Source organism: Glaciecola sp. MF2-115, from assembly GCF_047250385.1.
Lineage (GTDB): Bacteria > Pseudomonadota > Gammaproteobacteria > Enterobacterales > Alteromonadaceae > Glaciecola.
In genome coordinates, this window is sequence record NZ_JBLBVM010000043.1 from 57,672 (window position 1) to 115,342 (window position 57,671).

General features: G+C 40.6%; 50 protein-coding genes (2 of these 50 cut by a window edge). 38 read left to right on the top strand and 12 right to left on the bottom strand.

Going from position 1 to position 57,671, the window contains the following annotated elements:
• The 18 genes from ACKLNX_RS05220 to galU all read left to right on the top strand — a co-directional run.
• Nucleotides 1-447, top strand: the 3' portion of a protein-coding gene (locus tag ACKLNX_RS05220; RefSeq protein WP_412971509.1) for a Wzz/FepE/Etk N-terminal domain-containing protein. It extends 417 nt beyond the left edge of the window; 447 of the gene's 864 nt are visible here — the last part of the coding sequence; its start codon lies off the left edge, out of view; it ends in the stop codon at nt 445-447.
• 54 nt (nt 448-501) lie between these two features.
• Nucleotides 502-1,752 (top strand): oligosaccharide flippase family protein, encoded by a 1,251-nt coding sequence (locus tag ACKLNX_RS05225; RefSeq protein WP_412971510.1) that lies wholly within the window; start codon nt 502-504, stop codon nt 1,750-1,752.
• Complete coding sequence (locus ACKLNX_RS05230) at nt 1,736-3,103, top strand: hypothetical protein (RefSeq protein WP_412971511.1); 1,368 nt, start codon at nt 1,736-1,738, stop codon at nt 3,101-3,103. The genes ACKLNX_RS05225 and ACKLNX_RS05230 overlap by 17 nt, the downstream gene beginning before the upstream one ends.
• Before the next feature lie 16 nt (nt 3,104-3,119).
• Nucleotides 3,120-4,178, top strand: coding sequence for a glycosyltransferase family 4 protein (locus tag ACKLNX_RS05235; protein ID WP_412971512.1), 1,059 nt, complete (start codon nt 3,120-3,122; stop codon nt 4,176-4,178).
• A 63-nt stretch (nt 4,179-4,241) separates the two neighbouring features.
• Nucleotides 4,242-5,537, top strand: a complete 1,296-nt coding sequence (locus ACKLNX_RS05240; protein WP_412971513.1) for a hypothetical protein — start codon at nt 4,242-4,244, stop codon at nt 5,535-5,537.
• Nucleotides 5,527-6,153 (top strand): CatB-related O-acetyltransferase, encoded by a 627-nt coding sequence (locus ACKLNX_RS05245; protein ID WP_412971514.1) that lies wholly within the window; start codon nt 5,527-5,529, stop codon nt 6,151-6,153. Before ACKLNX_RS05240 ends, ACKLNX_RS05245 begins: the two co-directional genes overlap by 11 nt.
• Nucleotides 6,154-6,175: 22 nt before the next feature.
• Nucleotides 6,176-7,309: an N-acetyl sugar amidotransferase gene (locus ACKLNX_RS05250; protein WP_412971515.1), complete on the top strand. Its 1,134-nt coding sequence runs from the start codon at nt 6,176-6,178 to the stop codon at nt 7,307-7,309.
• Nucleotides 7,306-7,920, top strand: a complete 615-nt coding sequence (gene hisH, locus ACKLNX_RS05255; protein WP_412971516.1) for an imidazole glycerol phosphate synthase subunit HisH — start codon at nt 7,306-7,308, stop codon at nt 7,918-7,920. The genes ACKLNX_RS05250 and hisH overlap by 4 nt, the downstream gene beginning before the upstream one ends.
• A gap of 2 nt (nt 7,921-7,922) precedes the next feature.
• Complete coding sequence (locus ACKLNX_RS05260) at nt 7,923-8,699, top strand: AglZ/HisF2 family acetamidino modification protein (RefSeq protein ID WP_412971517.1); 777 nt, start codon at nt 7,923-7,925, stop codon at nt 8,697-8,699.
• 10 nt (nt 8,700-8,709) lie between these two features.
• A complete protein-coding gene (locus ACKLNX_RS05265) occupies nt 8,710-10,851 on the top strand; it encodes a bi-domain-containing oxidoreductase (RefSeq protein WP_412971518.1) in 2,142 nt (713 codons plus the stop codon).
• Entirely contained in the window at nt 10,848-12,674 is a 1,827-nt protein-coding gene (locus tag ACKLNX_RS05270) for a heparinase II/III-family protein (protein WP_412971519.1), read from the top strand. Before ACKLNX_RS05265 ends, ACKLNX_RS05270 begins: the two co-directional genes overlap by 4 nt.
• 2 nt (nt 12,675-12,676) lie before the next feature.
• Entirely contained in the window at nt 12,677-13,894 is a 1,218-nt protein-coding gene (locus tag ACKLNX_RS05275) for a glycosyltransferase family 4 protein (RefSeq protein ID WP_412971520.1), read from the top strand.
• Complete coding sequence (locus ACKLNX_RS05280; RefSeq protein WP_412971521.1) at nt 13,891-14,487, top strand: sugar transferase; 597 nt, start codon at nt 13,891-13,893, stop codon at nt 14,485-14,487. Before ACKLNX_RS05275 ends, ACKLNX_RS05280 begins: the two co-directional genes overlap by 4 nt.
• Complete coding sequence (locus ACKLNX_RS05285) at nt 14,480-15,142, top strand: acetyltransferase (RefSeq protein ID WP_412971522.1); 663 nt, start codon at nt 14,480-14,482, stop codon at nt 15,140-15,142. The genes ACKLNX_RS05280 and ACKLNX_RS05285 overlap by 8 nt, the downstream gene beginning before the upstream one ends.
• A gap of 11 nt (nt 15,143-15,153) precedes the next feature.
• Entirely contained in the window at nt 15,154-16,377 is a 1,224-nt protein-coding gene (locus ACKLNX_RS05290) for a DegT/DnrJ/EryC1/StrS family aminotransferase (protein WP_412971523.1), read from the top strand.
• Between the two features lie 290 nt (nt 16,378-16,667).
• Nucleotides 16,668-18,629 (top strand): polysaccharide biosynthesis protein, encoded by a 1,962-nt coding sequence (locus ACKLNX_RS05295; protein WP_412971524.1) that lies wholly within the window; start codon nt 16,668-16,670, stop codon nt 18,627-18,629.
• Between the two features lie 155 nt (nt 18,630-18,784).
• Nucleotides 18,785-20,125, top strand: a complete 1,341-nt coding sequence (locus ACKLNX_RS05300; RefSeq protein WP_412971525.1) for a UDP-glucose dehydrogenase family protein — start codon at nt 18,785-18,787, stop codon at nt 20,123-20,125.
• Nucleotides 20,126-20,194: 69 nt separating this feature from the next.
• Nucleotides 20,195-21,082: a UTP--glucose-1-phosphate uridylyltransferase GalU gene (galU, locus tag ACKLNX_RS05305; RefSeq protein ID WP_412971526.1), complete on the top strand. Its 888-nt coding sequence runs from the start codon at nt 20,195-20,197 to the stop codon at nt 21,080-21,082.
• Between the two features lie 119 nt (nt 21,083-21,201).
• On the opposite strand, the gene ACKLNX_RS05310 is transcribed toward galU, so the two are convergent.
• The 5 genes from ACKLNX_RS05310 to queF all read right to left on the bottom strand — a co-directional run bounded on the left by ACKLNX_RS05310 (nt 21,202) and on the right by queF (nt 26,837).
• Nucleotides 21,202-21,507, bottom strand: coding sequence for a ComEA family DNA-binding protein (locus ACKLNX_RS05310; RefSeq protein ID WP_412971527.1), 306 nt, complete (start codon nt 21,505-21,507; stop codon nt 21,202-21,204).
• 436 nt (nt 21,508-21,943) lie between these two features.
• Nucleotides 21,944-22,957, bottom strand: a complete 1,014-nt coding sequence (locus ACKLNX_RS05315; protein WP_412971528.1) for an isocitrate dehydrogenase — start codon at nt 22,955-22,957, stop codon at nt 21,944-21,946.
• A 175-nt stretch (nt 22,958-23,132) separates the two neighbouring features.
• Nucleotides 23,133-24,494, bottom strand: a complete 1,362-nt coding sequence (gene ppnN, locus ACKLNX_RS05320; RefSeq protein ID WP_412971529.1) for a nucleotide 5'-monophosphate nucleosidase PpnN — start codon at nt 24,492-24,494, stop codon at nt 23,133-23,135.
• Nucleotides 24,491-26,002, bottom strand: coding sequence for a diguanylate cyclase domain-containing protein (locus ACKLNX_RS05325; RefSeq protein WP_412971530.1), 1,512 nt, complete (start codon nt 26,000-26,002; stop codon nt 24,491-24,493). The genes ppnN and ACKLNX_RS05325 overlap by 4 nt, the downstream gene beginning before the upstream one ends.
• A gap of 10 nt (nt 26,003-26,012) precedes the next feature.
• Nucleotides 26,013-26,837 (bottom strand): NADPH-dependent 7-cyano-7-deazaguanine reductase QueF, encoded by an 825-nt coding sequence (queF, locus tag ACKLNX_RS05330; RefSeq protein ID WP_412971531.1) that lies wholly within the window; start codon nt 26,835-26,837, stop codon nt 26,013-26,015.
• Nucleotides 26,838-27,089: 252 nt separating this feature from the next.
• On the opposite strand from queF, the gene syd reads away from it, so the two are divergent.
• Nucleotides 27,090-27,671 carry a SecY-interacting protein gene (gene syd / locus ACKLNX_RS05335; protein WP_412971532.1) on the top strand — a complete coding sequence of 194 codons (582 nt, stop codon included), beginning with the start codon at nt 27,090-27,092 and terminating at the stop codon, nt 27,669-27,671.
• Here syd and ACKLNX_RS05340 read toward each other — a convergent pair.
• Entirely contained in the window at nt 27,628-27,942 is a 315-nt protein-coding gene (locus ACKLNX_RS05340; protein WP_412971533.1) for a hypothetical protein, read from the bottom strand. The genes syd and ACKLNX_RS05340 overlap by 44 nt on opposite strands.
• Nucleotides 27,943-28,184: 242 nt before the next feature.
• On the opposite strand from ACKLNX_RS05340, the gene ACKLNX_RS05345 reads away from it, so the two are divergent.
• Nucleotides 28,185-28,562 (top strand): DUF3192 domain-containing protein, encoded by a 378-nt coding sequence (locus tag ACKLNX_RS05345; protein ID WP_412971534.1) that lies wholly within the window; start codon nt 28,185-28,187, stop codon nt 28,560-28,562.
• Nucleotides 28,563-28,770: 208 nt separating this feature from the next.
• Nucleotides 28,771-29,415, top strand: coding sequence for a GNAT family N-acetyltransferase (locus ACKLNX_RS05350; RefSeq protein ID WP_411692929.1), 645 nt, complete (start codon nt 28,771-28,773; stop codon nt 29,413-29,415).
• 963 nt (nt 29,416-30,378) lie between these two features.
• On the opposite strand, the gene ACKLNX_RS05355 is transcribed toward ACKLNX_RS05350, so the two are convergent.
• Together ACKLNX_RS05355 and ACKLNX_RS05360 are read right to left on the bottom strand one after the other, a co-directional pair.
• Nucleotides 30,379-30,684, bottom strand: coding sequence for a DUF3301 domain-containing protein (locus tag ACKLNX_RS05355; protein ID WP_411692928.1), 306 nt, complete (start codon nt 30,682-30,684; stop codon nt 30,379-30,381).
• Nucleotides 30,684-31,730, bottom strand: a complete 1,047-nt coding sequence (locus ACKLNX_RS05360; protein ID WP_412971535.1) for a DUF3549 family protein — start codon at nt 31,728-31,730, stop codon at nt 30,684-30,686. Before ACKLNX_RS05360 ends, ACKLNX_RS05355 begins: the two co-directional genes overlap by 1 nt.
• Nucleotides 31,731-32,103: 373 nt before the next feature.
• On the opposite strand from ACKLNX_RS05360, the gene truC reads away from it, so the two are divergent.
• A complete protein-coding gene (gene truC, locus ACKLNX_RS05365) occupies nt 32,104-32,817 on the top strand; it encodes a tRNA pseudouridine(65) synthase TruC (protein WP_412971536.1) in 714 nt (237 codons plus the stop codon).
• A gap of 31 nt (nt 32,818-32,848) precedes the next feature.
• On the opposite strand, the gene ACKLNX_RS05370 is transcribed toward truC, so the two are convergent.
• Nucleotides 32,849-34,330, bottom strand: a complete 1,482-nt coding sequence (locus ACKLNX_RS05370) for an SLC13 family permease (RefSeq protein WP_412971537.1) — start codon at nt 34,328-34,330, stop codon at nt 32,849-32,851.
• Nucleotides 34,331-34,747: 417 nt separating this feature from the next.
• On the opposite strand from ACKLNX_RS05370, the gene ACKLNX_RS05375 reads away from it, so the two are divergent.
• Nucleotides 34,748-35,197, top strand: a complete 450-nt coding sequence (locus ACKLNX_RS05375) for a flavodoxin (RefSeq protein WP_412971538.1) — start codon at nt 34,748-34,750, stop codon at nt 35,195-35,197.
• Nucleotides 35,198-35,630: 433 nt separating this feature from the next.
• Here the strand turns inward: ACKLNX_RS05375 and dapD are convergent, their stop codons facing one another.
• From dapD to map, 3 genes are all read right to left on the bottom strand, one after another.
• The gene (gene dapD, locus ACKLNX_RS05380; protein ID WP_412971539.1) at nt 35,631-36,455 is read right to left on the bottom strand and encodes a 2,3,4,5-tetrahydropyridine-2,6-dicarboxylate N-succinyltransferase; all 825 of its coding nucleotides are present in this window, start codon (nt 36,453-36,455) and stop codon (nt 35,631-35,633) included.
• On the bottom strand, nt 36,452-39,085 hold the full coding sequence (gene glnD, locus ACKLNX_RS05385; protein ID WP_412971540.1) for a [protein-PII] uridylyltransferase: 2,634 nt from the start codon (nt 39,083-39,085) through the stop codon (nt 36,452-36,454). The genes dapD and glnD overlap by 4 nt, the downstream gene beginning before the upstream one ends.
• A 76-nt stretch (nt 39,086-39,161) precedes the next feature.
• A complete protein-coding gene (gene map / locus ACKLNX_RS05390) occupies nt 39,162-39,953 on the bottom strand; it encodes a type I methionyl aminopeptidase (RefSeq protein ID WP_412971541.1) in 792 nt (263 codons plus the stop codon).
• Nucleotides 39,954-40,669: 716 nt separating this feature from the next.
• Here map and rpsB point away from each other — a divergent pair.
• The 15 genes from rpsB to dnaE form a co-directional block, all read left to right on the top strand.
• Nucleotides 40,670-41,401 carry a 30S ribosomal protein S2 gene (rpsB, locus tag ACKLNX_RS05395; RefSeq protein WP_412971542.1) on the top strand — a complete coding sequence of 244 codons (732 nt, stop codon included), beginning with the start codon at nt 40,670-40,672 and terminating at the stop codon, nt 41,399-41,401.
• A gap of 72 nt (nt 41,402-41,473) precedes the next feature.
• Nucleotides 41,474-42,346 carry a translation elongation factor Ts gene (tsf, locus tag ACKLNX_RS05400; protein ID WP_412971543.1) on the top strand — a complete coding sequence of 291 codons (873 nt, stop codon included), beginning with the start codon at nt 41,474-41,476 and terminating at the stop codon, nt 42,344-42,346.
• 505 nt (nt 42,347-42,851) lie between these two features.
• Entirely contained in the window at nt 42,852-43,595 is a 744-nt protein-coding gene (gene pyrH / locus ACKLNX_RS05405; protein WP_411692919.1) for a UMP kinase, read from the top strand.
• Between the two features lie 10 nt (nt 43,596-43,605).
• A complete protein-coding gene (gene frr / locus ACKLNX_RS05410) occupies nt 43,606-44,163 on the top strand; it encodes a ribosome recycling factor (protein WP_411692918.1) in 558 nt (185 codons plus the stop codon).
• Between the two features lie 4 nt (nt 44,164-44,167).
• Nucleotides 44,168-44,944 (top strand): polyprenyl diphosphate synthase, encoded by a 777-nt coding sequence (gene uppS, locus ACKLNX_RS05415; protein WP_412971544.1) that lies wholly within the window; start codon nt 44,168-44,170, stop codon nt 44,942-44,944.
• Nucleotides 44,944-45,807, top strand: coding sequence for a phosphatidate cytidylyltransferase (locus tag ACKLNX_RS05420; protein WP_412971545.1), 864 nt, complete (start codon nt 44,944-44,946; stop codon nt 45,805-45,807). The genes uppS and ACKLNX_RS05420 overlap by 1 nt, the downstream gene beginning before the upstream one ends.
• Before the next feature lie 69 nt (nt 45,808-45,876).
• Nucleotides 45,877-47,058, top strand: a complete 1,182-nt coding sequence (ispC, locus tag ACKLNX_RS05425; protein ID WP_412971546.1) for a 1-deoxy-D-xylulose-5-phosphate reductoisomerase — start codon at nt 45,877-45,879, stop codon at nt 47,056-47,058.
• Nucleotides 47,058-48,434, top strand: coding sequence for a sigma E protease regulator RseP (gene rseP / locus ACKLNX_RS05430; protein WP_412971547.1), 1,377 nt, complete (start codon nt 47,058-47,060; stop codon nt 48,432-48,434). The genes ispC and rseP overlap by 1 nt, the downstream gene beginning before the upstream one ends.
• 43 nt (nt 48,435-48,477) lie before the next feature.
• Nucleotides 48,478-50,964, top strand: a complete 2,487-nt coding sequence (gene bamA / locus ACKLNX_RS05435) for an outer membrane protein assembly factor BamA (protein ID WP_412971548.1) — start codon at nt 48,478-48,480, stop codon at nt 50,962-50,964.
• A gap of 94 nt (nt 50,965-51,058) precedes the next feature.
• Entirely contained in the window at nt 51,059-51,577 is a 519-nt protein-coding gene (locus ACKLNX_RS05440) for an OmpH family outer membrane protein (RefSeq protein ID WP_412971549.1), read from the top strand.
• Nucleotides 51,578-51,773: 196 nt separating this feature from the next.
• A complete protein-coding gene (gene fabZ / locus ACKLNX_RS05445) occupies nt 51,774-52,220 on the top strand; it encodes a 3-hydroxyacyl-ACP dehydratase FabZ (protein ID WP_411692911.1) in 447 nt (148 codons plus the stop codon).
• A 1-nt stretch (nt 52,221) separates the two neighbouring features.
• The gene (lpxA, locus tag ACKLNX_RS05450; RefSeq protein ID WP_411692910.1) at nt 52,222-52,992 is read left to right on the top strand and encodes an acyl-ACP--UDP-N-acetylglucosamine O-acyltransferase; all 771 of its coding nucleotides are present in this window, start codon (nt 52,222-52,224) and stop codon (nt 52,990-52,992) included.
• Between the two features lie 5 nt (nt 52,993-52,997).
• Nucleotides 52,998-54,149: a lipid-A-disaccharide synthase gene (gene lpxB, locus ACKLNX_RS05455; protein ID WP_412971550.1), complete on the top strand. Its 1,152-nt coding sequence runs from the start codon at nt 52,998-53,000 to the stop codon at nt 54,147-54,149.
• Entirely contained in the window at nt 54,146-54,790 is a 645-nt protein-coding gene (gene rnhB, locus ACKLNX_RS05460; protein ID WP_412971551.1) for a ribonuclease HII, read from the top strand. The genes lpxB and rnhB overlap by 4 nt, the downstream gene beginning before the upstream one ends.
• A 45-nt stretch (nt 54,791-54,835) precedes the next feature.
• On the top strand, nt 54,836-57,671 hold the 5' portion of the coding sequence (gene dnaE, locus ACKLNX_RS05465; RefSeq protein ID WP_412971556.1) for a DNA polymerase III subunit alpha. 584 nt of this gene lie beyond the right edge of the window; 2,836 of the gene's 3,420 nt are visible here — the first part of the coding sequence; the start codon lies at nt 54,836-54,838; the stop codon falls past the right edge of the window.

Consider the following 57,671-nt stretch of genomic DNA (forward strand, 5'->3'; position numbering starts at 1 on the left):
AAAGAACCAACAGATCTTGAAATGTATGAATCATTTCACGACTCAAATTTTGCTTTAAATGAAGATAAAGAATCAGGTTTGATTAGTCTCTCTATTAGTCATAAGTCCCCTTATGTAGCTAAAACAATAGCAACTGAGTTTGTATCTGCCATAAATAGCAAAGTTAGAGAAATGGACATTGTAGAAACCACTGAAAATCTAACTTATTTGCAGGAGCAATTGAAAGGCATTGAGAATAAGGAGCTACAGGAAGTACTATATGAGTTAATTGAACAGCAAATGCAAAAAAAGATGTTGGCTAGCTCTTCGGCGAGTTATGTTTTTAAAACTATCGATCCAGCGTATCTTCCTGAGAAGAAAAGCTCTCCCAAACGGTTTTTAATAATATTTGTAGCTAGTATGTTTGGTGCTGCAATTGGTTTTGCGATCGTAGTTTTGAGATTATGATTAGCTCGCGTTTAGTTTTTATAAATTTTTGCTTTATTTTAATTTAGGATATCGATGGGTACTTTATTCGGAGATATTAAAAAGAGCAAACTAGTAAATTATGGGCTTGCAGAGGCCGTTAGTAAGTCTTTGAACATATCAGTTTTATTCTTACTTCCGCTTCTTGTTGCGGTTGATGAGTTTGGGTTTATTGCATTAATGATCATTACAGAACAAGTTTTAGTAATGACTCTTATGTTAGGACAAAACACGGCTTTACTTCGTTTTTTACCAAAATTTTCCAATAAAAACAGAGTGTTTGAAGCAGTACGAAAATCCGTAATCAAGCGAACTTTGCTTATTGTAGTGTTATTAATATTCTGCCTTGCTTATTTCGTAGCTACATTAAACTTTAAAGATGGAGTGGCATTGGTTCTGACGCTTTGCACAGTTCCTTTCTTAATAAATATAGAAATAACATTAGCAAAATACCGCGCGGTGGACCAAGTTCAGAGTTACGTATTTCTTCGCTTATTCTTTCAAATACTAAAAATTGTATTTGTGATCGTTTTATTTGCTTATGGATTTTCCTTGGGCTCATTATCTTATAGTTTAGGTGTTTTGATAGCAGCGTCAATATCATCATTTCTTTTGCTTGCTTTTACTGAAAAGTCCAAAACCAAGTTTACTTCTAATAAAAAAGTCACGAAACTGTTTTTCATTTTTGGTCTACCATTAGGGCTACAAGTTGGGATTAATATTTTCTACACCGTTACTGATAGGTATCTTCTAAGCTACTTTGTTGGTTTGGAGGATGTTTCAATTTACTCGTTCTCCTATTCTGTTGCAACCACAGTATTGTTCGCAATCCAAATAGTAATAATCAGCTTCATATCTGACGTTTATAAAAATAGTTTGGTAGTTGATGCGTTTTCTGAGTTAAATAAATTATTCGCTAGGTCCCTAATATTCGTTGGTTTGTTAAGTTTGATAATTTATCTTATTGTATTTCCATTGATTTTAGATATTTATCCAGATGAGTATGCTAGAGGAAAAGAAGTAGTCAAGTGGATCCTAATTTCAAACTTGTTCCATGTTGGTTACCTATTTGCATTCTATAGATTAACTATTGTAAAGAAAGTAAAGCTTATTCCTATATTTACGCTTGGTGCTTTCCTAGTTAATTTGATTTTAAATATTGTTTTGATACCCATTTACTTTATTGAAGGAGCAGCAGTTAGCACTGCAATAAGTGAGCTCTTTCTTTTCATATGTTTACTTTTATTGTCATTTCACAGGGCTGAGTTAAATGTTAAACGGCTCTAGTTATGCACATAGAAAGAATGATTTATTTGTTTTTTCGCTATTGTTTTCGATCAGTCTAATTGCCCTATACCTTCCTGCAGATGCCGTGCGGTTGCATTCACCTATCTTATTTTTTTCTCAGGCTTTATTAGTAATTTATTCAGTCTTAAAGACGGGACGATTAATAAACTTCATGACTCCGGCCGTATTGTGCATTCTATACATATCGATTTCATGCAGCCTTGGTGCATATGCTTTTTATAATAATTTATTAGTTGGCCGCTTTAGTTACTCAGCTTATCAATCATGGCAGTTTGTAAGTCAATCAACGTTTTTTTTGCTTTTCTGTAATTGTTTGTTTTTCCTTGTAAACATTTTTGTTAAACCAAACTACAATCTAAAATTTAATGCCTCAGATGTTGATGAAAAACTAATATTTTCTACCTTCGGAATAATGTTTTTACTCACAGTTCCAATAGCATTGATATTTCCTGACTATTCGATGATTCCAAAAACGATCTCAGCGTTACTGATTCTGTATTATTTGGCATCGACGCAAATGAAGTTTAGGTATTTCATTTATATATTTATATTGGTTTTGTTTGCGGTAAGTTCAGTCGAGAGCAAGAGGGAAGCTATATTTTTAATTTTTCCGATGATCTTTTTAGAGGCTTTGTTTTCCGGAATCAAATTGAATATCTCAATATTTTTCAAAGGAATTATATTTGCATTTTTTCTACTTTCTCTTATTGTGTTGATGTCGATAGCACGCGGTTATGGAGGTTATGAGGCTGCTGACAGTCTCATAAATGCATTACCATTTTTCTTCCAATACATAGAAAACCCGATATTCTTATCTGCTTTTTTCAATAATATTGAGGCTACATCAGTATATTACAACGCAATGCAATCCATCGATTACGTTCAAAAAGATACAAGTCTTGTAGCTTTTGGCTCTACAATTACTAAGTTTCTCTTTGTGATGATACCAAGGGAGATTTGGAGTGATAAACCGAGTAGTATAATTGAATTGTACACAGCGCATCATGATCCAAGTTATAGAGCAATTGGTGGTTCAGATCCGATAATTATTTACGCTGAATTTTTTTGGAATTTCCATTATTTTGCGATCTTGGTTTTACCAATTTTATTTTATCTAATTACTAAACTGTACTGCGCGATTGTCTCTGTTTTGCAAAATAGAACTTATTTTAAGATCCCAGTGCTGTTATTCGTCTATATGAACTTTGTGACTTATGTGCGTGGCAGTGGATTGGATATGTACTTGGCATTTACATTGATAGCTTTGATTTTTTCTTCTGGCTGTTTTGTTATTTATTGCCTTTTATTTAAAGAAGACGTTCGAATATAAATTAGAGGATATTAGATTGAAATCGGTTTTAATTGTTTATAATACAATTCAACATTATCGAGAAGACTTTTTTGAGGAGCTTGGAAAGCGTTACAATTTGACGGTTCTACACTCCGGTGAATATAACCTCAAAGCTAATAATTATAAACAAGTTGTAGCTAAAAAGTTAGAAATAGGTCCATTCACGTATCAATTTGGAGTTGTAGTTGAGTTGTTTAGAGGTAACTACGACTCAGTTATATTTCTTTTTAACGTGGCGTGGCTTTCAAACTTAAGTGGAATGTTGTTTAGTCTAGCCAAAGCGAGAACGATACTTTGGGGGGCGTGGTATACTAAGAGTGCTTTGGCAAATAAAGCTAGGCTCATTTTTTCAAAATTAGCTGATGCAAATATTTTCTACTCTCCTTGTGCATATCGAGATTTTACTGATGCAGGATTGCCGAAAAAGAAGGCCTACGTTGCAAATAACACCTTTAAAGTAATAACGACTATTCATGATAGTGAAGTAGGAAGAAATAATTTACTTTTTGTTGGTAGTTTAGATAAGCGAAAAGAATTATGCGTTGTACTTGATGCTCTTAGTGAAATAAAGGAAAAATTGCCAGAAGGAATGTGTTTTACAGTTATTGGGGATGGCGCTGAATCTGCTGTCCTGAAGGAAAAGGTTCTCTCTCTGGGCTTAACCGAACGAGTGGCTTTTTTGGGTAGAATCCAAGATGGTCAGCAATTAGAAACGCATTATTTACGAGCATTCGCATCCATATCATATGGGCAGGCAGGTCTATCGGTATTACAGAGTTTAGGTTACGGAGTCCCCTTTATTACAAAGGTTAACGCGGTTAGTGGTGGTGAAATTGAGAATATCAAAGACGGATTGAACGGCTACCTAGTTAACGACAAGAACGAACTTAAAGACAAAATATTGGATATGGCTACGAATAAAGCTCTGGCTAGAAAGTTATCCAATCAATCTCGAGAATACTATTGTACATACTGTACCGTAGACAATATGGTGCAAGGCTTTTGTGACGCGATAGAATGCACAAACAGAGCAAATGTTGATTTTAGTATCTGATATTACAAAGCGAAGCTGTTTAATAAAACAATTACTAATCAGTAATAAATTGAGGAAAATTTTTTGAAGCTTTTTTATATAGCATTGCTTTTTGGAGCTGTGTCGATTTTATTAGGTGGCTGTAATGACGATTCAAGTAATTTTCTAGATTTTTCAACGGATTTTTATGGGGTTGTTTCTTATCAGCCGGAGATAACTGACGATATACTTAAAGATTCTGTCGTAGTTCATTCGACTACAGAGTTCTTTATCGCCCTTTCTGAAGAAAGGCAACGAATAGTTTTTGCTGCAGGTGAATTCGATTTAGGAGTCGTTAATATCGATTACAAGGTTGCTTTAGAAGGAGCTCCTAATCACGGTACAACCTTGATGGGAGGGACATTTCTATATCTTAATCATGATGGAATCAAGGTTTCTTCCTTCAAGTGGCTGGACGGTGCGTCCCCAAGCGGTGGGCGTTTTGCTGTAGAGCGTTTCGGAGTGATTTCAGTTTCTGCAGATAGTGTTTTTATTGAAAGCAATATATTTATTAATATTGGTGTTAACTCAACAGTTAAAGATAAGACTGGGATAGCGATAAATTTGGTTGCTAGTGATTATGCTAAAATCATTGGAAACGAGTTCGTAAATAGCAGGGCTATAGCTATCAAAACAGATGATTTTTCTAGACATTTAAACGTTAAATTCAACACGTTTAAAGATAGCTTGTTTTTCGATGGCGCAGGGGAGGTATTACATGTAGGAAACGGGTTTTCAGTTGGTCAAGCAATCACCTCAAAAGTTGATGATACTTTTGCTGAGTTCAGTAATAATTTTATTGAAAACTGGTCTTTAGAAAGAGAGTTAATATCAATAAAGACCTCCAAAAATAAAATTTATAACAACTTGTTTAATCGAAATGGCTTTTCTGCAATTGTAATTCGAATGGGAAACGAAAATGAAGTGTTTGATAATATAATGGTAGAATCCACTGAATTTCCAATAAGAATATCAGGAGAGAAGAACAAGTTTTATGGTAATATCTTCTGTGGCTTATCTACTATGATTTCACTGCATTCAGAAAGAAAATTTTCAAGTGAAATAGAAGATTTAGTTAATTCATATTGGGCTGCAAATGATAACCTGATAGTTGGAAATACTTTTGTCGGTTTCGAATCATTTGTAAATATTAATGAAGGTTATGCAGCAGAAGGCGATGACTATTTCGTAGCTTTGCCTAAAATGAACAAATTCCAAAAGAACATTATTTTTTCCAAAAATTTGAATCAATCAGACTTTATTTCAGACGCAATAGAAGTTAGCGAAAATCAAATATTCGATAAAAAAATAACCTGTAGGGTAACAAACCATGATACTTAATAATTTGGAGTATTTATTCTCTAGAGTTTTGAAAAAATTGCGGGGTAACGCAATTAAGAATAGTCATATAGACACTACTTCAAAAGCAGAGTCAGGCTCGACTATATTTAATTCAAATATGCAGAGACACTCTTATTGCGGTTACGATTGTAGTATTATTAACGCAAACATAGGTTCTTTTGTATCGATAGCAAATAATGTATCAATAGGAGGTTCTAAACATCCGATGCACTTTGTTTCAATGAGCCCGGTATTTTTATCCCACAAAGATAGTGTTAAAAAAAAATATGCCAAGCATGATTACCAAGATATACCAAGAACAGAGATAGGCTGTGATGTTTGGATTGGTGCCGGAGTTTTCATAAAATCTGGTGTGAAAATTGGTAATGGTTCAGTGATTGGAATGGGGAGTGTAGTTACACGAGACGTTCCAGATTACTCAGTAGTAGCGGGTAATCCTGCTAAGTTGGTTCGATATAGGTTTGAGAAAAATATAATCGAAAAATTACTTGAACTACAATGGTGGGATTTTGATGATGCTAAGCTTGAACGTTTAGGAGAGTTTGTAGTGAATCCTACAGAATTTATAGCTCAGGCTGTAGATTATAAAAATTAATTTTGAAGGTGATAGATAAGTAATGTCTAGTTTAAAAATATGTACAAATTGTGTGATGGATACCACTGACTCTCAAATTACGTTTGATGAGAACGGCGTTTGTGATCACTGCTTAGATTTCAAGCAAAATGTTGCTCCAAATTGGCATACTGATGAGAGAGGTAACTCAGAATTAGAACGCATTATTTCCAAAATAAAGAAAGACGGTGAAGGCCGAGATTTCGATTGCATAATGGGGATGAGTGGAGGCGCAGACAGTTCTTATTTACTCCATGTGGCGGTAACTAAATATGGACTTCGCCCATTGGTGTTTCATGTTGATGGTGGCTGGAATGCCGATGACGCGGTTCATAACATAAATGTAATGATAGATAAGTTGAATCTTGACTTATATACAGAGGTCATAAATTGGGAAGAAATGAAGGATTTTCAATTAACATTTTTGAAATCTGGGCTTCCAAATATTGACATACCACAAGATCATGCATTTGTAGCAACGCTCTATGATTTTGCGGATAAATATAAGATTAAATACATCCTAAATGGCGGAAATATTTCAACCGAATGTGTTCGCAACCCTTTGGAGTGGCTTTATTACGGTACCGATATGGCATTAATAAAGGATTTAAGAAAACAATTTAGTCAAAATCCTATGAAAACCTATCCATTTAGTAGTGTTTTAAGACACAAGTTTTACTTACGTTACATCAGAAAGATTCAAGTTATAAAGCCTTTAAACTACTTCCCTTACATTAAGGCTGATGCTGTGAAATTACTCCAAGATGAGTATTCATGGAAAGCTCCTGCTCAAAAACATTTTGAATCTAGGTTTACAAGATTTTATGAAGGCTATTGGTTACCTAAAAAATTCGGCTACGATACGCGGAAAGTTCAATTATCAAGCCTGATTTTAACCAATCAAATGACCAGAGATGAAGCGATAGAAATCTTAAAAACGCCTGCTATTTCGGAAGAAAGCGCTAAACATGATTTTGAATATGTTGCAACGAAGCTAGGTATTACAGTTGATGAATTGCAAATGTATTTTGACCAGCCAAATAAGACTTATAAAGATTACAAAAATCAGGAAAGTATGTTCGTGTTAGGCGCGAAGATTCTTCGTTGGCTCGGAATTGAGAGATCTATTAAAAGATGATTGCAATTGTTGACTATGGATTAGGGAATATCAAGGCATTTTCTAATGTTTATAAAAAATTAAATATCGATTGTGTTTATGCTGACACTCCAGAGCAATTGCAACGGGCGACAAAAATTATACTACCTGGCGTTGGTGCTTTTGATTACGCAATGGAAACTTTGAATAGTTCAGGTTTGCGTGAAACATTAGATGATATGGTTTTGAACCAGAAGGTTCCAGTTGTAGGTATCTGTGTTGGGATGCAAATGATGGCAAACAGCAGTGATGAAGGCAGTCTGAAAGGTTTGGGCTGGATACCTGGTACAGTTAAGAAGTTTGATTTTTTAGAAAACGAAAACCCACTCCCACTGCCGCATATGGGCTGGAATAATCTGGTATTGGATGTTGAAGATCCTTTATTTAAAGGATTAGAAGCAGATCCAAGATTCTACTATTTACATTCGTATTACTTTAAATGCAAAAATCAGGAAAATAGTATCGCTTCAGCCAAGTATGGACTAGATTTCAGTTGTATTGTTAGACGTGAAAATATTTACGGCATTCAATGCCATCCAGAAAAAAGTCATCATAATGGCTCGACTATTCTTAAAAACTTCTCAGAGCTCTAATTATGTTGAACGCTAGAATTATTCCTGTATTGCTTGTAAGAAACAAAGGGCTGGTTAAAACCTTAAAGTTTAAAGATGACAAGTATGTAGGCGACCCCATCAACGCAGTAAAAATATTTAACGAAATGGAATCTGACGAGCTTATACTGTTAGATATTGATGCATCGTCAGAGCAGAGAGAGCCAGATTACAAACTAATAGAAAATATTGCATCTGAATGTCGAATGCCGCTTTGTTATGGCGGAGGTATAAAATCCGTTCAACAAGCAGAGAGAATACTCCAGTTAGGTGTTGAAAAAGTATCTTTGAGTTCGATCGTTTTTGAACGGCCGGAGATCGTCACAGAACTTTCTGAGAAAGTTGGTAGGCAAAGTGTTGTGGTTTGTTTGGACGTCAAGAAACGATTAATTGGTAGTAAAGTCGATTGCTACACTTTAAATGGGAAGATAAAACAAAAAGTCGATTCGTTAGAATTTGCAAAAAAGATGGAAGAATATGGTGCAGGAGAACTTTTCCTAAATTTCATTGATCATGATGGAGTAATGAAAGGTTACGATTTGAACACTATTGGAAAATTTAAAGAAGCCCTTAGTATTCCAATTACGGCAGTGGGTGGGGCTGGTAGTCACGAAGACGTTCGCCAACTTGTTGAGCAAGAGAGATTGATTGGTGCTGCGGCGGGGAGTTTGTTTGTTTTCAAGGGGAAATATAGAGCTGTACTCATAAATTACCCTACTCGCGCAGAAAAGCAATTTATCTTGAATACAAAGCAAATTTGAAGGAATTTTTATGAAACAAATATTACAGGACATGGCCAAAGGGAGCTCTACTATTGTCGAAGCTCCAGCTCCGCATGTTACTAAAAATCATGTAGTTATTAATACAAGGACCACTCTCATATCTGCAGGTACGGAAAGAATGTTGGTCGATTTTGGCAGAGCGAGTTTAATCGATAAAGCACGAGCACAACCAGATAAGGTAAAGATGGTTTTGGAAAAAGTGCAAACTGATGGATTGATGACTACGGTCGATGCAGTCAAATCAAAATTGGCGCAGCCTCTACCACTTGGTTATTGCAACGTTGGAGTTGTGCAAAGCACAGGAAGAGGTTGCGAAAAATTTAAAGTAGGTGAACGGGTTGTATCAAATGGACCACACGCAGACATCGTTCGCGTTGCAAAAAACCTTATTGCCAAAATACCAGACAACGTAAGTGACGAAGAGGCATCTTTTACAGTTGTTGCAAGTATTGGATTACAGGGACTCAGATTAGCAAACCCAACAATAGGTGAGTCTTTCGTTGTAACAGGAGTAGGCTTGATAGGTTTGCTAACAGTTCAAATGCTAATTGCACAGGGATGTCGTGTTTTAGCAATTGACTTTGATCAGTCCAAACTTGAATTAGCGAAACAGTTTGGAGCTCAAATCTGCAATCCGGGTAACGCTGAAGACCCAGTCGCTGCAGGGATAGCATTTAGCCGTGGAAATGGTGTTGATGGTGTTATTATTACTGCATCAACAAAATCAAATGATCCTGTTACACAAGCTGCACGAATGAGCAGGAAGCGTGGACGGATTATTCTAGTAGGTGTCATTGGTCTTGAATTAAATCGAGCAGACTTCTATGAAAAGGAACTATCATTTCAAGTTTCTTGTTCATACGGTCCAGGTCGCTATGATCCCAACTACGAAGAGAAAGGAAATGACTATCCGTTTGCCTTCGTTAGATGGACCGAACAGAGAAATTTTGAGGCAATACTAGATATGATGGCTGCTGGTCAGATTAATGTCTCAAGTTTGATTTCACATCGTTTTGCTTTTGAAAAAGCCGCGGATGCTTATGATTTGTTGACGTCTGATAAAAGTGCACTAGGAATTTTACTTAAATATGATTCTGAGCTAGAGCCCCGACTTAAACGAACTATAAATCTAAATGAGAACATAAAGTATCATCCCAATGAGCCAATCGTTGGCTTCATTGGTGCTGGTAATTATGCTTCGCGCATGCTGATTCCAGCTTTCAGAGCTGCAGGCGCTCAGTTGCACAGTATTTCTACATCTGGTGGTATAAATGGTGTAATTCACGGAGAAAAAGCGGGCTTCGGGAGTGCAACAACAGATACAAAGGAGATGATAGAAAATTCAACTATAAACACTATTGCGATTGTAACTCGCCACAATAGTCATGCGTACTTTGTGGAACAAGCTTTGAACGCAGGGAAAAATGTGTTTGTTGAGAAGCCTTTGGCCATTACTCACAAAGAATTAGATGATGTTAAAGTTGCCTACGTAAAAGCATCTAAATCAGAAAACCCTCCCAAATTGATGGTAGGTTTTAATCGTAGATTTTCACCTCAAGTTCAGAAAATGAAAGCCTTATTAGACCCAATTAAAGAGCCTAAGTCTTTCATAATGACAATGAATGCAGGCAACATACCTCAAGACCATTGGACTCAGGATCACAATGTTGGCGGTGGAAGAATAATCGGAGAAGCTTGCCACTTTGTGGATTTGATGCGTTATTTAGCTGGAAGTGAAATCGTTTCAGTTCAGGCTCGTAGAATGGGTGATACAGTAGCAACCCAAATAACTGAGGATAAAGCTGCAGTTATATTAGGTTTTGCAGATGGGTCTTTTGGAACTATACATTACTTAGCAAATGGTGCCCCAAGTTTTCCTAAGGAACGAGTTGAAGTATTTGTGGCAGGCGGAACGCTTCAGTTAGATAATTTTTTAAAATTGAAGGCCTACAATTGGAAAGGCTTTAAAAAACTCAATTTGTGGAAACAGGATAAAGGACAAGGTGCTTGTGCTGCAGCTTTCATTGAGTCAATTAAAAGTGGAGAATTAGCGCCCATTCCTGCAAATGAGTTGTTTGAAGTTACAGACGTAACTATTCGAATCGCTGAGCAACTGCGTTTACAAAAGTGATACTAATAAAAGCAAAAACAGCAATTCAACTAGGTTTCTTTAATCTAATTAGGGTGTTTGCTTATCAACTCGGTATCAAAACAGGTCTAAACAAGGTTAAGAAGATTACTAGCACTATTGAGCCGGGTGATTTTTTCTCTCCATACAACGGAGAGTTAGTAGCTTTTGAACCTAATAATCAATGGAGTAATACTCAAACATACTTTGGCAAAAGTTACCTAAACGATAATGATACTCCGCCTGATTGGAAAAGAAACTGTTTGAATGGGAAACGATCTTCAAGCACAAATGAATGGCATCAAATTTCTGATTTTGACGATCAGTTGGGGGATATTAAAGGGGTATGGGAGGCATCGCGTTTTGATTGGTTGATCTGTTTTGCACAACTAGTTAAGCGCGGTGACGATAACGCGTTAGAAAAACTGAATGGGTGGATAAGTAATTGGCTTGAAATTAACCCACCGTACAGTGGTGTTAATTGGAAATGTGGTCAAGAGGCGTCTATAAGAGTAATGCATATAGCTTTGTCTTTATTAATTTTAGAGCAAACTAGGAGTGCTAGCAATGCCATCGTTAGTTTAGTCAAAGCACACTTGAAGCGAATTTCGCCTACAATTATGTATGCTGTTGCACAAGATAACAATCATGGAACTTCAGAAGCAGCGGCACTTTTTATCGGAGGTTCTTTACTTGATTTAAATGGAGATAGCGATGGGCTGCAATGGAAGATTCAAGGTGAATATTGGCTAGGAAATAGGGCTAAAAAACTAATTGGTAATAATGGTAGTTTTAGTCAATATTCCGTTTCATACCACAGAGTTATGCTTGACACCTATAGTTTGGTGGAGGTTTGGCGAAGAAAACATCATATATACACGTTTGATGAGAAAGTATTGACTCAGCTAAAATTGGCAACAAATTGGCTGTTTTATTTTACAAATCTAAAGGATGGAGATGCACCTAATATAGGTGCTAATGACGGTGCGAGACTGATACCACTAACTGGGACAAATTATCGAGATTTTCGGCCAAGCGTGCAACTCGCAAGTGTATTGTTTCTAGATAAACTTGCATACTCAACTGACGGTAACTTTAATTTGCCTTTACTATGGCTTGATCTTAAATTGCCAGTTAGCCAAGTTGAAGCAAAAGCCCCAAAGGATTTTAGTGATGGAGGTTATTTTTACTTAAATAACATTCATAATCACGTTGAAGTATATTTGCGTTACCCTCAATTTAAATTCAGACCGAGCCAATGTGATGCAATGCATCTCGACCTTTGGCTAGGAGGAGTAAATGTGCTTCGAGATGGGGGGACATATAGTTACAACGCGGGTCAAGAATTTATTGACTATTATGGTGGGAGTTACAGCCACAATAATATCTCGTTTGACGAACACGATCAAATGCCAAGGTTAAGTAGGTTTTTATTAGGGGATTGGTTAAAAACAGATGTTAAAAGTGGATTGCATGTTACGCCAGATAAACAAACATGTTTAGTTGGATATAAGGACCGTTTTGGTTGCGCGCATAGTCGCTCAATCCTGTTGAAGAATGACAGGCTAGTTATAACGGATTATGTATCTGGTTTTCAAAATAAAGCTGTAGTTAGGTTTAGGCTAGCACCTGCGGTATGGAAACTAGTTGATAACAAATTAACAAGTGAATTATGTACAATGACATTCAAATCGGATTTGGGCTTTAATAGAGTAGAATTAAAAACGACGCGTGAATCCCGCTATTACTATCAAGAAACAAATATCCCATCGCTTGAACTAGAAGTTTCTGAGAAGGGACAAATTATTACGGAAGTTATATTTTAATTATGCATGTTCTTTATTTTCATCAACATTTTTCAACTCCCAGCGGCTCGACAGGTATTCGCTCTTATGAGATGGCACAACGACTTATCAACCAAGGTCACAAGGTAACAATGGTTTGCGGTAGTTATGGAGGGGGCGAAACTGGGTTGACAAATAATTTTGTCAAAGGCAAAAGAGAAGGGAAAGTAGACGGAATCATGATAGTCGAATTTGACTTAGCTTATTCCAACAAAGATTCCTTTTTGAAGCGAATTGTACTGTTCCTTAAGTTTGCAATGAAAAGTGTTGGCATCGCAATGACACACAATTACGATGTCCTCTTCGCAACGACGACTCCCCTGACAGCTGGAATCCCTGGTATATTTGCTCGTTGGTTTAGGCGAAAGCAATTTGTGTTTGAAGTGCGTGATTTGTGGCCTGAGCTGCCAAAAGAAATGGGAGTAATTACCAACCCCTTGATTTTGGCCGCTATGTCAATACTTGAATGGTGTTCGTATCACTCAGCTCATCGTTGTATTGGCTTGTCGCCAGGAATAGTAGAGGGCATCAAAAAAAGAGGTATAAGCTCTGAGAATATAGAACTTATACCTAACGGATGTGATTTGAGTATTTTTTCAGGTGATATAGCGCCTTGGCGTCCTGATGGCGTTTTAGAGTCTGACTTAATGGCTGTATTCACCGGCACTCATGGCATAGCAAATGGTTTAGACTCTGTACTTAATGTTGCCAGCGAATTAAAAAAGAGAGGAGTTTTTAATATTAAGTTAGTTCTTGTTGGCCAAGGGAAATTAAAGGAAGCTTTAGAAACCCGAGCAAAACAAGAAACTTTAGACAATATCATTTTCCACGAACCGGTTAATAAACATAAACTAGCAAAACTGCTGAAGGGGGCAGACTTAGGTTTACAATTGTTGGCCAACGTTCCAGCGTTTTATTATGGTACTTCGCCAAATAAATTCTTCGATTACATTTCCGCTGGGTTGCCCGTACTTAATAATTATCCAGGCTGGTTAGCAAATTTGATTACGGAAAATGAGTGCGGTTTTGCTATTGAACCAGAGAATGCCTTTGCCTTTGCTAATGCTTTGGAGAGTGCAAATAAAAATAGAGAAGCTTTGTCGCGGATGGGGGCAAATGCGCTATCGCTAGCTAAAAGAGATTTTAATAGACACATTTTGGCTGATAAATGGGTGGCCTGGGTTGCAGGAGAGCATAAGTGAAACGGTTTTTTGATTTTGTTTCGGCGCTAATTGCATTGATTTTGTTATTACCAATCTTTATCGTAGTTGCACTATTGATAAGGATCAAATTGGGAGCTCCTATTTTTTTTACTCAAGATCGGCCAGGTTTGAATGGTGTGATTTTTAGAATGATAAAATTTCGTAGTATGGCTGATTTTCATGACGAAAACGGTAACTTACTACCCGATAGTGAGCGAATGACTAAGTTTGGAATTTTCTTACGAGCGGCAAGCGTAGACGAGTTGCCTGGGTTAATTAACGTACTGAAAGGAGATATGAGTTTAGTTGGCCCTCGTCCACTATTAGTTCAATATCTACCTCTATACAATGTAGAACAAAAAAAGCGTCACAACGTACGTCCGGGAATTACGGGTTGGGCTCAAGTTAATGGCCGAAATGCAATTAGTTGGGAGCAAAAGTTTAAATTAGACGTCTGGTATGTTGAAAATCAAAGCTTCGGTCTCGATTTAAAAATCTTACTTTTAACGATAAAAAAAGTATTTGTTCGCGAAGGAATTAACGCCGTTGATCATGTAACTATTGAGCCATTCAAAGGATCAAAAGATGAGTAGTGAAGTTACTAGAAAATTGGCCATAGTTGGTGCAAGTGGGCATGGGAAAGTAGTTGCTGATCTGGCAGAATACTTGGGTTACACAATAAGTTTTTATGATGATGCTTACCCTCAAATTACCCATTTAGAGCATTGGGATATAAAGGGCACAATGGATGATTTGCTAAATTTACATCCAGAACAAGCGGTAGTGATAGTTGCTATAGGTAACAATGTAATAAGAGAAACTAAGTTGAGCCTTTTACATTCAAAGAAATTTAAATCAATATCACTAATTCACCCAACCTCAACAGTTAGTAAATATGCAACAGTCGGTATTGGCAGCGTAGTGTTGTCTGGCGCGGTAATAAACTCATTTGCAAAAATTGGTAAAGGCTCAATTATAAATACTTGCGCTGTTGTTGAACATGACTGTTTATTGTCGGATTTTGTGCACCTAAGTCCAAATGCAACTTTAGCCGGTGGAGTTAAAATTGGGACTAGGACTTGGATAGGCATTGGGTCAACGGTTAAACAGTTGGTTAGTATTGGTTGCGATACCGTAATTGGCGCTGGAAGTACTGTGTTGAAAAATATAGGTTCAAATATTGTTGCATATGGTTCTCCTGCGACTATCGTTCAAGAAAACAAAAAATTGTTAAATAATTCAAAATAAATAGGATAGTTATGCTAAATACTCCATTTTCTCCATGGCCTAGTTTTACTAATGAAGAAGCTGATAAAGTAAGTAAAGTTTTGCTATCAAACAAAGTCAATTATTGGACTGGCACTGAGGGGCGTAATTTCGAAAAAGAGTTTGCTTCATGGTGTGGAGCCGAATATGCAGTAGCATTAGGTAATGGAACTTTGGCGCTAGACATTGCTTTAAAAGCATTAGACATAGGTGTTGGTGATGATGTAATTACAACACCGAGGACATTTTTAGCATCGGCTTCAAGTATTGTAACTTCAGGTGCGAAGCCTGTATTTGCAGATGTTGATTTAGATAGCCAAAATATTACAGCGAAATCTATTGAAAAAGTCCTAACACCTCAAACCAAAGCTGTAATAATAGTTCATCTTGCAGGGATGCCGGCCGAGATGGATGAGATTATGGCTTTGTCTGAGAAGCGTGGTTTTTATGTCATTGAAGATTGCGCTCAAGCACATGGCGCAAAATACAAGGGGCGATCAGTTGGAACAATCGGTCACATAGGTGCTTGGAGTTTCTGCCAAGACAAAATTATGACAACTGGCGGTGAGGGCGGTATGGTAACTACTAACTCTAAAGAATATTGGGATTTTATGTGGTCATATAAGGATCATGGTAAATCTTGGGACTCAATCTACAATAAAGAACACGCTCCAGGCTTTCGATGGATTCATGATTCGTTTGGGACTAATTGGAGGATGACGGAAATGCAGGCAGCTATTGGCCGCATTCAACTGACAAAGATGCATGAATGGACAAGGAAGCGAAATGATCACGCAAATGAAATTTGGAGTGTGTGCGAAAAGCATAAAGCTCTGAGAGTGCCGAGCCTGTGTCCTTTACAATGTCAAAGTTCATGTAAAGAGAATCAAAGTTGCGTGCATGCAGCCTATAAATGCTATGTATTTGTAAGGCATGAAGAATTGAAGGTTGGTTGGGATAGAGATCGAATAATGAATGCGATTTCTGACAAAGGCGTTCCTTGCTTTTCTGGGTCTTGCTCCGAGGTTTATTTAGAAAAAGCTTTCGATAACATGGCATTTAGACCAAAAGAAAGGTTAAGCAATGCTAAAGAATTAGGTGAAACGAGTCTAATGTTCTTAGTACATCCTACATTAACTCGAAATGAAATTGATTTAACCTGTCGAGTAATTGATGAGGTTCTTACTCAGGCTAGTCTATCCACTAGTAATTGTTAATAACTGGTTTTAAATACTGCAAAATTGTATTAAGAAACAGCACCTGACTCTTCGAATGCTCAATGTAAATCGCTTTAATTTTCGTAAGATTCGCAAGAATAGATAAACTTTACCGTTTATTTATTGTAATTCAACACATTGGGGATATAATTTGGAAGATAGTTGGTAGTGTTGGTTTTAATAGAGAGAAACGTTGGGTGTTGATTCATTGTATTTAAATCAATTAAGCATATAATTTGACAAGCAAAGTATTTAGTTAAAAAACACTCGTCACTGAATTCTAGGAATTTATGATTATATCAACACTCAACAAAGTATTAAATTCAAAACGAAAAACTAAAAGAATTATAACGCTAGTCATCGACTCGTTTTTTATCGCAATTTCTTTCTGGGCCGCGTTGGTTATCCGCCTTGATAATTTAGCTGTTTTTACGAATGCAAACCATTGGCTAATCCTTTCCGGTCTTTTACCAATCAGTATATTGATTTTTATCAAACTGGGCCTTTACAGAGCTGTCTTGAGATATATGAGTTCTCAAGCAGTTTGGGCAGTTGTTGCCGGCACAATGCTATCAACTGCTGCGTTGGTTCTTATTGCTTTCTTCTCTACAACGGCAGTACCAAGAACAATGCCTCTCATATATTGCGCATTAATATTGCTGACGGTCGGAGGCGCTCGACTTTTAGTGAGGGCATTAGTTACCCAATTTAACGGTACAAACAAGCAACCGGTCGTCATATACGGAGCCGGTTCGGCAGGACGTCAACTAGCAACAGGCATTGCGATTGGAGAAGAATATTATGTCTCCGCATTTATTGACGACGACATCACTAAGTGTGGCTCAGTAATTCAAGGTATTCCCGTTATTTCATTAGTTGAGTTGAAGAGTTTAGTTGATGCTGGGAAAGCCACGAAAGTGCTACTTGCATTACCAAGTGCAAGTCGCTCAGCAAGAAATCGGATAATTAATTCCTTAGAAAAATATCAAGTCCGTGTGCAAACTATTCCCGGTATTAAAGATGTGATCGAGGGGCACTTTAACGCTTCGGAACTAATTGATGTTGAAATTGAAGACTTATTAGGAAGAGAACCTGTTACTCCATTACCGCAACTAATGGCTCAAAACATTACCGGTAAAAGTGTCATGGTTAGCGGCGCTGGAGGATCGATTGGTTCTGAACTTTGCCGTCAAATTATAAAATTTAAACCTAGTAAATTGGTTTTGTTTGAATTGTCAGAGTTTGCTCTATACCAAATTGAAAAAGAGCTGAGTGAATATATTCATAAAAACGGTTTGAACATAAAGCTATACCCTTTAATGGGATCAGTGCAAAGAGTTAATCGCGTAGAAAACGTCATGAAGGCGTTCAACATTAACACCATTTACCATGCCGCAGCGTACAAACATGTTCCCTTAGTTGAACATAACGTTGTTGAAGGCATTCGAAATAATGTTTTCGGTACATACTATACGGCTAAGGCCGCTATTAATGCAGGTGTAGAAACTTTTGTTTTGGTGTCTACTGATAAGGCTGTACGTCCAACCAATGTCATGGGCGCATCAAAGCGAATGGCTGAACTCGTTCTTCAGGCTCTTTCTCAGGCTTCATTTAATACGACTACTCGATTTTGCATGGTCAGATTTGGTAATGTGCTCGGCTCGTCTGGCTCAGTAATCCCCTTGTTTAGACGTCAAATACAAGAAGGCGGCCCAATAACGCTAACTCATCCAGATATAACGCGTTATTTCATGACTATACCGGAGGCTGCACAACTTGTTATACAAGCAGGTGCTATGGGCAAAGGTGGGGACGTATTCGTGCTGGATATGGGTGACTCGGTAAAAATTAAAGATCTGGCGGAGAAACTAATCCGCCTCTCTGGCCTTGAAATTAAAGACGAAAACAATCCTAACGGTGATATCGCAATTGAATGTACAGGTCTGCGTCCGGGAGAAAAGTTATTCGAAGAGTTACTTATTGGCGATAACGTTCAAGAAACTTTTCACGAACGTATCATGACGGCCAGCGAGGCTATGTTGAGTTGGGAAGACTTAGAACCTTTACTCGACAACCTCGACAAGAAATGTCACGACTTTGACCATGAGAGTATTAGAGAAATCCTACTAAATGCACCGACAGGCTTCAATCCTACAGACGGTATTTGCGATTTAGTATGGGCGGCAAGACAACCTGAAAGTGTAGAAAAAAAATCTTCAACTGCTGAAATAATTAGTATGCCAAGAGCATAGTCGTTCCTTAAATGTATTGAATAAGAAAGAAGTCATTGGATAATATTTCTTATTCAATACGTAGTTGTTATTTTTAACGTTGCACAATTATTAACTGTAAATATACTAGCGATACCATTGGTTTTTTCACAGTACGAAATTAAACAGGATTTTTAATGAAAGTAACAGTTTTCGGCATCGGCTACGTAGGCCTTGTGCAAGCAGCAGTTCTAGCAGAAGTAGGCCACGAAGTAGTTTGTGTCGACGTAGATCAAAACAAAGTTGATAACTTAGAAAAAGGAATTATCCCGATCTATGAGCCTGGTTTAACTCCCTTAGTAACATCTAATTTTGAACAAGGGCGAGTTACATTCACAACGAACGCAGAACGCGGTGTAAAGCATGGTGAAATAATATTCATAGCTGTCGGTACGCCACCTGATGAAGATGGCTCAGCTGATCTTAAATACGTACAAGCAGTTGCCGCAACCATTGCAACTCACATGCAAACGCACAAAATTATTATTAATAAATCGACAGTACCCGTAGGCACTGCTGACAAAGTTATTGAAACCGTATCCTCCACACTGAGCAAATTAAACAAAGAAGTCACTTTCGACGTCGTGTCAAACCCAGAATTCCTAAAAGAAGGCGCCGCAGTAAACGACTGCATGCGCCCAGATCGCATTATCCTCGGCACGGAAAGTAAACACGCAGAAAAGAAACTTCGCGAGCTATACAGCCCATTCAACCGTAATCATGACAAAATTATCGTCATGGATGTACGCAGCGCTGAGTTAACTAAGTACGCTGCTAACTGCATGCTAGCCACTAAAATCAGCTTCATGAACGAAATGGCTAACTTAGCTGAGTTAATGGGAGCTGATATTGAAAACGTCCGTAAAGGAATCGGTAGCGATCCCCGCATCGGTTATCAGTTTATCTATCCTGGTTGTGGCTATGGCGGTTCTTGTTTCCCCAAAGATGTGCAAGCGCTCGTTCGCAGTGCAACAGGCGTTGGTTATACGGCCAAAATCCTAGAAGCGGTTGAAGCTGTTAACTACCGTCAAAAAGAAAAACTATTTGATTACATTATGGATCATTACAAAGGTGATCTTAAAGGTAAAACCATTGCTTTATGGGGCTTGTCGTTTAAGCCGAACACAGATGATATGCGAGAGGCTTCATCGAGAGTGTTAATGGAAAAGCTTTGGGAGCAGGGCGCAGCTGTGCAAGCCTACGACCCGGAAGCGATGGAAGAAACTCAACGTATTTATGGTTCACGCTCAGATTTGAAATTGATGGGCACAAAAGAAGCGACTCTTTCAGGGGCAAGCTGTTTGGTCATTTGCACAGAATGGCAAGCGTTCAGAGCGCCTGACTTTAATCTAATTAAAGAGCAGGTTTCAGATGCCGTAATTTTTGATGGTCGTAATTTATTTGAGCCAAGTCTAATTTCGGAATACGGATTGCATTACTACGCTATTGGCAGAGGTATGTCTGTCAAAGGACTTTAGTTAGCGATGTAATTAAACACTTTGGCGAAATGCTATCGTGGGTTGAAAAATATAAGGAATGTGTAAAAGATGAGTCAAGTCAAAAAGGCAGTGATACCTGTAGCAGGTTTGGGCACAAGAATGTTACCTGCGACGAAGGCAATCCCAAAGGAAATGCTTCCTGTTGTTGATAAGCCTTTAATTCAATATGTCGTAAATGAATGCGTTCAAGCAGGCATTAAACAAATCGTGCTTGTAACTCACGCCAGTAAAAACAGTATTGAAAACCACTTCGATACGTCGTTCGAGCTTGAAGCAACCTTAGAAAAGCGTGTAAAACGCCAGCTACTTGATGCGGTTAAGGCTATTTGCCCTAAAGACGTGACCATTATGCATGTTCGCCAAGGCGTCGCTAGTGGGCTAGGACACGCCATAATGTGTGCATATCCGTTGATAGGTGACGCACCATTCGCAGTCGTTTTACCCGACGTTATTATCGATGACGTCGCAAGTAATCTTAAAAAAGATAATTTAGCCGACATGGTAGCGAAGTTTAATACTAGCCGAGTTAGCCAAGTCATGGTTGAACAAGTGGCGCAAGAAGATGTGTCAAAGTTTGGTATTGTTGATTTAGAAGGTAAGCAGTTAGCTCCGGGCGAATCATGCAAGATGCATAAGATGGTTGAAAAGCCTGACTTGGAAGATGCTCCTTCAGACCTTGCTGTTGTGGGCCGTTATGTATTATCGGAAAAAACATGGGATTTACTGCGTAAAACTCCTCCGGGTGCAGGTGGTGAAATACAATTAACCGATGCTATCGATGCACTGATGGAGCATGAGCAAGTTGACGCATACTACATGAAAGGCAAAAGCCATGATTGTGGAAGCAAGTTAGGTTACATGAAAGCTAACGTCGAATATGCAATGCGTCATCCTGAGTTAGGTGAAGAATTCACTGAGTATTTAAAAACACTGTGATGCGACATCAATTGGTCTGGCATTTAACTCAAAAATTGTTAAGTCGAGGCAGTTCCTAGAATAAGAAAAAACAACCGAGCCCCACCTCGGTTGTTTTCATTCAGCCCAACTAAAACAAGCTAAATCCTAACCAAATCACTAATCTTAGCCACCATCTTCACCCCAATCCCCTTCACATTAACCAGCTCATCAACGCTTTTAAACCCGCCGTTCAATTCACGATACTTCACAATTTGCTCTGCCTTTTTCATGCCAATTCCGGGTAAGCGCGTTAAAGTTTCCGCATCCGCAGTATTAATATCCAATCTATCATCTACCGACTGGCTTACTGCAGCGGCAGGAGCCGCATCTGCAGCTTGCGCTGGCACAAAAGCACTAGCCGAAAGTAGAGCAGCACTAAGTACTAAATATTGTAATTTTTTCATGTTAATTCCTTTTAATTTTTGAATGTTTGTTCACATTTGTTTTTTGAATACGCTAGACATTATTTACCTTAAAAAGGCTTAATGTTTTAGCGCACTTCTCTAGCTTAGATAAAGTAAGCTTGTTTGATAACTGACTTGAGGGATAGTTTGTATCGCTTAGTAACAGGATAAAATTCTATGGGGTTTTGCCAAACCTATCTACATTGATAAAGCATGAACTGATAAAGCTCGAATTTATAAAGAATAAATTAGTCGGCTTAAAAAACAGAATCAGCAAAGAAAAATCCACACGCATAAAAAAGGAGAGCCAAAGCTCTCCCTTAAACAATACTCAATATCAGCACAATATCAATTCTGAACTAATCGCAACAAAACAACGCTGACGAGTATCTTTATTACAACCTGCCTAACTGCTCTAAAAAGCAATCAAAGCCGCTTACAAACGCTCTAACACAGCCTCAGTAAACTCATTCGTACCATGCTCACCACCAAGATCGCGAGTAGTGCGGTCGCCCGACTCAATCACATCTTTCAGTGCTGCACGAATACGCTCAGCTTTATCCGCCATATCCAAATACTCTAGCATTTGAATAGACGCTAAAATAACAGACGTTGGGTTCGCTAAATTCATACCTGCGATATCCGGCGCTGAACCGTGAACGGCTTCGAAGATAGCGCAGTCTTCACCAATGTTCGCACCTGGAGCCATACCCAAACCGCCAACTAAGCCAGCGCAAAGGTCAGACAAAATATCACCGAATAGGTTGGTGGTAACGATCACGTCAAACTGATGTGGGTTCATCACCAATTGCATGCAGCAGTTATCGACAATCATTTCTTCCGACTCAATGTCAGGATAACGCTCTGCAACTTCTCTTGCCACTTTCAAGAATAATCCTGAGGTTGACTTAAGAATGTTGGCTTTATGCACAGCTGTTACCTTTTTGCGGCCTTCTCTGCGGGCTAGCTCGTAAGCAAAAACAACAATCTTCTCTGCGCCTTCGCGAGTGATTTTACTCATTGCTTCTGCTTCGTTACCGTCTTCAGATACTGTCTGGCCTAAACCTGAATACATCCCTTGTGTGTTTTCACGCACGGTAATGATATCGATGTCTTCGTAACGCGCTTTGGTACCTTTGAAAGACAATACTGGGCGAAGGTTAGCGTAAAGTTTAAATTGCTTACGTAAACTCACGTTGATAGAAGTAAAGCCTTCTCCAACGGGCGTTGTTAATGGGCCTTTCAGAGCCACTTTATTTTTGGCAATTAGGTCGAGTGTTTCTTGTGGTAATAACTCACCGTGATTTTCTAAGGCCATTAATCCTGCATCAGCGTATTCGTAATTGAAGTTACAGCCGACTTTGTCGAGAATTCTTATTGCTGCATCGATGATATCTGGGCCGATGCCGTCACCGCGTATTACAGTGATGCTTTGTTTAGTTGTATCCATGAAGTGCACTCCAGTGTTCTGTCGTTAGAGTTTAGTTAAGCTGAGATGAGATGAAAATGAGGCATCAAGCTAACGAAATAATTTCGCGCGCATTTTACAACAAGCAAGACGCTAGTGATAGCGTCTATTGCCAACATTCACAAGGCTTATACCGATTTTCGGTGTACTTACTTGATCATAGCTTAATTTTGTAACATGGTTCATATTTACTGCCGGGCAGTTTCATCCGACCTTGCTCAACAAAGGATTGCAACAAAGTATCCATTTTCTGCATAAGCGCAACATCACCCGTGAGCTCAAAAACGCCATGCTTTTCGATTTCGGCAATTCCTTCAGCTTTCACATTTCCTGCTACGATGCCGGAAAAGCATTTACGCAATGTTGCGGCAAGCGAAGCCTTGCCTTGATCAAGTTTCAGATTCAGTCCACTCATATTCTCATGTGTCGGCAAAAATGGCGTTTGAAAATCCTCAGATACGTTTAAGGTCCAATTGAAGTTGAGTGAATCACCTGTATTACGTCGATGTTCTTCTACGCTCACTTTTTGCTGCGCCATTAAGCTGGCCACCTCGGCTGCATTTCCAACAATAATCGTATATTTTGATTGCGCTTCTGGGCCTAATATATCACCCACAAATTGGTCGATTGCTTCAAAGTAAGCCTTACTGTTTTCTGGACCGGTGAGTATGAGAGGAATTTTTTGGTTCTTATTACTATCGTCCATTAGTAAGCCTAGCAAATACAACAGTTCTTCTGCGGTACCAGCGCCACCAGGGAAAATAACGATGCCATGAGAAATACGCACGAAAGCTTCTAAGCGTTTTTCTATATCGGGCATAATAATCAGTTCATTCACAATCGCATTTGGCGGCTCAGCGGCAATGATACTTGGCTCTGAAATGCCTAAGTAGCGCCCGTTTTTATTACGTTGCTTGGCATGGCCGATGGTTGCACCTTTCATTGGTCCTTTCATGGCGCCGGGCCCACAACCTGTGCAGATATTGAAACCACGCAAGCCAAGTTCATAACCTACTAATTTTGTATATTTGTACTCTTCCTCTTTAATAGAGTGGCCACCCCAACAAACAACCATATTCACAGGGTTATCACGTGAAATAGCGTCTGCATGACGTAACATATCAAAAACAATATGAGTGGTTAAACTGCTAGGCGAGTCAATCAAACTACCAAAATTAGCGCTGTGCTTTGTGCCCATATACAACATGTCGCGAAGTACAGCGAATAGATGTTCGTGCACACCTTTAATTAATTCACCATCCACAAATGCCACTTCAGGTGGATTAATCAATTCAATTTTCACGCCGCGTTCGCGACGAACCAGCCTGACATCGAAATCACCGTAGGGTGCAAAAAGATTATGGTAATTATCTTCTTCTACACCACTGTTTAGCACTGCCAAACAGCAATTTCTGAATATTCCATATAGCTCACTTTGCGTCGATTGTTGTAACAGGCTCACTTCCAATTGTGATAGTTGGCTCATCCAGCCAACCGGGTTCAATTGCACTATTGTCATTCATTATCCTTAAATATCGTTTGGTTTCGCCCTGAGTCTTTTGCTTTGTATAGACGAGTATCTGCTTGCTCGAAGGCTGCTTCTAAGTTCGTGCTTTGGCTAATACTACTTAAGCCACTCGATAGTGTGACGGTAACACGCTGACCTTTGAATTTAAAAGGTAAGCCCGAAATTTTCTTGCGTATCACTTCCACTTTTTCAAATGCTTCTTCAATGGTGGTTTTAGGCAATAACAATATAAATTCTTCGCCGCCCCAACGAGCGACAAAGTCTTCTTTGGGTAAGTATTGTCTAATATGCTTTGCGATGACTTGCAGTGTTTTATCACCTACTGAATGCCCATAGGTGTCATTAATTTTTTTGAAGTGATCGATATCGAGTATACCAATACACAGCGGTGTGCCTGATTGTTTAGATTGCTTCACTTCAACTTGTACTTTCTCTTCATACGCCATTCTATTAGGCAATTTAGTGAGTTGGTCCGTTAATGCTGCTGTGCGCTGAGTAAACAACTTTTCTTTATACGCTAAAGCCTCGGACTCAAGCGCTACAACTCGTTCCTGCATTTTCTTTAATACTTCAATGCTGGCAGATTGTTCTTTTTGCTCTGCAATTGCGGAGGCCTTCAGCGAAGCCTGCATTTTTTCAAGGTGTTGCTTGGCTTGTTCTTTCAGTTCATCCAACTGCTGACTGTCTGAAACGACAGTTTCCATTACCGTAATCTGCTCTTTTATTTGAGTATTGTATTGGTCGCGTTCTTCTAAACGCTTTTCGGAATCGGCAATAGTCGTTTTGATGTTGGCGTTGATATGAATGAGCGATTTGTGCAAATTGCTGATCAGGCGGCTCGTGGCGCTCGCTTCTTTTATCACATCGCGAATAACGAAGCGTATCATGATCAAACAGCACTCAAGCAACTCCTTGTGTTCAAGTCCAGTGTTAAGCTTTTCATAAACTTCTTGGATGTGCTTATCGTCTTTATTGCCAACATAGAAAGGGGCGATAAGCTCTTTTAACTCTTGAGTAATGCTATTGTGCAGCGCTAGTTGCTCTGGCGTTTGGCTTTTGTTGCTTTGAGCGCCGTGTTGTAGGGCCTTATTATACAAGAGCAGTGCTTTTTCAAACTGCGCTAGTGGAGCAACGACGGCATTTTTATCGGGTGAAAGTGCACTTAGAAATTCATTTACTTCCTTTCGCACATCAACGGAGACATTCTTAATATTAGTGAGTTTTTTTAAGGCGTTTTGCAAATGCGACACGGAATCGAGATTGCGTTGTTTAAAGAACTTGGTATCTTTTTTCAGTTCAGCATTGAGTTTGCCAATTATTTCCGTGGCGCCGTCATAATTTGGCTTACCCGACAATTGCTTCTTTAACATCGCAAGCTCTTGGTCGAATGTCGGGTTAGCGCCTTGGTAGAAGTTTGCCATATTCACAATAAAAATCGATAACTTGTCCAAATATTGGCGCGCTATCATTAATTGTTTTTTCGGCGAAACTTCGGTCATATTGTATCCCTTATTGCCTAGCTAATCGTGCGTCCTGATAGGGCGCTTCAAAATTAGAACGAAATGGATTGATGTCCAATCCGCCACGTCGTGTGTATCGAGCATAAACCGTCAGCTTATCTGGTTTACATTGTTGTAAAATATCATAAAAAATACGTTCAACACATTGTTCGTGAAACTCGTTGTGTTGTCTGAATGAGATTAGGTAGCGTAGTAAACCTTCATGCGAAATTGGGCTGCCCGAGTACTTAATGAGAATGCTACCCCAATCTGGCTGATTAGTAATTAAACAATTCGACTTTAGCAAATGGCTTACTAAGGTCTCAGACACCTCAGTTGCTGAAACATCGGCAGCATCTGGCTTCAACAATTCAGGTGTAATATCAAAGTCGGTGATTTCAATATCTAGTTCATCAATGCATGTGCCAGAAAAAGCGCCAAATTGGATCTCATCGAATTCGCTCGACGGTATCACATGCACAACTACTTCGGCACCTGCACATTCGCTCAGGTCTTTCTGAAGCACCTGGCTAACATCATCAATACTGACAAACTTGCTTTGATTCAAGCTATTCAAATACAGCTTAAAAGACTTCGACTCAATTAAGTTAGGTGAAGTAATTGGCACTTCACAGCGTAAAATAGCCACTTGCGGTTTACCCTTGGCATTCAACCATGAGAGTTCGTAACCGTTCCAAATATCAGTTCCGTGGAAGGGCAGGTCTGTAGGCAGTTTAATTGTGTCGCGGCTCATTGAGCGAGGCACACCTTGCAACAAGCTATTGTCGTATTCTTGGGCGTATTCTACTTTTTTGCCAAGTGATAAATGTTCCAATGATGTCTCCTATGGGCATCGAAAAAATCTTAATTAAAATTCATTTGAAGTTTGTGGCTCTGTGTTAGTAAAACGGCTAAATATATTGAGTGGCGGTTTTAGCAACAAAGCTATACTTCGTTAAGTGCCTAATTTATCATGTTTAGCTTGATGTCGGCACATGATGTTTTTCATTAAACAAAGTTTTTGTGTGTAAGGCATTTAATTAACCCTAATAATTACGTCGTTCTAATAAAAAAGGTGCACAAACTCATGTCTACACAGATCGTTGACAGCCTCGATTCCTTCATCAACGCCTATATTGATCTTGCTGGCGATGACAAACGCGAGCTACAGACTGATTTTGATGCCGATTGGCCATCACCTTGTTTGCTGGCTACTGATGACGAACTCGCTTTATTAGCGGATGGAGATTCAACGACTTGGCGGCCGCATTTGCAAGCAGCAAGCACACACTTGGGCGATTTAGCAAAGGCACTTGAGATCAACATACATCCAGATTTAGAAACCTTATTCTGTCGTTACTACAGCCACGACTTGCCGGCGGTTACTGACCGAGGTGAATTGGATATACTGCAAGCTTGGAATGAAGATGATTTTGAACGTTTGCAAAAGAACCTGATTTCTCACGTGTTAATGAAACGGCGTTTGAAGCAAGCAGAAACCTTATTCTTTGCCACCACGGATCAAGAAGACTTCATCATTGTTATGGATGTTGCCAGTGGTAAGGTAATGTTGGAACAAGTCGGTAAGGTGCCTAAAGAAGTTTTGGCAGATGATTTGCCTAGTTTTATTCAGACCCTTCGCCCGCGAGACTTAGTCTTAACCTTTTAAGTTCAGCACGTAAGCTTGCAACTTCACTTTCTAAAACGCTGACTCTGGTTGCTAAGTCTTTGGTACTTGCCTTTGGCGCCGTATTCGTTTGTGTGACGTCCTGTTTGGTAACGGTGTTCTTATTGTCTTTCCAGTAACTCAGCCCTTTTATGATGGTCGGTATAGGAAGAGGCGACAGCAACTTCGCTTTTATCATTCCTACGCTCGGTTTCTTGCCTACTTCATCGAGGGAAATGCAGGTATTAACAACTTGTTGTAGATCTGAGTTCATTGTTTTTACTAGAATTGACTAACTTATTAGCCATTCTGACCACCTTTTGGGTGAATGGAAAGGGCTTATTCAGTTACAGTTCACAATGATTCATTTAAGATGTTGATAATGTTAGTTATTTCAATGTTGGTCTGAAACTTGTTAGTAACTTACTAAAATTGGCGAGTCGGCACTCCATTAGTCGATGGCACTTTGCAAATTATACTTAAAAATTGAAATTTAAAATTAAAAAAGGAAAACACATGAAAGCACTACTTCTAACTTCTCTTTTGGCGGGCACATTTTTACTTAGCGGTTGCGTTATCTCAATTGACGAAGATAGTGATGATGGCTACAGAGTTTCTAGCGGAGCTAGTTGGGAAAAGAGTGAAAAAAGGAACCGTCAATATATTGCAACTGCCAGCACTGGCGTTTCAAAAGCATCAGTTGTTGATAAGTTAGGCGCGGCGGATTTTAATGAAATGGTTAGCAATGATGGTGATTCAGTACAAGTTTTATACTATAGAACTCAACGAGTTGATGATGATGGGATTACAACTAAAAACGAATGCACGCCGCTAGTGTTTGTAAACAACAAACTTGTTGGTTGGGGCGAATTGTCTTTAGCGAAGTATCTATAAGACTCAGCTTAATTAAAGTTTAAGCAAAACTTTTCTATTTAAGAAGCTGTCTAAGAAGCACATAACTTGTGACTATTAGACGGCTTTTTTGCATTTTAAGCACTTGAATTAGCTGTTTATGTTTCAGATCAATGGCTTTGTGTTAAAAAAATGTTAGCGTATTCTTGAGAATGTTTTATTGTATATATAAAGCAACAAGGAACAGACTATGAGCACAGCTACTTACCAACCTAATATCGATGACATCAGAGCCGTTTATTTAGGTGCCGACGACTTGAAAGTTGCCGCATCTATTTTGTATAACGCCTATTTCGATGATCCTTTGTTTAATGACATTTTTGACGTTGAACGCGAAGGTTATGAGAGCCGTCTGCGCTCTGCTATTAGGGAAGAGCTGAATGCCTTTTGGGATGCTAAACAACCCATGATTGGTTTGTTTGAGCAAGGCCGCTTATTAGCTGTTGCTTGTCTGATTAGCCCCGATGCCGCATTTGGTGCTGGCCGATATTGGCATTGGCGTTTAAAGATGCTGTTAACCGCGGGCTTCTTAGGTACGAAACAAATGATATCTAAAGAAGAAAAGGTAAGAGAGTGTATTCCTGCGAAGGACTACCATATGTTGTCATTTATAGGCGTGCATCCTGATCACCAAGATATCGGCCTTGGCCATATTCTTATGCGTGGCATTGTTGGCTTGTTGCAAGAAGACAATAAGACCGAAGGTGTGGGTGTTTTTGTTACCTTAGATAAATGCTTGTCATTCTTCGTTGATGGTCATTTTGAACTAGTGAAAGAGTTAGAAGTAGGGCAAATTACCGGTAAAGTGATGTTCAGAAAGAAGCTGGATAGCTAAAGTAGGATTATATTTGTAAGAGATATCGTACAAGCATGTGAGCTAAAGAGGCTTTGTACGATAGCGTATTTCATCGAGAATTTAAAAAATCCAATCAAATCAATAACCCAAGTTATACGTTGTACAAAAAATAACAGATCACTGTCAGCATAAAAAACTTTCGTATGTAGTAAAAATAATTCCACTTGCTATTATTATCCCACCTTACGGAGACGTCTTCAGGAAGAAAGTGTCAAAGGTAAAGGAAGGTTTCAGGATGAAACTAACAGGATAGGGAAGATTAAGGACAACTTCAGGACGAAGATTTTTTGCAGGAAGGACTTGCATCAATTAAGGATTCAAGGAAAAGGGACCTACACACGGAGTGTTGCCTGCTTAGGATGAGTGGGAGAAAACGGAAAGGGGTGTAAAGGACTTTATATGGATGTTGTATAAGCAATGGAACGCTGAGAGGGATGCTCAAATTTTATAAAAAAGGCAAAAACATGATGTTTTTGCCTTTTTTATTTCTAGATTAAGTTTCCCTACCGTCATTACGGCCTCACAACGTCATTACGGCCCCACAACGTCATTACGGCCTCACAACGTCATTACTGCCTCACAACGCCATTACTGCCTCACAACACCATTACTGCCTCACAACGTCATTGTTGCCCTCTAACCCTCGTCATTGTTGCCCTCTAACCCTCGTCATTGCTGCCCATCCCTCGTCATTGCTGCGAAGGCAGCAATCTCCCAAAATCAACAATAAGCTTACCCGAAATGTACGACAACAAGGCGCTGGCGATTAGAATGAAGACAACGCGGAAAATGATGCGAGACAGGTTTTGGAGGTTGCTGCCTTCGCAGCAATGACGAGACTTGGGGCAGCAATGACGAGTAAGGGGGGAGCAATGACGAGTATAGGGGCAGCAATGACGAGGAATGGGCTGCAATAACGAGGTACGGAGCTTAGCTTACAATCTAATTAATTTTATACGCTGGCAGGTTCATCTCAATCACTTTATTCCCAAAGCTTGTCATTGTGCCGATATAGGCGTCTGAGCCGCTGCTGCTAAACTCAAGTTGATACACAACTTTCCAGTCAAGCTTGCCTCGGTATGCTGAAATTCTTGTTGAACGACGCGCCAATGATAAAAACTGAAGGTTGTTTTGCTCGCAGTATTGATTGGCGTATCGAATACTAAATTCGGCTATTCCACGTAAACGCCAATATTGAAAAGCTATCCAACAGATACTCAGTAATATTACCAGCGAACCTAGGGTCATTAATTGGCGCTCTTTTGTGGTGAAACGGTTTGATACAAACTGGCGATAGCATTGGCTATATCCGTCGGTAAATCCTGCTTGCGCATTAGCGTCAGCAAGCCAATTCTTGTTTCAGGTACTTGCACTAAATCGGCATAGATACCCCTAAATAATTGATAAGAGCTATCTTGCGCTATGACTTTCGAAAAGTAGTTCATTAACAATGTTTGATCTGTCAGTAGTCGAAAATGACGACCGGCAATAATGACTAAACATTCCGTGTCGGGTTCACCCTCATTCAGAAGTTTGTTAATAAATGAGCTGACCTTTTGTTTATTCTGACTGCCTTTGAGTCCTCTTAGGATCATATGCTGTATCTCGGCATACTCAGCACTACTATATAAATTGATCAGACTATCGGTGAACGCATCATCATAGGCGCTGTTTTCAAAACTACTGCACAAGGCTGTTAACACTTGAACAGGCAAGGCGGCCAAATTCTGTTCCAATGCCTTTGCAATGTCATCTGTTTCAATGTGAGCAGCTAAATCGGCAATATCCTGAAGAGCAAGCTCTTGCCATGCATCTGAAGTAGGGTTTTTAACAAACTCGATTGCTTTGTTTAAGCCATCTCTAGCGGGCAAAGCAAGATCACGACGAATAATCGCATTGATATCCGCCAACTGTTGCTGTGAAGGCGTGAAGATAAAAGGGTTCTCTGGCAGTTGACCGCCTTTTTCCGCGCTTTTTTCTAGCTGACTGCCTAAGGCTTTCACCACTGCTTCCAAAAATTGATTACGTGCAGCTTGAACCACTAACGAACGTTCATCGATAGGCAGTTTCACAAACCAAATATATTGTTCTTGGCTTAAATTTTTGTTCCAGAAAACAACCGCGAACCAAGCTTGACCAGCACGAGGGCAGGGTACTGGTAACTTGTTATTTTCCAAGTCCAAAAATGTTTGAGCGTCCATTAGCTCAATACCGCGGCCCATATCATAAACACGATAATCGGTGCCTGCGTGCAACATAAATTCGCTGATTGTATCTATTGTGTGAGCTGTCATTGGCAATATTGCTAGTGGATTTGCCGCGCATTGTACCAAGTTAGCCTGAATCTACCAACGAATGGCTGATAAAAAAGCACCTTACACTTGTGCCAATGTCAGCTTTTAGTGTTACTTTCATGCATTGATTACTCGTATTAAGAAGTGCTCTTGGTTAAACTGCACGGGCTGTGTCACTGGGCTGAGTCATTGAGCTGAATCATTTTAATATGACGCAGTGCAAAAGTAGCTTATGTTTCGCCTTGAAACGGCAACTACGAGGCGACACTTCCAGTGGCAACAATAGCGCGGAAAAAATAGAGCGGCAACATTAACGCGGCAACAATAGCGCGGCAACATTAAATTAGATTCACATACATTCGGTAAACAAAAATTGCTTAATATTTTATATCAAGACGAAGACATCGTTGTTGTTCACAAGCCCGCTAATATGCTGGTTCACAAGAGTATGATTGATCGTCATGAAACTGAATTTTTGATGAAGATACTACGTGATCAGATTGGGCAATACGTTTACCCGGTGCATCGTTTAGATAAACCTACTTCTGGAGTCATTTTATTTGCACTTTCGTCAGATATTGCACGTGTACTCGCTCAACAATTTGAAGAGCATACCATTCAGAAAGAATATCATGCGGTTGTTCGTGGCTTTGCGCCAGAGTCTGCATTTATCGACTATGCTTTGAAAGAAAAGCTAGACCCGATCGCCGATAAAAAAGCGAATAAAAATAAAAAAGCTCAAGACGCGCAAACACAAATGCTAAAGCTGGGTGAGTTGGCCTTGCCTATACCAGTTGGGCGTTATCCTGGCGCTCGCTTTTCCTTGGTGAAGTTGTTCCCCAAAACAGGTAGAAAGCATCAGTTACGCAGACACATGGCCCATATTCGCCACCCCATTATAGGCGATACAACACACGGCGATGGTAAACAGAATCGATTTGCGAGGGACGTACTGCACTTCAGCAAACTCGCGCTTTGTGCAACGAAGTTGAGTTTCGTACATCCCACAAGTGCAAAACCAATCGTTTGCGAAACGGCGTTTGAGGACGACTTTCAGGCCTTGGTAGACCGCTTTCCTAAAGCCTAAAAGGGCGCATTTAAAACAATGATCAGAGCACTTAGCTAAATACAGCCGGCGCTAACCAAACAGCAATAACGCTAAGTATCACTAAGCCAAAAAGATTAATTAACAATCCGGCTTTCACCATTTGAGGTATTTTGACTAAGCCTGAAGCGAACACGATAGCATTTGGAGCTGTTGCAACAGGCATCATAAATGCACAACTTGCAGCTAGTGTAATAGGTATACAAAGCAACAGCGGCGAGATACCTAACTCCAATGCCACAGCGGCAACAACAGGTAAAAATGTGGCGGTAGTAGCAAGGTTACTTGTTAATTCGGTAAGAAAGATAACCAAGGCTGTAGAGGCAATTACCAAGGCAAAAATACCAAAAGCATCCATATACGACAGATGACCACCTAACCAACTCGCCAAACCACTTGATGAAACAGCACTAGCTAAGGCCAAGCCACCACCAAATAATATTAATACTCCCCAAGGTAAATGGCTTACATCTTCCCAAACCATTAATTGCCCCTGTTTTTTATTGGCACTTGGCAAAATGAACAAAGCCAGTGCTGCTGTCATCACAATGCCAGTATCACTAAGAAAATTGATATCAAATGCCGTTGAGATAGGACGACGTGTTATCCAGAATAAAACCACCAGTGCAAAAACAATCGCAACTCGCTTCTCTGCTTTTGTCATGGGCCCGAGATCACTGCGCAGTTTTGCTAAATGCTGATCCACTGAAGCATTCGCTGGAATATCAACTTTAAAACTCCAGTGAGTCAAGGAATACCAAGCCAAAGGCAATAAGCAAATCACAAGTGGCACGCCAACTAACATCCAGTTGGCAAAGGTAATTTTGATCCCGTATTGCTCATTTAAGAAAGCTGCTAGCAAAGCATTTGGTGGCGTTCCTACTAGCGTTGCCATACCGCCAATTGTCGCCGCATAAGCTAAGCCAAGTAACATGGCGGTTTGAAATGATTGAGTTCTTTGTGCAGATAAATGGTGGTTATTTTCTGCAATCACTTTTGCCACTGACAGCGCAATTGGCAACAGCATCATAGTGGTAGATGTATTTGTCATCCACATGGAAAGTAGCGCGGCAACGACCATAAAGCCAGCAATAAGCCGTTTTCCATCGGTTCCGGTGTAGCCAAGAATCACAAGGGCTATGCGTTTGTGCAGATGCCAACGTTCCACTGCTAACGCTAAAATGAATGCCCCTAAGAATAGGTAAATAATCGGGTTGGCATAGGCTTCAGTCGTGTCTGAAATACTAGAGATACTTAAAAATGGGAAGGCGATAATAGGCATAAAAGCAGTCGCAGGAACTGGGATTGCTTCCGTTGCCCACCAAACTGCCATCCACAAAGCAACAGCAGCAACACTCCATGCAGCATCTGGCATAGCCGTTTGTGAACCACTAAATACCATCATAAGTATGAAGACTATGGGACCTACAAATAAACCAATGTATTGATATGTCGCTTTCTGATTGTTTTCCATTGCGGGTAGGTCATTTTCCATTTGCGGTCTCATATAGTTTTGTACTTAATTAATTCAGAATACGGTGGAACACTGGCGCTAGAGTATAAACTCAAGAATCAATAGTCAGTAATCAAGAATTATGTATTCATCGTATGTTGACATTAAACTCAGTAAAATCAAACAAAAGCTGCAATAACAGCGGAGACTGCTTTTTGAAATACAAGTTCTACGGCCTCTAAAAGGCGAGAAGTTAAACCGATTGATGAAGTCACCTACATTTGTCTAAATTAGCGTGTATAATTCCGCTCCGATAAATGAATAGTGTTATATTTTTTGTTTCAAAGCGATTTATTCTCATGCGATGCTTTGCAAAACAAACTATGAATCAAGACAGAGAATAGTAAAACCCATAATTTTCAAATTTGTAATTGAGCAGTGATCAGGAGACAAGTAAGTATGCGCAGTGTGAGTATTTTCGTTGGTTCGGTATATGGCAATGCCCAGCACGTGGCAGAAGAAGCACAAACGATGTTTGAAACGAAAGGGGTTGAATGCGAAGTGTTCACCGATCCAGAAACATCAGACTTCATTGAAGCAGAAGCCGTGGTTGTTATCAGTTCCACAACAGGCCAGGGCGATGTTCCGCAAAATTTAGAAATGTTTCACAGTGACTTACGCGATGAATTCCCATTAATGAATGGAAAACCGTTTGCTGTTGCTGCTTTGGGTGATAGTAGTTACGGAGATAGCTTCTGTGGCGGTGGACGACAATTTTCTGAGTTGTTACTCGAACTTCAAGGAAAACCTGTGGCGGAAATGTTGGAAGTTGATGCCATTGAAACATTGTCTCCAGAAGAAGAGGTTGTGCCTTGGTTAGAGGGGCTTGTGGAAGCTTTGACTGAATAAGTTGTGTCTAAACTATTAGTGTGACGTCCGACTATTTTGAGACGCGACTATTGTGAGACGCGACTATTGTGAAGCCCGACCCTAAATTAGCGCCAAACTATGTCGCTAGTGACTTCAAATAGGCAAAATCAAGGTAGATATAAAATAGGCTAAAATAGACCAGATATAGAATAAAATAAAATGGCGCCTTACATCGATGTGTAAGGCGCCATTTTTTGTTTGACTTAGTTATTAAGTTGCTAATCTGCTCTTACTTTCATAAGCGCTTTTTACTCATCTGAATTTGCACTCACTGGCATTGTAAAGATCAGCGATAAATGATGCAGCGATAAATGATGCAGCGATAAACGATGCAGCGACTAACTCAGCAGCTACTTATTTATTAGCGATAAGCGAAGTAGCTACTTATTCAGGCTTATTAACTCAGAGTTATTTACTCAGCTCCGCGCAAGATTTCATTAATCCCAACTTTAGCTCTTGTTTTAGCATCTACTTTCTTCACGATAATCGCTGCGTACAAACTGTGCGTACCGCATTTACTTGGAAGGCTACCAGATACAACAACAGAACCTGCAGGGACACGACCATAAGTCGTTGCGCCAGTTTCACGGTCATAAATTCGAGTACTTTGACTGATGTAAACGCCCATTGAAATAACGGCGCCTTCTTCGACAATTACACCTTCAACGATTTCTGAACGTGCACCGATGAAGCAGTTATCTTCAATAATAGTTGGGCTTGCTTGAAGGGGCTCTAACACGCCGCCGATACCAACGCCACCAGACAAGTGCACGTTTTTACCGATCTGGGCGCATGATCCCACGGTGACCCAAGTGTCAACCATCGTACCCTCGTCAACGAAAGCACCGATATTAACGTAAGACGGCATTACCACTACGTTACGAGCGATATATGAACCTGTGCGCACTGCCGCTGGTGGTACAACACGCATGCCTTCTTTCGCGAAACGCTCGGCAGTGTAATCGGTAAATTTCAACGGAACTTTGTCGTAATAATTGGTTTCAGCGCCTTCAACAAGCTTGTTGTCATGCAGCTTAAAATAAAGCAGAACGGCTTTTTTCAACCATTCGTTTACCTGCCACTGCCCATCGATTTTTTCTGCAACTCTTGCTTCACCAGAATTTAGTAATTCGACAGATTCAGTGACTGCGCTTCTGATTTCGGCACTGGCTGTTTCTGCAGTATATGTATCGCGAGTATCAAAAGCATTTTCTATAATAGCTTGTAGTTTGTTCATATTGCTGGGTTCACTTCTGGTTGGTCTAGTTTTAAAATAATTTGCTTTCTAAGAATGACTTCTTGGTCTTGCGTTAATGCTTTTCCTTCATCATTTGAAACAATGAAAACATCTTCTGCTCGCTCTCCAATCGTTGAGATCTTTGCGAGCTTCAAGGTTAAATTGAGGTCAACAAATAAATGACCAAGTTTGGCTAACAAGCCAGGTGCATCTAATGCTTCAAGCTCCACAAGAGTGGCATCTTCTGTTGAGGAATAAAATCTTACTTTTGTTTTCACATCAAGTTGCTTCATTCTTCGCGACATTTTTCGCTTGTTTGAATGTGAGCGACCCGGCTTCATTAATTGTGAGCGAACGGCCTCGACCAATTTCTTCAGATGCCGTTTCGATTTTATGCGCTCAGCATCTTGATCAAGGATGATCATGCTATCGAACACATTTCCTTGTTCAGTAATCGCTATTTGAGCATCATGAATTGAGCAATTTCGGCTATCTAGCACAGAAGCTATTTGCGCAAATAGTGCTGGACGATCACTGCAATAAATTAGCAGTTCAGTGCCCGCTTTAGATGTATCGTTGCTTGCACTGACGAGAATCTTCTCATCACCTAAATCTCCAGCAGAGACGATAGTTTCAGTATGCCAAGCTATTTGATTTGGCTTGAAACGAGCAAAATAATCCTTTCGCATTTGTTGCCAAAAAAGCATCGCTTGGGATTCGCTAATGCCTTTTTCATGCAACAGTACCATTGCTTCTTCTTTATGTTGCGTAATGCGCTGATCCAGTGTGACTTGGCAGGCCAATCCATTGTCGAAAGCCTGCTGTGTTAGAAGGTAAAGCTCTCGCAGTAGAGTGGCTTTCCAATCATTCCACAGATTATCATTTGTTGCTCTTATATCAGCTAAAGTGAGTGCATAAAGTAAATCAAGATTGTCGTGGCTTTTAACGGCGCTCGCAAATTGATTGATCACGTCGGCATCATAGATATCTCTGCGCTGGGCGACCACTGACATCAATAGATGATTTTCAACCAGCCAAGCAATAGTTTTTGCATCGCCTTTTGACATATCGTGAAGTTCGCAGAATTTCAATACATCGGCAGCGCCTAATGTTGAATGATCACCGCCTCGTCCCTTTGCAATATCGTGGAAAATTGCCGCGATGAAAAGTAATTCAGGCTTGTCTAAGTTTTTGACGATGCGATAACAACGTGGAAACTTCTTTTCACTGTGAAAGTAGCTATATACGTGTTTCACTAATCGGTGTGTATGTTCATCAACAGTGTAAGCATGAAACAAATCGAACTGCATCATGCCCACTATTTTATCCCATTCGGGCAAATACGATTGCAATATGCCGTATTTGTACATGATATCCCAACCGAAGTTAAAAAATTCTGGTTGTTTCATTAGCGCGATAAATCGCTCACGACAATCATGACGTTCATGGTAATACTGATGCTGAAAACGACGGCGTGCATTACGTAGTTGGCGAATGCAGTCGGCATCTAAACCTTTGATGTTTTTATGTTGGCCTACTAACTCGAGGAAATCGAGGATATCGGCTGGCGTATGAAAGGTTTCAGGCTGTGAAGGTGATATTAGTCCGTCTTTTAAATCAAACTTGTTATTCAAGTTCACGACGGTTTTAACTTTTTGTTCTAAAACATCATCTTTGAAGCGCAACAACAGCATGCTGTTCAACTCGGAAACACGACGAACAATGCGGAAGAAAGCTTTCATCATTTGTTCAACGGCAGCTTTACCATCGCCATAGCCTAGTAATTGTGCGATATCGGTTTGGTAGTCAAAGAGAATGCGATTTTCACTGCGCCCAGAAACAAGGTGCAGTGCAAATCGAATCTGCCACAAGTGAGAACGACACTCTATGAGTTCGGCATGCTCAATTTCTGTAAAATAACCATGCCCGATCAAGGTTAGTCCGTCGTACTCTCGGAAATGCTTCTTGGCGACCCAACCAATGGACTGAATATCTCGCAAACAACCTGGGTTCTCTTTAATGTTTGGTTCAAGATTGTAAGAAGTGTCATTAAACTTGTGATGACGATTTTGTTGCTCTTCTAATTTTGCAAGGAAAAAGTCTTTACTCGTCCATACTTTAGGGCTGTTAACTTGACTAATTAATTCAGAGAATATGCTTTCGCAACCTATAAGGATGCGAGATTCAACTAAATTAGTCGCAATCGTGATATCCGATTCAGCAAGTTCAATCGTCTCTTTCACTGTGCGAACCGACTGGCCAATTTCAAGTTTTATATCCCACAGCAAAGTAATGAAAGTACCAATACGTTCTTCAACGTCCGGTTTTATTTTCTTTTTACTTAGGATTAATAAATCGATATCGGAGTAGGGCTGCAATTGACCACGACCATAGCCGCCTACGGCACAAAGCGCCAATGCAGTTTCATTGTTCAAGCCCAGCAAACTCCAGACATGACGCAATAGTGCATCTGTAAAGTCAGCGCGGGCTACTACTAAATTGTCTACTAGTTCGCTGTTAAAGCTTGCTGCTAGCCATTCATGGTTCTTTTTAACCGCGTTCTTGAACGCGGCTAAGTCATTTACATCGCTGATATCTTGCAGCTGTTTTATTTGGTCTTGAACCGACAAAGTAACTCCTTGGCCTATTAAAGCCTCTAATTAGATTGAGAACTGATTCTGTCGTCAGTGCTGCTCGCTTCTCTAATTAGTGGTTGATGACCCTATCAATATCTTCGTCATCACGTAAAGTCAGAATTTCTACACCAGTTTCTGTGACTAATAAGGTGTGTTCCCACTGAGCGCTTAAACTGCGATCTTTGGTGACAACGGTCCAATTGTCTGGCAATACTTTTGAGTAACGTTTACCTGCATTCACCATTGGCTCGATAGTAAAACACATACCAGCTTCAATTAATTCACCACTACCCGGTTTTCCGTAATGCACAATTTGTGGGTCTTCGTGAAACACTGCGCCAATACCATGACCACAATACTCTCTTACTATCGAATAGTTGTGTGATTCTGCATGTTGCTGACACGCATGGCCGATATCACCTAAGTGCATACCTGGCTTTACAATTTTGATTGCATTGTACAAACATTCTTGTGTGACTTTAATCAAGCGCTCTGCAAGAATTGAGGGCTTGCCCACAACGAACATCTTCGAAGTGTCACCATGGTAACCGTCTTTTATTACTGTTACGTCGATATTGACGATGTCACCATCTTTTAGTTTTTTGTCACTCGGGATGCCGTGGCAAATAACGTGATTAACCGATGTGCAAACTGATTTTGGAAAAGGCGGGTTGCCGTAATTCAACGGTGCTGGAATCGCATCTTGAACATTCACGATGTAGTCATGACATATTTTATCAATCTCGCCGGTGGTAACACCCTTTTTGACGTGCTCCCCAATCATCATCAGTACGTCTGCTGCTAGTTTCCCAGCAACGCGCATCTTGTCCATTTCTTCTGGTGTTTTAATTGTTATAGCCAAGGTTGACCTCTTTGAAATTGTTTAACTAATTATTGGCAATCGTTTATATAAAATACCCGCAGGCTCGCTTTCATGAAGCCTTCTGTTCAAAAACAGCCATGAGCTTGAAGTTCACAACAGCCTAGAGCCTTTTAAAGCTGGGGCTCGTGGTGCGGATATAAAGGAAAGGACTTCCCCAATAAAAAGTCGCTGCAAGCCCATCCATGGGGCGCTCGGCACTCGACGTCCTGTCGAGTGACGCTTTTTATTGGGGAAGTCCTTTCCTTTATATCCTACATTTGTTTTGCATTTTACATTTTTTGTTCGTGTTGGACTAGTTCATTGTGTTTACTTTTGAATGTTTAAAAAGTGGCATATTTTTGAATATATGAATTGCTGTTATCTAACTGTTTACTGCTTTGTATTTTCTTGTGTTGAAGTATATCAATTTACAGTGGGCTTAACTATGGGCTGTTTTGTATATCAAATACTTTTTTATGCTCTACACGTTAGTAGAGGTTTTCGCTGCTTTTAGTTGATTCTGCTTGGCTAAAATGATATAAAGCGCGCGCTGTTTGAGAATGTTGGAAAACGTCTCAAAATTAGACAGTACAAATTAACTAAAAACACACATATACCGACACTGATCTCGGGGTGTCTAACACGTTGTTTATTCAACGTTTTGGATCGAGAGAAGGGGTATATGGAGGCCTAACCCCTAAATAGGAAAATATAAAATGGCAAACGTATCAATGCGTGACATGCTACAAGCTGGCGTACACTTCGGTCACCAAACTCGCTACTGGAACCCAAAAATGGCTCAATACATTTTTGGCGCTCGTAACAGAGTTCATATCATCAACTTAGAAAAAACTGTTCCGTTATTTAACGAAGCATTGAACTACCTTTCAGGTGTTTCTCATAAGAAAGGTAAAGTTTTATTCGTTGGTACTAAACGTGCAGCAAGTGAAGCAGTTAGAGAAGCCGCTGAAAAATCTGGTCAATTCTACGTAAACAAACGTTGGTTGGGCGGAATGTTGACTAACTGGAAAACAGTTCGTCAATCAATAAAGCGTCTTAAAGATTTAGAAGTTCAAGCGACTGACGGTACTTTCGACAAGTTAACTAAGAAAGAAGTACTAATGTGCAAGCGCGAAATGACTAAGTTAGAAGGCAGCTTAGGTGGTATCAAAAACATGGGTGGTCTTCCAGACGTTATCTTTGTTATCGATGCAGACCATGAGCACATTGCTGTAACTGAAGCTCGCAACCTTGGTATTCCAGTTGTGGGTGTAGTAGACACTAACTCTAATCCAGACGGTGTTGACTTCGTTATCCCAGGTAACGACGACGCAATCCGTGCTATTCAGTTGTACACAAGCGCAGCTGCTGATGCGATCAATGAAGGTCGTAATCAAGACATCGCTGTTGCTGCTGAAAAAGACGACTTCGTAGAAGCCGCAGAGTAATATTTACAAGTAGATTATCAAAGGGGGCCTTCGCCCCCTTTTCTGAATATTGATATTTTTGAGGACAAGAAAATGGCAGTGACTGCAGCACTGGTTAAAGAATTACGCGAGCGCACTGGCGCTGGCATGCTAGATTGTAAAAACGCATTGGTTGAGACTGATGGTGATATCGAACTAGCAATTGAGAATATGCGCAAATCTGGTCAAGCAAAAGCGGCTAAAAAAGCAGGTCGTATTGCAGCTGAAGGCGTTATCTTAACTAAAATCTCTGGTGGCAAAGCTACTATGATGGAAGTTAACTGTGAAACTGATTTCGTTGCTCGCGACGAAGGTTTCCTAGCTTTCGGTAACAAACTAATTGACGTTGCTGCTGCAAACAGCATCAACGATGTCGCAGAATTGAATGATGCAGAACTAGACGGTTCAACTGTTTCTAATGTTCGCGATACATTGGTTGCAAAAATTGGTGAAAACATCAGCCCACGTCGCGTAATCAATGTTGAAGGTTCAACATTAGGTGCATACGTACACGGCGGCCGTATTGGTGTTATCGCAATTTTGGAAGGTGGCGACGAAGAGCTAGCAAAAGACATTGCTATGCACGTTGCAGCTGCTAGCCCACAATTCGTAAAACCAACAGACGTTCCTGCTGAAGTTGTTGAGAAAGAAAAAGAAATCCAAATCGACATCGCTATCCAGTCTGGTAAGCCAGCAGATATCGCTGAAAAAATGGTTTCTGGTCGCATGAAGAAATTCACTGGCGAAATCAGCTTAACAGGCCAACCTTTCATCAAAGATCCTTCACAAAGTGTTGGTGATCTTTTGAAAGCTAAAGGCGCAGACGTTATCAACTTTATCCGCTTTGAAGTGGGTGAAGGTATCGAGAAGAAATCAGAAGATTTTGCTGCAGAAGTTGCTGCACAATTAGAAGCAGCTAAGAAGTAAGTGCTTCGATTGCATTTGCAATCACCGATTCTTCGGAAATACGAAGCACCTCAATAGAGGTGCTTTTTTATGACTATTCGGAAAGCGCTAAAAACAATTAATAAAATAGCGCTCCCCAAATAGAAAGAAAAACAAGAAAATAGCTGGCAAACGCAAACGCAAACGCAAACGCAAAACCAGCCTGAAGACGTGACTAACCCCTCTCTTCCCCCCAAAAAAAGTGTCACTCGGCAGGACGCCGAGTGCCAAGCGCCCCAAGGATGGGCCCGCAGCGCCTTTTTTTGGGGGGAAGAGAGGGTCTAGTCGCGGCTTCATGCGGAAAACAACCGCGAGGCATGCGGAAACAACCGCGAAGCATGCGGGACAACCGCGAAGCCGAGTGCCACGCGCCCCAAGGTGGGCTCGCAGCGATATCATCAATTAAAGCGCATACTTATTGTTATTCTCCTTGCGTTTGCTGACTGATTTGTAAGAAAATAGATAAAACCACTGCTAAGGAAACAAAATGACCACCATACCGAAAGCTGCATATCGACGTATATTGTTAAAATTGAGTGGGGAAGCCCTAATGGGCGACGAAAACTTTGGTATCGACGCCAAAGTGTTAGATCGCATGGCCGTAGAGATTAAAGAAATCGTAGAGCTAGGCGTAGAAGTTGGTTTAGTTATCGGTGGCGGTAACTTATTCCGCGGCGAAGGCTTAGCCAAAGCAGGCATGCATCGCGTTGTTGGCGACCACATGGGGATGCTAGCAACCGTAATGAACGGCCTTGCAATGAGAGATGCATTGCACAGAGCTTTCGTAAACGCACGCCTAATGTCAGCGATACCATTGAACGGAGTTTGTGACCCGTACAACTGGGCAGACGCTATAAGTTTTCTAAAATCAGGCAGAGTTGTGATATTCTCTGCTGGTACAGGTAACCCATTCTTCACAACAGATTCCGCAGCGTGTTTACGCGGTATCGAAATTGAAGCAGACGCAGTCTTAAAAGCGACCAAAGTCGATGGTGTTTACAGTGCCGATCCGGTAACCAACCCAGACGCAGTGCTACTTAAAAACATAAGTTACCAAGACGTACTCGAAAAAGAACTAAAAGTAATGGACCTATCAGCCTTTACCTTAGCACGTGACCATAACATCCCAATTCGTGTGTTTAACATGAACAAGCCAGGTTGTTTGAAGCGCGTTGTTTTAGGTGACGACGAAGGTACAACTATTTGTCATCCAGAAAAAGTAAAAAACTAAGGATTTTGTTGTGATTGATGAAATTGAATTAGACGCCCAACAGCGCATGGAAAAAAGTATTACGGCGTTAAAAGGCCAATTAAGCAAGATCAGAACAGGTCGCGCGCACCCGAGTTTGTTAGACAATATCATGGTGCCTTACTATGGTTCTAATACTCCGCTTAAACAAGTAGCCAACGTTGTTGCAGAAGACAACAGAACACTTGCTTTGTCAGTTTTCGACAAGAGCATTATTCAAGCAGTAGAAAAAGCAATTATGCAGTCAAACTTGGGCCTAAACCCAATGAGTGCTGGCAATACAATCCGTATCCCAATGCCACCTTTGACTGAAGAGCGCAGAAAAGACTTAATTAAAGTTGTCCGTAACGAAGCTGAATTAGGCCGAGTTGCAGTGCGTAACGTTCGTCGTGACGCTAATAGTGACATTAAAGAGTTGCTAAAAGAAAAAGAAGTCAGTGAAGATCAGAGTCGTGCAGGTGAAGAGAACATTCAAACTCTTACCAATGAATTTATCAAAACAATTGATACGATTCTTGCCGACAAAGAAAAAGAATTGATGGAAGTCTAGGCGATTGAGCTCCGACAGTTCTAATGAAGCGTCTTCTTCAAGTGAAGGCGCTTTACCAAAGCATGTTGCCATCATCATGGATGGCAATGGGCGTTGGGCTCAACAACAAGGAAAGTTAAGAACTTTTGGTCACAAGGCTGGTGTTGATGCCGTTCGTGCATCCGTGCGATTTGCCCGTAAGAAAGGGATAAAAGCGCTCACCTTATTTGCCTTCAGCAGTGAAAACTGGAAGCGACCAAAAGACGAAGTCAAAGTACTAATGCAATTATTCAATCTCGTTTTATCTAGCGAGGTTAAAAAGCTTAATAAAAACAATATTCGCTTAAAAGTTATCGGTGATTTGTCGGCATTCGAACAAAAGTTAGTCGATAAGATACGAAAAGCAGAAGCCCTTACAGAAAATAACACTTCATTAACACTTAACATCGCAGCCAATTATGGTGGTCGTTGGGATATCGTTAATGCTGCCAAGCAAATTGTAGCCGATGTGGAGCAAGGGCTTGTAAAATCGGAAGAAATTACCGAAGAGAGCTTCAATAAATACACCTGCATGTCCGATTTACCCACGCTGGATTTGTTGATCCGCACAGGTGGCGACCACCGTGTGAGTAACTTTTTATTGTGGCAATGCGCATATGCAGAATTCTATTTTTGTGAGACACTTTGGCCAGATTTCGATGAGCAGAAGTTCGATGAAGCAATATCCGACTTCTGTCAAAGACAAAGACGGTTTGGACAAACAGGTGAACAAGTGAGTCCAGACAACCAAGGTCAAGGTTAATGTTAAAACAAAGAATAATAACAGCACTCATTCTTGCGCCTTTGGCAATTTTAGCCATCTTATTTTTACCGGTTGAGCAATTCAAAATTGCTGTTGCTGGTGTGGTCGCTTTAGGTGCCTACGAATGGGCTAATATGTCAGGCATTAATGGTCGCTTTTCAAAAGCGACGTTTATGACGCTGATACTGGTTATTTGCGGTGCACTCATATTCGCCGTCGACGGCCAAGCAGTTTGGTACCAAGGTGAGTTAAATAGCATCTACAAGACCATACTCGGCATCGCTGCGGCATGGTGGGCTGTGTCATTAGTGATGATCCTCACTTATCCAAAATACAGTTCAGGCTGGACGGAAAACGTTCCTATTCGAGCTACTTTTGGTATTTTGACCCTCATTCCTACGTGGGTAGCAATTATCAGCCTGCGCACTAATTTATATGAAGTTGACCCGTTTTACGGTGCCTCTTTAATCTTTTATGTACTAGGGATTGTTTGGGCTGCAGATATCGGCGCTTTCTTCGTTGGTGTTAAATTCGGTAAGCACAAGTTGCGTCCAAATGTATCACCAGGTAAGAGCATCGAAGGCTTACTCGGTGGTGTGATGGCATCTCTAGCTATTATCGCGTTCGCTGCTTTGCATTATCAGTTTGAAGCTAGTCGCATGTGGATGCACCTTCTCATTGGTGTTATTACAGTCGCAGTGTCTGCTTTAGGCGATTTAAATGAAAGTATGTTTAAGCGTTGCGCTGGCATTAAAGACAGCGGGAAACTACTTCCTGGGCACGGTGGCATTATGGACCGCATCGACAGTTTAACGGCTGCCTTCCCAGTGTTTGCGTTTTGTTACGTCGTTTGGATGGCTTAAGTTAGTATGCTGATACATCTATTTTTTTCCTTTTCTTCATACTCGTTTAAATAAGGCCAGGCAGAAACTGTGAGAACAATTACTGTCCTAGGGGCAACCGGTTCTATTGGACAAAATACACTTGATGTAATAGCGCGTCACCCTGATAAGTATCGTGTATTTGCGATAACAGGGCATGCCAATTTAGAAGAATTAGCTCGTCTTGCTGTTCAGTGCTCGCCTCGTTACATTGTGTTATCCGATCCCCAGGCATATAGCGCGTTCTCCGCTCTACTAAGTAAAACTAACTGTCATTCTGAGGTCTTAGTTGGCGCTCAGGCTCTTGATGATGTTTGTTCTGCGCCTGAAGTTGATACTGTGATGTCTGCCATTGTCGGCGCTGCAGGATTATTACCAACTTTAGCCGCGGTTCGAGCTGGAAAGCGTGTGTTGTTGGCAAACAAAGAATCCTTGGTTATGTCGGGCGAGTTGTTCATGAATGCGGTTATAGAACACAAAGCTGAATTACTGCCTATCGATAGTGAGCACAATGCCATTTTTCAATGTTTACCGCATGATTTTCAATATGGAAACCTAGCACATTCAGGTATTGCGAAAATACTACTGACTGGCTCCGGTGGACCATTTAGAATCTTGCCAAATGAATCCTTCGATGCGATAACTCCCGATCAAGCTTGTGCTCATCCCAACTGGACGATGGGCCGTAAAATCTCCGTTGATTCTGCTTCAATGATGAATAAAGGGCTAGAGTTTATTGAGGCTAAATGGTTGTTTGGCTTGCATGAAAATGACATCGAAGTGGTACTTCATCCACAAAGCACAATACATTCAATGGTGCAGTATGTTGATGGCTCAGTGATTGCGCAGATGGGAAACCCTGATATGCGCACACCTATCGCCTATGGCTTAAGTTTTCCTGAGCGCATTAGTTCGGGAGTCGATTCTCTCGACTTTTCAAGCTTAGCTGATTTTAGCTTTTCCAAGCCAGAGCCAAGTCGTTACCCTAATTTGTATTTAGCGATGCAAGCTTGTGAAGAAGGGCAGGCTGCAACAACCGCTATCAATGCCGCAAACGAAGTGGCTGTTGAGGCTTTCTTGCAGGGCCAAATTAAGTTTACTGACATCGCTAAAGTGAACGAACAAGTGCTACAGCAAAGCGATTTAATTGAACTCACCTCTATTGTACAAGTCTTAGAGCATGACGCAGAAGCCAGAAGTTTAGCGCAACAATTAGTAAGGAAGTTAAATTAGTGTTCGGATTTGAAAGCGAGTTTTTATTTGTCTTCATCAGAAATGTAGGCTCCTTCATCATTGCCTTGGGCATATTAGTTGCCGTGCATGAATGGGGACATTTTATTGTTGCTAGAAAATGCGGTGTTAAAGTGCTTCGCTTTTCAATTGGCTTTGGTAAACCTCTTTATAAACGCATTACGTCTACTGGTATGGAATTTGTCATTGCGATGATCCCGCTAGGTGGTTACGTCAGAATGCTAGACGGCAGAGTAGACGACGTTGATGAAAAAGATAAGGCCGAATCGTTTGACCAACAAAAGGTGTGGAAACGCATTGCCATAGTGGCTGCAGGGCCCGGTATAAACTTTCTGTTTGCGATATTGATTTTGATGATCGTGGCAATGATAGGTCAAGATAAAGCCAAGCCCTATATTGGCGAAATCAAACCAGACTCATATATTGCTGTTAGTGGCATCGCAGTCGGTGACAAAATTACAGCCGTTGATTCTTCTCAAACCAAAACATGGCAGTCCGTTAATATTGAGTTGATGCGCTATATTGGAGCCGACAGCATTCCATTAACGGTTGAGAAACCTAATGGTCAATCGGTTTCTTACGATATCAAAATGCCAAACTGGGAATTCGATCCTGAATCAGACAATATGTTTGAATCGATAGGATTCGAACCATTTCGTGTAAAGCCTAGTAAAATCATCGCTTTAGTCGTTTCTGACGGGCCTTCTGAAAAAGCGGGCCTACAAAAAAATGATGAAATAGTAAAACTAAATGGAACCTTCATGGCTGAGTGGGGACAAATAGTGGACTATGTTGCACCAAGAGCCAACGAAACGATTGAAGTTGAAGTGAAGCGAAATGGTGAAACAAAGATCTTTTCTGTGACTTTGGGCGAACGAGAAACAGCCGATGGAACAACAGGTGTACTTGGTATTTCTTCGCAGTTCGAAGAGTATCCAGAAGCTTATTTCTTCCACGACAAATCTAATCCTTTTGAAGCTTTGGTGAAAGGAACGCAAGAAACTTGGCGATTAATGACCTTAACTGTCGAAATGTTAGGCAAATTCATTAGTGGAGATGTGGCAGTTAAAAACTTGAGTGGCCCAATTTCTATTGCTCAAGGCGCTGGAATTAGTGCAAGTTATGGAATTGTTGTATTTTTAGGGTTTTTAGCACTAATCAGTGTTAATCTTGGCATCGTAAATTTGTTACCATTACCCATGCTCGACGGCGGACATTTAATGTACTTCACAGCCGAATGGATAACAGGCAAGCCTGTCCCAGACGCAGTACAGGAAATTGGATTTAGGATAGGTGGCGTATTGTTATTCATGTTAATGGCCGTGGCTATTTTTAACGACATCAATCGCATCACATAATAATAGTTTTATAAAAAAACGTGTATTGGAAGAATATTAGTAAATGAAGTGTAAACAGTTAGTTCTTATCGCCTTATTGGCATTTACGTCGTTATCATTTGCACAGAGTAAATCTGAATTTGTGGTAGAAGATATTCGCGTTGAAGGTTTGCAACGTGTGGCATTAGGTGCTGCATTAACCTATCTTCCAGTGCAGGTAGGCGATGAGTTAAACGCTTTCCGCGTTAGTCAATTAATCCGCTCACTGTATTCCTCTACTCACTTTGAGAAAGTAGAAATACTGCGCGACGGCGGCTTGCTTATTGTTAGAGTCTCAGAAAGACCGACGATCAGTAATATCGTATTCGAAGGTAATGACGATATTAAAGACGAACAACTGCAAGACAGTTTAGAAAACTCAAATATTCGCGTTGGTGAGCCACTAGACAGAACGGTGCTTACATCAATCGAAAATGGCTTGAAAGACTTCTTTTACAGCATTGGTAAATACAACGCCGATGTGTCAGCAATTATTACTCCCTTGCCAAGAAACCGTGTTGACTTAAAGTTACTTTTCGAAGAAGGCGACTCAGCCAAGATTAAGCAAATTAATATTGTGGGTAATGAAGTATTTGATGACGAGACTTTGTTCAACGTCATGGAATTAAAATTTGATATGCCGTGGTGGGATTTCACATCTGAAACTCGTTACCAACAACAAACCCTTTCAGGCGATTTGGAAAACATCACAAGTTATTACAAAGACCGAGGCTACCTGCGCTTTGCAATTGCCACAACTCAAGTATCGATGACACCAGAGAAAGATGGTATCTATATTGGTATGAACGTTGAGGAAGGTGAACAGTACACTATTTCAGAGGTTGAGTTAGTGGGCGACATGCTTGGCTTTGAAGACTTCCTAAATCAAGTATTACCTTTATCTGCTGGTGAGTTGTATAACCAAGCAACAGTAACTTATACAGAAGAATTTATTAGTAAATACCTTGGCCGCTTTGGCTATGCTTACCCAACCGTGACGACAATCCCAGATATCAACGATGAAGATAAAACCGTTAAGCTGTCTTTGTCGGTAGATCCAGGTAAGCGCATTTATGTGCGACGCATTAATTTCCAAGGTAACGTGATTACGTCAGACGAAGTTTTACGTCAAAACCTAAGTCAGCTTGAAGGTACTTGGTTATCTGACCAATTGCTAGAAAGCTCAAAAGCGTCTTTATCTAGACTGACTTATATGGAAACGGTTGATTTCGAAACCATTCGTTTGCCAGGCGAAGACGACAAAGTAGACGTTGAGTTTAAAGTAAAAGAGCAAGCGTCAGGCTCTTTCCAAGCCGGTATCGGTTATGGTGATAACACTAAATTAAGCCTAAATGCTGGTATTCAACAAGATAACTTCCTTGGTACTGGTAAACGCATTGGCCTGAATTTGTCGACCGTTTCTTATCAGCAATCTGTGCAACTGAACTATACCGACCCGTACTTTACAATCGACGGCATCAGTTTGGGCGGCAGCATGGGTTACAGCAAGTTTGACGGTGGTGACTTTGGTGTTGTTCAATACGACAGCGAACGCTATCAGATTGGTGCAAACATTGGTTACCCAATCAATGAAGTAAACCGTATTAGTTTTGGTCTTACCTATGCGCACGTTGAATTATCAAGTGATAACACGTCGTATGAACAAACCTCACGTTTCTACGATCAATTCAGAGCAGAAGGCGATCCTGATTCATCTATTAAATATGAAAGCTTCTTAGCGTCAGCCAGTTGGACTCGCTCAACCCTTAACCGTGGTTTGTTCCCAACAGATGGTTCTTCGCAACGAGCATCATTCAGTATTACAACGCCTAACTCTGACGTTAACTACTTTAAATTTATTGCAGATACCAAATGGTATTATCCAATTACTAAAAGTCAGCGCTGGTCGGTACTCGCGAGAATGCGTTTAGGTTATGGTAATGGTTATGGTGACAAATCAGGCTCTGACCAAATATTGCCATTTACTGAAAACTTCACGGCGGGTGGTGCAGATACCTTACGTGGATTCGAAAACAACACCGTTGGTCCTCGTGGTGTGCAGCGTATCTCCTCGCAAATTGGTACAACACCTTTAGGTACGCCTATTTTCGGTAGCCCTGATACAGACAGAATCGGTGTTTCCCCTAGAAGTCTAGGTGGTAACGCAATGGCAATTGGTGGTTTAGAACTCATCGTTCCAACACCGTTTGTTGAAGCAGAATTTGATAGCTCAGTACGTACTTCCATATTCTTAGATGTAGGTAACGTGTGGGATACTGAATTTGACTATGACGAATACAAGGATTTGAACTTCATTAGCCGAACTGGCGAAGGTCAGCCTGACGCACTGGGTGATTATAGTGATTGGTCACAATTCAGAAGTTCTGCAGGCTTGTCTGTGCAATGGATTTCACCTATGGGGCCGCTTGTGTTTAGTTTCTCCAAGGAAATTAATTCAAGAGACGGTGATAACCCTAAATTCTTTACGTTTAATATTGGCTCAACTTTCTAAAGCCTTATTAACGTAGTATTATACAAAAAAATTAACTTATAATAGCTGGGTGCCAAGACGCTCAGCAAAACGGAACAGATTAAAGGAGTTTCCATTGAAAACATTTACTAAAACACTCATCGCAGGTGCTATGCTTAGCTCAGCATTATTGACTACAGCTGCTCAAGCAGCAGATCAAAAGATCGGTGTTGTCGATGTACAAGGTATTGTTCGTTCTTTACCACAATTTGCTGAAATTGCGCAAACTGTTGGCAATGAATTTAAAGATGCAATCCAAGAGTTCAATACTCAAAAAGAAGAATATAACTTCTTGCTTCAAAAGCTACAGCGCGAGAGTGCAACTATGGGTGCTGACGAGAAGACTAAACTTGAAGAGCAAATTATTGCTTTGAACAAGACTTTGCAAGAAAAGTCTGGTCCACTTCAAGAAAACATGCAACGTCGTGAGCAAGAAGAAGCGAAGAAATTGTTTGCTTTAGTAATGCAAGCAGTTGATAAAATTGCCGCTGATGGTAAATACGATATCGTTTTATCAAGAAACTCTGCGCCATTCGTTAAGCCAGAATTTGACATTTCACAGTCAGTACTAGAGCAAGTTACTAAAGCTCAGTAATAACAAAAATATTTCGCCAGTCGATAGTATTCGATTGGATATGAATCATTCTGGCGAAAATCAGGCCAACCAATCGGTTGGTCTGATTTGTTTTTACTCCTTAAAAGCGTATCTTATGCACCCCACCTATAGGGTAAGAATAATAAAGTGATTGGCTAGGACGAAATCTATCGTTTTAGACCGCAAAGGAGATATTTTGGCAGACTCACAAAAAACCATCGATATAAAAGAGATTATGGAATTGTTACCGCATAGGTATCCATTTCTACTAATCGATCGAGTTACTGACTACGAACTGGGAAAAACGCTTAAAGGTTATAAAAACATAAGCTTTAATGAACCTTGTTTTAACGGTCACTTCCCTGGTCAACCGATTTTCCCTGGTGTTTTGATTCTGGAAGGACTTGCACAAGCGGCTGGTGTTCTAGGCTTCAAAACAATGGGTAATAGCGACCAGTTATACTTGTACGCAGGAATAGACAAAGCTCGTTTTAAACGTCCTTGTGTTCCCGGAGATAAGTTAGAGTACACGGTTGACCTGATTAAAGAACGTCGCGGTATTTGGAAGTTTTCAGGTGTAGCGTCTGTCGATGGTGCAGAGGTTTGCACTGCAGATTTCATGTGCGCAATGAGAGATATGTAATATGATTCATCCTTCATCGATAATATCTGACTCGGCCATCATTGGCCAGAATGTCCAAATTGGACCATTTTGTGTCATCGGCGATAATGTCGAGATTGGCGATAATTGTGTTTTAACTTCACACGTTGTGGTTAAAGGGCACTCAAAAATTGGTAAGAACAATGTGTTTTTTCAATTTTGCTCTATCGGTGAAGACTGCCAAGATAAGAAATATGCTGGTGAAGCAACTTTCCTTGAAATTGGCGATGATAATGTTTTTCGTGAATCCTGTACCATTCACCGTGGTACTGTTCAAGACGACAGCATGACGCGCATTGGTAGCCGTAATCTATTTATGGTCAACACCCATGTAGCACATGATTGTATGTTTGGTGACGATAATATCTTTGCCAACAACTGTACCGTTGCAGGTCATGTTCATATTGGCAATCAAGTGATACTAGGTGGCATGACAGCAGTGCATCAATTCTGTCACATTGGTTCCCACTCCTTTACCGGTGGTGGCGCAATAGTCTTAAAAGATGTTCCTCCTTACGTGATGGTCAGTGGCTTGAAGCACGTTCCTCAAGGTATCAACAGTGAAGGATTGAAACGTCGAGGCTTTAGCTCATCAACAATCATGGCGATTAAACGCGCCTACAAAGTCATTTATCGCAATGGTAATACTACCGACCAAGCGCTGCCGATACTCAATGAGATGGCCGAAACTGAACCTGATATTAAAATATTAGCGGATTTCGTGGCCTCATCCAAACGTGGCATTGTTCGATAAATCGAATGGCAAATGACAAAGCCTTAAGAATTGGGATTGTGGCAGGGGAGGCTTCTGGTGATGTCCTTGCCGCAGGTTTTGTTTCCGTCCTAAAAGAAATGTACCCCAACGCAGTATTTGAAGGGATCGGTGGAAAACACTTGATCGCTCGTGGCCTTGATTCCATGTTCGAAATGGAAGAACTGTCCGTCATGGGCTTAGTTGAGGTACTAAAACATCTGCCGCGCTTATTGCATATTCGTAAAACGGTATTGCGCCATTTTCTTGAAAATCCCCCAGATGTATTTATAGGTGTGGATGCACCAGACTTCAATCTTGCTATTGAAACCAAACTTAAGAAGGCCGGTGTGAAAACCGTTCATTATGTAAGCCCAACTGTTTGGGCATGGCGTGAATCTCGTATCCATAAAATCGCAAAAGCCACTAATTTAGTCCTCGGTATTTTTCCTTTCGAAGCTGAAATCTATAAAAAGTACAATGTGCCTTATCAATATGTAGGACACACAATGGCTGATGGTATTGATCTAGTGCCAGATCAGCCAGCGAAGCGAAAGCTATTTGCCTTAGAAAACGAAGACAAAGTATTGGCTTTATTACCAGGAAGTCGAGCTAGAGAAGTCGCGACCTTATTACCTGATTTTATCAAAACAGCTGAATTACTCTCTCAGAATATCCCTACATTAAAGGTGATCATACCCGCCGCGAATGATGCTAGAGAGATTCAAATTAAATTGCTGTTAAAAGAACTCAAACCACCAGTGCATGTGCAAGTTACACAAACCTCCGCGCGTGATGTCATGATTGCCGCCGATGCCGTTTTGCTTGCATCTGGAACTGCTACCCTCGAGGCAATGCTTTGTAAGAAGCCGATGGTGGTGGGTTATAAAATGTCGAAAATGACTCATGCAATTATGAAACGTTTATACAAACCAGAATTTTTTTCGCTCCCCAATATTTTGGCAGAAGAAGAACTGGTGCCTGAATTACTGCAAGAAGATGTGAACCCACAAAATATGGCGGCCAAGCTTCAGCCTATGCTAGATAGCCCGCCTCTTGAACTTATCGCTCGATTCACGGAATTGCATAAGCAACTGCGCTTAAATGCCGATGAACAAGCAGCGAAAGCGATACAAGGTTTGATCACAAACGAGTTATGAGCAAACAAGAACAATTAGAAGCTATAAAAGTTGATATTCAACAATATTCCTTAGTCGCCGGTGTTGATGAAGTAGGACGTGGCCCTTTAGTGGGCGATGTTGTGACAGCAGCGGTTATTCTTGACCCTAATAAGCCAATTATGGGCTTAGCAGATTCGAAAAAATTATCTGAAAAAAAACGCAATGAATTAGCAGTACTGATCAAGCAAAACGCGTTATCATGGAGTATAGGTCGCGCTAGTGTGTTGGAAATCGATCAACTCAATATTCTACACGCCACGATGTTAGCCATGAAGAGGGCGGTTGAAGGTTTGAGTGTTCAACCTGAGCATGTGTTAGTTGATGGTAATCGTCTGCCTGTATGGTCATATAGTAGTCAGCCCGTTATAAAAGGTGACGCTTTATTTCCACAAATTTCAGCAGCATCGATTATTGCAAAAGTAGCACGAGATGATGAGATGATTACCTTGGACAAGCAGTATCCAAATTATGGCTTTGCTGCACACAAAGGCTATCCAACGAAAGCGCACCTAGCAGCATTACAAGAGCATGGCCCATTGTCATGTTATCGACAGAGTTTTAAGCCTGTACAGAGTGTTTTAGCTCTGTGGCAAGGCGAGTTACAGGATGAGGTAAAATAAGTGTCAGCCACTTTTGTACACTTACGAGTGCATAGCGATTTTTCAATGCAAGACGGCTTGAATAAAGTAAAGCCGATTCTAGCGAAAACGAAAGAAATGAACATGCCCGCCATTGCGATCACCGATCTCATGAATATGTGCGGCTTAGTCAAATTCTATTCCACCGCTTGGAGTATTGGCGTAAAGCCGATTATCGGCTGTGATATCTGGTTGTTGTCACCTCACTTCCCCGATGAAATTACGCGTTTAACGCTAATTGCCAAAAACATCCAAGGCTACAAGAATATCACCGAAATCATTTCTAAAGCCTATCGACAAGGGCATGTGCAACATAAAGTAGTTGTGCGTCAGGAGTGGTTGGCGGAACACGCTGAAGGTGTCATTGTTTTGTCCGGTGGCCTGGCAGGTGATCTTGGTATTTCGTTGACAAAGAACAATCCAGAAATTGCCAAAAATATTACTGCATTTTTTCAACAATACTTTCATGATCATTATTACGTAGAGTTACTTCGAACTGGTCGTGATGGCGAAGAAGATTATATTCATCGTGCGGTAGAATGGGCTGCGCAGAACGATTTACCTGTCGTTGCTACCAACGAAGTGTGTTTTATCGACCACGAAGGTTTCGAGCCACATGAAGTACGTGTTTGCATTAGTGAAGGCTATACTTTAGACGATAAACGTCGCCCTAAAAAGCACGGCGAGCAACAATATTTACGTAGTGCACAAGAAATGACGGAATTGTTCAAAGACATTCCATCAGCCGTTGAAAATACCGTTGAAATCGCCAAGCGATGCAACGTTGAATTAACTTTAGGCGAGTACTTCCTACCTCAGTTTCCAACTGGTGATATGAGTACCGAAGAGTTCTTAGTTAAAGTATCTGAAGAAGGGTTAGAACGCCGCTTACTCAAACTATTTCCTGACGAAGAAGAGCGCAAAGAAAAGCGTGTTGAATATGATGAGAGACTCGAAATAGAGCTCAAAGTTATCAACCAAATGGGCTTCCCTGGCTACTTCTTAATCGTTATGGAATTCATTCAATGGAGTAAGGACAACAACATTCCTGTGGGCCCTGGTCGCGGGTCTGGTGCAGGTTCATTAGTAGCTTATGCCTTAGATATTACCGACCTTGATCCACTCGAATTTGATTTGCTTTTCGAACGATTCTTGAACCCCGAACGTGTATCTATGCCCGATTTCGATATCGATTTCTGTATGGACCGCCGAGACGAGGTAATCGATCACGTTGCCGAAATTTATGGGCGTGACGCCGTATCTCAGATTATCACTTTTGGAACAATGGCCGCTAAAGCCGTTATTCGTGATGTAGGTAGAGTACTTGGCCATCCCTATGGTTTTGTTGATCGTATTTCTAAACTGATCCCTGGTGATCCCGGAATGACCTTAGAAAAGGCATTTGCGGTTGAACCACGATTACCCGAATTATATGCCGAAGATGAAGAAGTAAAAGATCTCATTGATATGGCGCGCATACTCGAAGGGGTAACAAGGAATGCCGGTAAACACGCTGGGGGTGTTGTAATATCACCCACGACGATTACCGATTTCTCACCTTTATACTGTGACGAAACAGGTTCAAACCCAGTTACTCAATTCGATAAAAATGATGTTGAAACCGCAGGCTTAGTTAAATTCGATTTCTTGGGCCTGCGCACACTGACTATTATTCAGTGGGCAGTGGATATGATCAAAGAGGTACAGGGTAAAGATGTTGATATTACCCAAATCCCACTTGAAGATCCGAAGTGTTTTAGAGTACTACAAAAAGCAGAGACTACAGCCGTATTCCAGCTAGAATCTCGCGGTATGAAAGACTTAATTAATCGACTCAAGCCCGATTGCTTTGAAGATATCATCGCACTCGTGGCCTTATTTAGACCTGGCCCATTACAATCGGGCATGGTTGATAACTTCATCGATAGGAAGCATGGTCGAGAAGCCATTTCTTACCCCGATGCCGAATATCAACACGAGTGCTTGCAAGAAATACTAGAGCCTACTTACGGCATCATCCTGTATCAAGAACAAGTAATGCAGATTGCACAGGTAATGTCGGGCTATTCATTGGGTGGCGCTGATTTATTGCGTCGTGCAATGGGTAAGAAAAAAGCGGAAGAAATGGCCAAGCAACGGGCTTCATTTGAGCAAGGGGCTGCAGACAACAACATTGATCCAGAACTCTCAATAAAAATATTCGATTTGGTTGAGAAGTTTGCGGGCTATGGTTTTAACAAATCACATTCCGCAGCATATGCACTCGTTTCTTATCAAACCCTATGGTTAAAAACGCACTATCCAGCTGAGTTTATGGCTGCGGTAATGTCGGCTGATATGGACAACACAGATAAAATCGTGACCCTTGTCGATGAGTGTGGCCATATGAATATCGATATTTTGCCGCCAGATTTAAACGCGGGCCAATATAAGTTTACCGTGAATGGCGAAGGGCAAATTGTCTATGGCATTGGCGCAATAAAAGGCGTAGGTGAAGGTCCAGTTGAAGCAATCATTGAAGCAAGAGAGCAACAAGGTGTATTCAAGGATTTGTTTGATTTTTGTGCGAAAGTGGATGTTAAACGCGTCAACAAACGTGTACTAGAAAAATTAGTGCTCAGTGGTGCGATGGATAATTTAGGTCCTCACCGTGCTGCATTAATGGCCAGTATCAAAGACGCCTTGAATGCGGCGAGTCAACACGCTAGAGCAGAATTAGCTGGTCAGACAGATTTGTTTGGCGTGCAAGTTGAGTCAGAGGAAGACGTAAACAATGCATTTGCCAATGTTCCTGAATGGTCAGAAAAAGTTTGGTTAGATGGCGAGAAAGAGACCTTAGGTCTATATTTAACCGGGCACCCGA

Bases quoted from the DNA above. Each gene is read 5' to 3' on its own strand.
- ACKLNX_RS05350 (WP_411692929.1), top strand. From the start codon at position 28,771: ATGAGCACAGCTACTTACCAACCTAATATCGATGACATCAGAGCCGTT.
- ACKLNX_RS05230 (WP_412971511.1), top strand. From the start codon at position 1,736: ATGTTAAACGGCTCTAGTTATGCACATAGAAAGAATGATTTATTTGTT.
- ACKLNX_RS05295 (WP_412971524.1), top strand. From the start codon at position 16,668: ATGATTATATCAACACTCAACAAAGTATTAAATTCAAAACGAAAAACT.
- ACKLNX_RS05370 (WP_412971537.1), bottom strand. From the start codon at position 34,330: ATGGAAAATGACCTACCCGCAATGGAAAACAATCAGAAAGCGACATAT.
- ACKLNX_RS05265 (WP_412971518.1), top strand. From the start codon at position 8,710: ATGAAACAAATATTACAGGACATGGCCAAAGGGAGCTCTACTATTGTC.
- ppnN (WP_412971529.1), bottom strand. From the start codon at position 24,494: ATGACAATAGTGCAATTGAACCCGGTTGGCTGGATGAGCCAACTATCA.
- ACKLNX_RS05275 (WP_412971520.1), top strand. From the start codon at position 12,677: ATGCATGTTCTTTATTTTCATCAACATTTTTCAACTCCCAGCGGCTCG.
- galU (WP_412971526.1), top strand. From the start codon at position 20,195: ATGAGTCAAGTCAAAAAGGCAGTGATACCTGTAGCAGGTTTGGGCACA.
- ACKLNX_RS05360 (WP_412971535.1), bottom strand. From the start codon at position 31,730: ATGACAGCTCACACAATAGATACAATCAGCGAATTTATGTTGCACGCA.
- lpxB (WP_412971550.1), top strand. From the start codon at position 52,998: ATGGCAAATGACAAAGCCTTAAGAATTGGGATTGTGGCAGGGGAGGCT.
- dapD (WP_412971539.1), bottom strand. From the start codon at position 36,455: ATGAACAAACTACAAGCTATTATAGAAAATGCTTTTGATACTCGCGAT.
- ACKLNX_RS05420 (WP_412971545.1), top strand. From the start codon at position 44,944: ATGTTAAAACAAAGAATAATAACAGCACTCATTCTTGCGCCTTTGGCA.
- tsf (WP_412971543.1), top strand. From the start codon at position 41,474: ATGGCAGTGACTGCAGCACTGGTTAAAGAATTACGCGAGCGCACTGGC.
- ACKLNX_RS05345 (WP_412971534.1), top strand. From the start codon at position 28,185: ATGAAAGCACTACTTCTAACTTCTCTTTTGGCGGGCACATTTTTACTT.
- ACKLNX_RS05290 (WP_412971523.1), top strand. From the start codon at position 15,154: ATGCTAAATACTCCATTTTCTCCATGGCCTAGTTTTACTAATGAAGAA.
- bamA (WP_412971548.1), top strand. From the start codon at position 48,478: ATGAAGTGTAAACAGTTAGTTCTTATCGCCTTATTGGCATTTACGTCG.
- ACKLNX_RS05375 (WP_412971538.1), top strand. From the start codon at position 34,748: ATGCGCAGTGTGAGTATTTTCGTTGGTTCGGTATATGGCAATGCCCAG.
- ACKLNX_RS05325 (WP_412971530.1), bottom strand. From the start codon at position 26,002: ATGACCGAAGTTTCGCCGAAAAAACAATTAATGATAGCGCGCCAATAT.
- ACKLNX_RS05250 (WP_412971515.1), top strand. From the start codon at position 6,176: ATGTCTAGTTTAAAAATATGTACAAATTGTGTGATGGATACCACTGAC.
- ACKLNX_RS05285 (WP_412971522.1), top strand. From the start codon at position 14,480: ATGAGTAGTGAAGTTACTAGAAAATTGGCCATAGTTGGTGCAAGTGGG.
- ACKLNX_RS05340 (WP_412971533.1), bottom strand. From the start codon at position 27,942: ATGAACTCAGATCTACAACAAGTTGTTAATACCTGCATTTCCCTCGAT.
- ACKLNX_RS05245 (WP_412971514.1), top strand. From the start codon at position 5,527: ATGATACTTAATAATTTGGAGTATTTATTCTCTAGAGTTTTGAAAAAA.
- ACKLNX_RS05315 (WP_412971528.1), bottom strand. From the start codon at position 22,957: ATGGATACAACTAAACAAAGCATCACTGTAATACGCGGTGACGGCATC.
- ACKLNX_RS05300 (WP_412971525.1), top strand. From the start codon at position 18,785: ATGAAAGTAACAGTTTTCGGCATCGGCTACGTAGGCCTTGTGCAAGCA.
- rpsB (WP_412971542.1), top strand. From the start codon at position 40,670: ATGGCAAACGTATCAATGCGTGACATGCTACAAGCTGGCGTACACTTC.
- syd (WP_412971532.1), top strand. From the start codon at position 27,090: ATGTCTACACAGATCGTTGACAGCCTCGATTCCTTCATCAACGCCTAT.
- lpxA (WP_411692910.1), top strand. From the start codon at position 52,222: ATGATTCATCCTTCATCGATAATATCTGACTCGGCCATCATTGGCCAG.
- ACKLNX_RS05260 (WP_412971517.1), top strand. From the start codon at position 7,923: ATGTTGAACGCTAGAATTATTCCTGTATTGCTTGTAAGAAACAAAGGG.
- hisH (WP_412971516.1), top strand. From the start codon at position 7,306: ATGATTGCAATTGTTGACTATGGATTAGGGAATATCAAGGCATTTTCT.
- ACKLNX_RS05355 (WP_411692928.1), bottom strand. From the start codon at position 30,684: ATGACCCTAGGTTCGCTGGTAATATTACTGAGTATCTGTTGGATAGCT.
- ACKLNX_RS05310 (WP_412971527.1), bottom strand. From the start codon at position 21,507: ATGAAAAAATTACAATATTTAGTACTTAGTGCTGCTCTACTTTCGGCT.
- rnhB (WP_412971551.1), top strand. From the start codon at position 54,146: ATGAGCAAACAAGAACAATTAGAAGCTATAAAAGTTGATATTCAACAA.
- ACKLNX_RS05225 (WP_412971510.1), top strand. From the start codon at position 502: ATGGGTACTTTATTCGGAGATATTAAAAAGAGCAAACTAGTAAATTAT.
- pyrH (WP_411692919.1), top strand. From the start codon at position 42,852: ATGACCACCATACCGAAAGCTGCATATCGACGTATATTGTTAAAATTG.